The 57,671-nt window shown below is 56.3% G+C and carries 48 protein-coding genes (1 of these 48 running past the window's edge); 36 read left to right on the top strand and 12 right to left on the bottom strand.

Translation table 11 applies throughout. The features are described 5' to 3' along the window. Window positions 1–1,102 carry the 5' portion of an amino acid ABC transporter ATP-binding/permease protein gene (locus ACEQ15_RS16450; protein ID WP_370280329.1) on the bottom strand. The gene continues 512 nt to the left of window position 1, outside the view, so 1,102 of the gene's 1,614 nt are visible here — the first part of the coding sequence; it begins with the start codon at window positions 1,100–1,102; its stop codon lies beyond the left edge, outside the window. Beyond that, window positions 1,096–2,835 carry a thiol reductant ABC exporter subunit CydD gene (gene cydD / locus ACEQ15_RS16445; protein WP_370280328.1) on the bottom strand — a complete coding sequence of 580 codons (1,740 nt, stop codon included), beginning with the start codon at window positions 2,833–2,835 and terminating at the stop codon, window positions 1,096–1,098. Before cydD ends, ACEQ15_RS16450 begins: the two co-directional genes overlap by 7 nt. A gap of 107 nt (window positions 2,836–2,942) precedes the next feature. Here cydD and ACEQ15_RS16440 point away from each other — a divergent pair, with 107 nt between their 5' ends. Further along, a complete protein-coding gene (locus ACEQ15_RS16440; RefSeq protein ID WP_370280327.1) occupies window positions 2,943–4,271 on the top strand; it encodes a sigma-54 interaction domain-containing protein in 1,329 nt (442 codons plus the stop codon). A 32-nt stretch (window positions 4,272–4,303) separates the two neighbouring features. On the opposite strand, the gene cydX is transcribed toward ACEQ15_RS16440, so the two are convergent. The 5 genes from cydX to rpsT form a co-directional block, all read right to left on the bottom strand. Beyond that, a complete protein-coding gene (cydX, locus tag ACEQ15_RS16435; protein WP_370280326.1) occupies window positions 4,304–4,450 on the bottom strand; it encodes a cytochrome bd-I oxidase subunit CydX in 147 nt (48 codons plus the stop codon). 15 nt (window positions 4,451–4,465) lie between these two features. Further along, entirely contained in the window at window positions 4,466–5,602 is a 1,137-nt protein-coding gene (gene cydB / locus ACEQ15_RS16430) for a cytochrome d ubiquinol oxidase subunit II (RefSeq protein WP_370280325.1), read from the bottom strand. Further along, window positions 5,595–7,190: a cytochrome ubiquinol oxidase subunit I gene (locus ACEQ15_RS16425; RefSeq protein ID WP_370280324.1), complete on the bottom strand. Its 1,596-nt coding sequence runs from the start codon at window positions 7,188–7,190 to the stop codon at window positions 5,595–5,597. Before ACEQ15_RS16425 ends, cydB begins: the two co-directional genes overlap by 8 nt. 226 nt (window positions 7,191–7,416) lie before the next feature. Beyond that, window positions 7,417–8,730: an NAD(P)/FAD-dependent oxidoreductase gene (locus tag ACEQ15_RS16420; protein ID WP_370280323.1), complete on the bottom strand. Its 1,314-nt coding sequence runs from the start codon at window positions 8,728–8,730 to the stop codon at window positions 7,417–7,419. A gap of 294 nt (window positions 8,731–9,024) precedes the next feature. Next, window positions 9,025–9,288 (bottom strand): 30S ribosomal protein S20, encoded by a 264-nt coding sequence (gene rpsT / locus ACEQ15_RS16415; protein ID WP_282353594.1) that lies wholly within the window; start codon window positions 9,286–9,288, stop codon window positions 9,025–9,027. A gap of 177 nt (window positions 9,289–9,465) precedes the next feature. On the opposite strand from rpsT, the gene murJ reads away from it, so the two are divergent. The 18 genes from murJ (at window position 9,466) to thiO (ending at window position 31,332) form a co-directional block, all read left to right on the top strand. After that, window positions 9,466–11,055: a murein biosynthesis integral membrane protein MurJ gene (gene murJ, locus ACEQ15_RS16410; RefSeq protein ID WP_370280322.1), complete on the top strand. Its 1,590-nt coding sequence runs from the start codon at window positions 9,466–9,468 to the stop codon at window positions 11,053–11,055. Between the two features lie 102 nt (window positions 11,056–11,157). Continuing rightward, entirely contained in the window at window positions 11,158–12,090 is a 933-nt protein-coding gene (gene ribF / locus ACEQ15_RS16405) for a bifunctional riboflavin kinase/FAD synthetase (RefSeq protein ID WP_370280321.1), read from the top strand. Window positions 12,091–12,113: 23 nt separating this feature from the next. Next, window positions 12,114–14,930 carry an isoleucine--tRNA ligase gene (gene ileS / locus ACEQ15_RS16400; protein ID WP_370280320.1) on the top strand — a complete coding sequence of 939 codons (2,817 nt, stop codon included), beginning with the start codon at window positions 12,114–12,116 and terminating at the stop codon, window positions 14,928–14,930. Window positions 14,931–14,942: 12 nt separating this feature from the next. Further along, the gene (gene lspA / locus ACEQ15_RS16395; RefSeq protein ID WP_370280319.1) at window positions 14,943–15,461 is read left to right on the top strand and encodes a signal peptidase II; all 519 of its coding nucleotides are present in this window, start codon (window positions 14,943–14,945) and stop codon (window positions 15,459–15,461) included. Then, window positions 15,458–15,898 (top strand): peptidylprolyl isomerase, encoded by a 441-nt coding sequence (locus ACEQ15_RS16390; RefSeq protein ID WP_370280318.1) that lies wholly within the window; start codon window positions 15,458–15,460, stop codon window positions 15,896–15,898. Before lspA ends, ACEQ15_RS16390 begins: the two co-directional genes overlap by 4 nt. A gap of 236 nt (window positions 15,899–16,134) precedes the next feature. Further along, complete coding sequence (locus ACEQ15_RS16385) at window positions 16,135–16,641, top strand: GspH/FimT family pseudopilin (protein ID WP_370280317.1); 507 nt, start codon at window positions 16,135–16,137, stop codon at window positions 16,639–16,641. After that, complete coding sequence (gene pilV, locus ACEQ15_RS16380) at window positions 16,613–17,137, top strand: type IV pilus modification protein PilV (protein WP_370280316.1); 525 nt, start codon at window positions 16,613–16,615, stop codon at window positions 17,135–17,137. Before ACEQ15_RS16385 ends, pilV (ACEQ15_RS16380) begins: the two co-directional genes overlap by 29 nt. Window positions 17,138–17,154: 17 nt before the next feature. Next, window positions 17,155–18,243: a PilW family protein gene (locus tag ACEQ15_RS16375; protein ID WP_370280315.1), complete on the top strand. Its 1,089-nt coding sequence runs from the start codon at window positions 17,155–17,157 to the stop codon at window positions 18,241–18,243. Between the two features lie 8 nt (window positions 18,244–18,251). Next, window positions 18,252–18,764: a PilX N-terminal domain-containing pilus assembly protein gene (locus ACEQ15_RS16370; protein ID WP_370280314.1), complete on the top strand. Its 513-nt coding sequence runs from the start codon at window positions 18,252–18,254 to the stop codon at window positions 18,762–18,764. Between the two features lie 18 nt (window positions 18,765–18,782). Next, window positions 18,783–22,235, top strand: coding sequence for a pilus assembly protein (locus ACEQ15_RS16365; RefSeq protein WP_370280313.1), 3,453 nt, complete (start codon window positions 18,783–18,785; stop codon window positions 22,233–22,235). Window positions 22,236–22,687: 452 nt separating this feature from the next. Further along, complete coding sequence (locus ACEQ15_RS16360) at window positions 22,688–23,155, top strand: GspH/FimT family pseudopilin (protein ID WP_370280312.1); 468 nt, start codon at window positions 22,688–22,690, stop codon at window positions 23,153–23,155. Then, window positions 23,133–23,699 (top strand): type IV pilus modification protein PilV, encoded by a 567-nt coding sequence (gene pilV, locus ACEQ15_RS16355; protein WP_370280311.1) that lies wholly within the window; start codon window positions 23,133–23,135, stop codon window positions 23,697–23,699. Before ACEQ15_RS16360 ends, pilV (ACEQ15_RS16355) begins: the two co-directional genes overlap by 23 nt. Before the next feature lie 2 nt (window positions 23,700–23,701). Then, window positions 23,702–24,730, top strand: a complete 1,029-nt coding sequence (locus ACEQ15_RS16350) for a PilW family protein (protein WP_370280310.1) — start codon at window positions 23,702–23,704, stop codon at window positions 24,728–24,730. Beyond that, on the top strand, window positions 24,723–25,343 hold the full coding sequence (locus ACEQ15_RS16345; protein WP_370280309.1) for a PilX N-terminal domain-containing pilus assembly protein: 621 nt from the start codon (window positions 24,723–24,725) through the stop codon (window positions 25,341–25,343). Before ACEQ15_RS16350 ends, ACEQ15_RS16345 begins: the two co-directional genes overlap by 8 nt. A gap of 96 nt (window positions 25,344–25,439) precedes the next feature. Beyond that, window positions 25,440–28,964, top strand: coding sequence for a pilus assembly protein (locus tag ACEQ15_RS16340; RefSeq protein ID WP_370280308.1), 3,525 nt, complete (start codon window positions 25,440–25,442; stop codon window positions 28,962–28,964). A gap of 27 nt (window positions 28,965–28,991) precedes the next feature. Further along, window positions 28,992–29,411: a type IV pilin protein gene (locus ACEQ15_RS16335; RefSeq protein WP_370280307.1), complete on the top strand. Its 420-nt coding sequence runs from the start codon at window positions 28,992–28,994 to the stop codon at window positions 29,409–29,411. A gap of 134 nt (window positions 29,412–29,545) precedes the next feature. Next, on the top strand, window positions 29,546–30,145 hold the full coding sequence (locus ACEQ15_RS16330) for a GspH/FimT family pseudopilin (protein WP_370280306.1): 600 nt from the start codon (window positions 29,546–29,548) through the stop codon (window positions 30,143–30,145). 86 nt (window positions 30,146–30,231) lie between these two features. Then, the gene (gene thiO / locus ACEQ15_RS16325; RefSeq protein WP_370280305.1) at window positions 30,232–31,332 is read left to right on the top strand and encodes a glycine oxidase ThiO; all 1,101 of its coding nucleotides are present in this window, start codon (window positions 30,232–30,234) and stop codon (window positions 31,330–31,332) included. Between the two features lie 61 nt (window positions 31,333–31,393). On the opposite strand, the gene ACEQ15_RS16320 is transcribed toward thiO, so the two are convergent. Further along, window positions 31,394–32,332 carry an outer membrane protein assembly factor BamD gene (locus ACEQ15_RS16320; RefSeq protein WP_370280304.1) on the bottom strand — a complete coding sequence of 313 codons (939 nt, stop codon included), beginning with the start codon at window positions 32,330–32,332 and terminating at the stop codon, window positions 31,394–31,396. Window positions 32,333–32,554: 222 nt separating this feature from the next. Here ACEQ15_RS16320 and rluD point away from each other — a divergent pair, with 222 nt between their 5' ends. From rluD to tdh, 7 genes are all read left to right on the top strand, one after another. Next, the gene (gene rluD / locus ACEQ15_RS16315) at window positions 32,555–33,523 is read left to right on the top strand and encodes a 23S rRNA pseudouridine(1911/1915/1917) synthase RluD (RefSeq protein WP_370280303.1); all 969 of its coding nucleotides are present in this window, start codon (window positions 32,555–32,557) and stop codon (window positions 33,521–33,523) included. An 18-nt stretch (window positions 33,524–33,541) separates the two neighbouring features. Continuing rightward, window positions 33,542–34,279 carry a peptidoglycan editing factor PgeF gene (gene pgeF / locus ACEQ15_RS16310; protein ID WP_370280302.1) on the top strand — a complete coding sequence of 246 codons (738 nt, stop codon included), beginning with the start codon at window positions 33,542–33,544 and terminating at the stop codon, window positions 34,277–34,279. A 342-nt stretch (window positions 34,280–34,621) separates the two neighbouring features. Further along, window positions 34,622–35,347 (top strand): translesion DNA synthesis-associated protein ImuA, encoded by a 726-nt coding sequence (gene imuA / locus ACEQ15_RS16305; RefSeq protein ID WP_370280301.1) that lies wholly within the window; start codon window positions 34,622–34,624, stop codon window positions 35,345–35,347. Continuing rightward, the gene (locus tag ACEQ15_RS16300; protein WP_370280300.1) at window positions 35,319–36,770 is read left to right on the top strand and encodes a DNA polymerase Y family protein; all 1,452 of its coding nucleotides are present in this window, start codon (window positions 35,319–35,321) and stop codon (window positions 36,768–36,770) included. The genes imuA and ACEQ15_RS16300 overlap by 29 nt, the downstream gene beginning before the upstream one ends. 10 nt (window positions 36,771–36,780) lie before the next feature. Continuing rightward, window positions 36,781–39,987, top strand: coding sequence for an error-prone DNA polymerase (locus ACEQ15_RS16295; protein ID WP_370280299.1), 3,207 nt, complete (start codon window positions 36,781–36,783; stop codon window positions 39,985–39,987). 169 nt (window positions 39,988–40,156) lie between these two features. Further along, on the top strand, window positions 40,157–41,347 hold the full coding sequence (locus tag ACEQ15_RS16290; protein ID WP_370280298.1) for a glycine C-acetyltransferase: 1,191 nt from the start codon (window positions 40,157–40,159) through the stop codon (window positions 41,345–41,347). Window position 41,348: 1 nt separating this feature from the next. Next, a complete protein-coding gene (tdh, locus tag ACEQ15_RS16285) occupies window positions 41,349–42,377 on the top strand; it encodes an L-threonine 3-dehydrogenase (protein WP_370280297.1) in 1,029 nt (342 codons plus the stop codon). Window position 42,378: 1 nt separating this feature from the next. On the opposite strand, the gene ACEQ15_RS16280 is transcribed toward tdh, so the two are convergent. Further along, window positions 42,379–42,951: a helix-turn-helix domain-containing protein gene (locus tag ACEQ15_RS16280; RefSeq protein WP_370280296.1), complete on the bottom strand. Its 573-nt coding sequence runs from the start codon at window positions 42,949–42,951 to the stop codon at window positions 42,379–42,381. Window positions 42,952–43,067: 116 nt separating this feature from the next. Here ACEQ15_RS16280 and ACEQ15_RS16275 point away from each other — a divergent pair, with 116 nt between their 5' ends. From ACEQ15_RS16275 to ACEQ15_RS16255, 5 genes are all read left to right on the top strand, one after another. Further along, a complete protein-coding gene (locus ACEQ15_RS16275; protein ID WP_370280295.1) occupies window positions 43,068–43,694 on the top strand; it encodes a M15 family metallopeptidase in 627 nt (208 codons plus the stop codon). 93 nt (window positions 43,695–43,787) lie between these two features. Then, window positions 43,788–44,018, top strand: coding sequence for a ferrous iron transport protein A (locus tag ACEQ15_RS16270; protein ID WP_370280294.1), 231 nt, complete (start codon window positions 43,788–43,790; stop codon window positions 44,016–44,018). Next, the gene (feoB, locus tag ACEQ15_RS16265; RefSeq protein WP_370280293.1) at window positions 44,011–45,969 is read left to right on the top strand and encodes a ferrous iron transport protein B; all 1,959 of its coding nucleotides are present in this window, start codon (window positions 44,011–44,013) and stop codon (window positions 45,967–45,969) included. The genes ACEQ15_RS16270 and feoB overlap by 8 nt, the downstream gene beginning before the upstream one ends. A gap of 9 nt (window positions 45,970–45,978) precedes the next feature. Then, window positions 45,979–46,158, top strand: a complete 180-nt coding sequence (locus tag ACEQ15_RS16260) for a hypothetical protein (protein ID WP_370280292.1) — start codon at window positions 45,979–45,981, stop codon at window positions 46,156–46,158. A 107-nt stretch (window positions 46,159–46,265) separates the two neighbouring features. Beyond that, window positions 46,266–46,856 carry a YiiX/YebB-like N1pC/P60 family cysteine hydrolase gene (locus tag ACEQ15_RS16255; protein WP_370280291.1) on the top strand — a complete coding sequence of 197 codons (591 nt, stop codon included), beginning with the start codon at window positions 46,266–46,268 and terminating at the stop codon, window positions 46,854–46,856. 13 nt (window positions 46,857–46,869) lie between these two features. On the opposite strand, the gene yjeH is transcribed toward ACEQ15_RS16255, so the two are convergent. Next, complete coding sequence (gene yjeH / locus ACEQ15_RS16250; protein ID WP_370280290.1) at window positions 46,870–48,123, bottom strand: L-methionine/branched-chain amino acid transporter; 1,254 nt, start codon at window positions 48,121–48,123, stop codon at window positions 46,870–46,872. Window positions 48,124–48,245: 122 nt separating this feature from the next. Here yjeH and ACEQ15_RS16245 point away from each other — a divergent pair, with 122 nt between their 5' ends. Then, window positions 48,246–48,674, top strand: coding sequence for an Lrp/AsnC family transcriptional regulator (locus ACEQ15_RS16245; RefSeq protein WP_370280289.1), 429 nt, complete (start codon window positions 48,246–48,248; stop codon window positions 48,672–48,674). A 63-nt stretch (window positions 48,675–48,737) separates the two neighbouring features. On the opposite strand, the gene ACEQ15_RS16240 is transcribed toward ACEQ15_RS16245, so the two are convergent. Further along, a complete protein-coding gene (locus tag ACEQ15_RS16240; RefSeq protein WP_370280288.1) occupies window positions 48,738–50,654 on the bottom strand; it encodes a PhoX family phosphatase in 1,917 nt (638 codons plus the stop codon). A 361-nt stretch (window positions 50,655–51,015) separates the two neighbouring features. Between ACEQ15_RS16240 and clpB the strand changes: the two genes are divergently transcribed. Beyond that, window positions 51,016–53,598, top strand: a complete 2,583-nt coding sequence (clpB, locus tag ACEQ15_RS16235; protein WP_370280287.1) for an ATP-dependent chaperone ClpB — start codon at window positions 51,016–51,018, stop codon at window positions 53,596–53,598. A gap of 112 nt (window positions 53,599–53,710) precedes the next feature. Continuing rightward, entirely contained in the window at window positions 53,711–54,529 is an 819-nt protein-coding gene (locus ACEQ15_RS16230; protein ID WP_370280286.1) for a sterol desaturase family protein, read from the top strand. A 40-nt stretch (window positions 54,530–54,569) separates the two neighbouring features. Here ACEQ15_RS16230 and ACEQ15_RS16225 read toward each other — a convergent pair whose 3' ends face one another. Further along, the gene (locus tag ACEQ15_RS16225) at window positions 54,570–54,836 is read right to left on the bottom strand and encodes a hypothetical protein (RefSeq protein WP_370280285.1); all 267 of its coding nucleotides are present in this window, start codon (window positions 54,834–54,836) and stop codon (window positions 54,570–54,572) included. A 436-nt stretch (window positions 54,837–55,272) separates the two neighbouring features. Between ACEQ15_RS16225 and ACEQ15_RS16220 the strand changes: the two genes are divergently transcribed. Continuing rightward, window positions 55,273–56,994, top strand: coding sequence for an acetolactate synthase 3 large subunit (locus ACEQ15_RS16220; RefSeq protein WP_370280284.1), 1,722 nt, complete (start codon window positions 55,273–55,275; stop codon window positions 56,992–56,994). A 2-nt stretch (window positions 56,995–56,996) separates the two neighbouring features. After that, window positions 56,997–57,491, top strand: a complete 495-nt coding sequence (gene ilvN, locus ACEQ15_RS16215) for an acetolactate synthase small subunit (RefSeq protein ID WP_370280283.1) — start codon at window positions 56,997–56,999, stop codon at window positions 57,489–57,491. Window positions 57,492–57,671: the final 180 nt, after the last annotated feature.

The following is a 57,671-nucleotide window of genomic DNA, read 5'->3' as shown; positions in this document are numbered from 1 at the left end:
AGTGCCAGTGCGCTGAATGCAGTGAAAGATCCAGGTGCTTGAACACAGGTGTTGTTGCTTGTGGATAACTGAATGTCAGATCACTGATCCCGATGAGGGCTTGATCGCTCTTCGAATGCTGGCGTTGGTCGTCGGGTTGTGACTGAGTGCATTGCTGTTCGATCCGTTTCAAAGCCCGGTAGCCCAGCCCAAACTGGCTCAGGGCACCGGCATTGGCGGCAATCACCTCCTGAGTGCCCAGGGTCAGTAGGAGCAGCATAAACAGCTCGGCGCCGGCGAGGGTGTCCAGCTGCAGGGCGACCAATCCCTGCCACAGGGTCAGCAGTGTAATCAGACCCAATAGCAGTTGATGGCAAGCGGTGAGCCGCTGCTGACCGCGACTGGTTTGCTGCTCGGTGTTATCTGCTGTGCTGGCGCTCTCTTGCAGTTGGGCGCCGGCTGTGGATAAGCGCTGAAACAATGTCAGGGTGCGTAGGTTGCTGAACAGGGAGCTGGTGTCGCTCCACTGCTGGTTGCGCTCCTGATGTAGCTGGTCTTGCATGGCGCTCACTGTGCGCCAGTGCAGGTAGGGGACCAGCAACAGTGATGCGGCAAAGGGCATGGCGATCCAGCGCAGCAGCTCGGGTAGAAATAGTCCGATACAAAGCAGGTATGCCAGGGCACTGATGAGGCTGACCAGAGCGGGTACCAGCGCGTTGAGGTATAACCCTTCGGCGTGTTCGATATCACCCAGCAACTGGCTGCTGGCTTTGTGGCTGTTGAGTTGCTGTTTCTGCCAGCTGTGGTTGGCGATCTGGCCAAACAGTTCGGCGCGCAGGCGTGCGATCACCCTGAGGGTGGCTTCGTGGGTGGTCAGGCGCTCGCCGTAACGGCCTGCGGTGCGGGTGATCGAGAGACCACGCACCACGGCGCCCGGGGCAAAGTAGTTAAAGCCATGGGCACCAGCGACGGTAAGTCCGGCCAGCGCGGTGGCACTGATAAACCAGCCGGAAACTGCGAGCAGGGCGATACCAGCCAACGCGGTGATGACCGCCAGCGCAATACCGCATAGCATCATGCTGCGCTGCTGCCGCAACAGCTGGAAATAACGACGTATCAGCATGTGGCGGTCTCCTGAAGGGGTGTTTTGGATTTGGCTGGAGGAGGCGCGAGTTCAATGATTTGGTCGAACAGCGCCCGGTCCTGCTGGCGATGGCTGACCATCAGGACCATGCCTCCCTGTTGGCAGTAGCGTTCCAGTCCCTGCATAAAGGCGTCCGCGGTCGCATCGTCGAGGCTGGCGGTGGCTTCATCCAGCAGGAGCAGGTCCGGTTGGTGCAGGAAGACGCGGGCCAGGGCGATGCGTTGTGCCTGGCCGCCGGACAGGTAACCGCCATTGTCGCTGATCGTGTAATCCAGTCCGCCCGGCAGGGCCTGCACAACCTCATCAACCTGCGCAGAGTGCAGGGCATCAAAAAGCTGTTCGTCGCTGAACGGGTGTCCCAGGCAGAGGTTGTCGCGGATGCTGGCGTAGAGCAGTTCCGGTTGTTGGGTCATATAGCCGATACGACGCTGCCACTCGGTGTTATGGAAGCTGCAAATGGGTTTGCCGTTGCAGATGATCTCGCCGTGTAGTGCGGGTAGCAGACCGACGACAGTGTCCAGCAGGGTGCTTTTGCCGATACCGGAGGGGCCGCAGAGCAGTGCGCGTTCGCCGGGGGTAAGCTGCAGGCTGACCGGTGTGCCGACCGCTGTATTGTGGTAGCCGCATTGCAGGTCGTTTAACTCCAGGCGGCTGATCGGTTCGCTGCCGTTCAGCGTATGGCGTGTGTTTGTATGGGGCTGTACCGGTGTGAGCTGGAACAGTTTAAGCAGGTGCTCGGCGACGCTCGTTGCATCCGCCTTGGTGTGATACAGCGCACCGAGGCGACGCAGGGGCAGGTAGAACTCCGGTGCCAACATCAGCAGGAAGATCCCGTGCGCCAGTGTGAGTGCCTGCCAGCTGCCCAGATCGTATTTACCGAGAAAGAACAGGCCCAGATACACCGCAACCAGCGCCACGCTGATAGCGCTGAAGAACTCCAGCAGGGTGCCTGAAAGAAACGCCAGGCGCAGGACTTTCATGGTGGCGCGGCGGTATTGGTCGGACTGTTGGAACAGCTGCTCCTGTTCGGTCTGGATGGTATCGGCCTGTTGCAGGGTTTCCAGTCCCTTCAGGCGGTCCGCAAGAAGTGAACCCAAACGGTTGAGTTGTTGCAGGTTCTGGCGGCTCGCATCGGCGGCTTTGTGGCCCACGATGATCATAAAAAGTGGAATAAGTGGGGCGGTGAGTGCAAGCATCAGCGGTACCAGCCAGTTAACGAAGCTGGTTGCGACGATGATAAGAATCGGGGAGAGCATCGCCAGACGTTGCTGTGGTTGAAACTCGGCGAAGTAGCCGCGCAGGCTGTCGATCTCCCGGCTGAGCAGCGTGCTGAGCTCGCTGGCGCTGAACTCCGGTTGAAGCTGGATACCCAGTTGGCGGCAGTGTTGCAGGATCTGTTCGCGCAGCGCGCGGCGGATCTTGATGCTGGCGCGATCGCCAATACGTCCGCGTACAAGCGGGAGAAGTGCTTGCAGGCTCAGAACCGCACCCAGGGCCAGCCAGAAAGGTGATTGCTGCCAGTTGTGGTGACCTAGATAAACCGTATCGTTGATCAGCCAGGCGATCAGTGCGGCAAATGCGATGGTGTTGAGGGTCTGCAGGGCACCCAGTAACGTCAGCCAGCGGTACTCCGGTGCGGCAAGTTGGTTGCAGAGGCGCAGCAGGGTTTTGCTGTCCGGAGCGGTGAAAAGTGTGGTTGTCGTTTGTTTCATGCCACGGATCCCCTGTGGCGTAAGGCTGATTTATTGGTCATCATTGGCAGTATTGTGACAAGTTTGACAAAACCCCTGGCGGGGGCGGGTGTTGGAGTGCAGAAGACATGACCGAAGCGGGTTGGTTGAACACCATGACCAATGTGCTGGATAGCTATCAGGATCCAGCCGTACTGATCGATGCGGATTACAACGTGGTGGCGACCAACAGCCGCTACGACTACCGCTTTGGTGGTTTGAGCAGTGCAGCATCCGAGAAGTGCTACTACCTGTCGCACGGGTATCAGCGCCCCTGTGATCTGGAGGGGGAGACCTGCCCGATGCAGGAGGCCCGTGATAGCGACAAGCGCGCCAGTGTGTTGCATATCCACAACACCCCGCAGGGCAAAGAGCATATGGTGATCGAAACCATTCCGATCACCGATGAAGAAGAGCGGCCCTACTTTATCGAGGTGATGAAACAGGTCCGCGAAGTCAGCGCCGAACCCATTGCCAACAAGATGATTGGGCGCAGTCCGCGCTTTAACGAGCTGGTGGAACTGATCCAGCGGGTCGGTGAAACTAGCACCAATGTGTTGCTGGTGGGCCCTTCCGGTGCCGGTAAAGAGTTGGCGGCCCAAGCGATCCACGCGGCCAGCCCTCGAGTGCGTAAACCCTTTGTCACCGTGGAATGCTCCGGTCTGAGCGACTCCCTGTTTGAGAGCGAACTGTTTGGTCACATTAAAGGTGCTTTCACCGGTGCGACCCATAACCGGACCGGTCTGGTGCAGTCCGCCGAAGGCGGCACGCTGTTTCTGGATGAAGTGGGCGACGTGCCATTGGCGCAGCAGGTGAAGCTGTTGCGCCTGATCGAAACCAAGACCTTTCGTCCGGTGGGTGAGAGCAAACCGATGGCAGCGGATTTCCGCCTCGTATGCGCCACCCACAAGAACCTGTTGGCGATGGTGGAAAAAGGTGAGTTTCGTGAGGATCTGTTCCACCGAATCAGCACCTTCCCGATCCAGCTGCCGGGGTTGGAGGAGCGCAAGGAGGATCTGCCGCTGCTGGTGGAAAGCATCCTGCTGCGGATCGACGACCAGGCGCCGTTGCGCCTGACCGATGAGGCGTTGCAGCTGCTGGCGACCTATCCCTTTAAGGGCAATATCCGCGAGCTGAAAAATATCCTCGAGCGGGCTGTGGTGCTGCGCGCCGATGACGAGATCGGTGCCGATGTGATCCAGCGCAGTCTCAACCTGCTGCCGCTGCAGCCACTGCCGAGCAGGGACGGGAAGAACCTGACAAGCCTGGCCCGGGAGAAAGCCTCCCTGGAACAGGTGGAGCAGGCGTACCTGCAGCAACTGTTGGCCACCTACAGCGACAAAACCCAGGTGGCAGAGATTGCCGGCTGCAGTTTGCGTACCTTGTACCGCAAGCTGGAGCAGGGTGAGGACGCCTGATTCACAGGCGTCCGGTTGAACGTGGGGCAGGTTCAAACCTGCTTCCGGTTACCGGCTTTGGGGCCGGAGTCGTAGTCATGGCTGTGCTTGTCTTCAAGCTGGTTCTCCAGCCACATGGCGTTGATGATGCCGAAGCTGCAGGCCAGCAGCACACCCAGAATCCAGGCAAAGTACCACATCGATTTCTCTCCTGATCAGTAATTGGAAACGCTGTTCTGTTCGATAAACTCCGGTTCGATCCGGCGCCACATCTTGTAGTAGCTCCAGGTGGTGTAGCCGAGAATGATCGGGACGAAGAACACTGCAACCCAGAGCATGATTTCCAGGGTCAGCTGGCTGGAGGTGGCATCCCACAGCGTGAGGCTGCTTGCCAGATCGCTGGATGACGGCATTACAAATGGGAATAGCGTGGTGCCTGCCAGCAGGATGATCGCGCTGATGCTCAGTGAGCTGAACAGGAAGGCGAATCCACCTTTGTTGGCTGCTGCCAAGCGGCTGGCCAGGAAGGGCAGCAGTACAGCACTGACCGGCAGTAACCAGAGCAGTGGGTAGCGGGCAAAGTTGCCAAACCAGCTGTCGCTGCGAACCACGGATTTGCTCAGCGGGTTGGAGGCCGCATCACCGCTCACCGCGCTGCTGATCTCGTAGCCTTCGATACCCAGTATCAGCCAGATACCCGCGATCACCAGTAGGCCGCTCACAGCAGGACCGAGCAGGGTGGCATAGGTCTGTGCGCGCGCCGTTACGGCGCCGCCCGCACGCATCTGCAACCAGATCGCGCCCTGCAGGGCCAGCATTGCCACAGAGGTCAGGCCGCAGATCAGGGCAAACGGATTGAGCAGCGCCCAGAACGAACCGGTGTAGGTTGGGCGGGTGAGCTCGTCGAACTGGAAGGGTACGCCGAGGAACAGGTTGCCGAAGGCGACACCAAACACCAGCGCGGGTACGAAGGAACCAAAGCAGAGGCCCAGGTCCCAGTTGTTGCGCCAGCGGGTGCTGGGCATTTTGCTGCGGTACTCAAAACCCACCGGACGGAAGAACAGGGCAAACAGTACCAGTAGCATCGCCCAGTAAAAGCCGGAGAAGGCGGTGGCGTACACCAGCGGCCATGCCGCAAAGATGGCGCCACCGGCGGTAATAAACCAGACTTGGTTCCCGTCCCAGTGCGGACCGAGGGTGTTGATCACTACGCGGCGTTCGGTGTCGGTTTTGCCGACCAGGGGCAGCAGGATCGCAGCCCCCATATCAAAACCATCGGTGATGGCGAAACCGATCAGCAGCACGCCAACCAGCAGCCACCAGATCAGGCGAAGTGTTTCGTAATCAAACATGCTGCAGTTCTCCCTGTGGCAGTGGGGTGTTTTTATCCTGCGGGGTTTCGTTGTCGTAGCGGCCGGTTTCCAGGGCTGCCGGGCCTTTGCGGACGTACTTGATCATCAGGAACATCTCGATCACCAGGAAGACACTGTAGAGGCCGATAAAGCCAAAGATGCTCAGCCACAGGTCGGTTTCGGTGAGGCTGGAGGTCGCCACGTAGGTGGGCAGGATCTCACCGATTGCCCAGGGTTGGCGGCCGAACTCGGCAACAAACCAGCCCAGCTCACAGGCCAGCCACGGCAGTGGCAGGCAGAACAACGCCAGCTTCAGCAGCCAGCGGGTTTCGTGTTCGCGGCGGCGTGCGGTGTAATAGAATGCGGCGCCAAAGGTGAACAGCATGATGACACCGGAGGCAACCATAAAGCGGAAGGTCCAGAACATCGGCGCCACTTGCGGAATGGTGTCGTGTGCGGCGGCGCTGATCTGCTCGTCGGTCGCGTCCACTACATCATTGGTGTAGCGCTTGAGCAACAGGCCGTAACCCAGGTCGTCGCTGACTTCGCTGAAGGCTGCGCGGTTGGCTGGGGTGTCTTCGCCGTTACGCAGTTTCTGCAGCAGGTCGTACGCCACCATGCCTTTGCGGATGCGTTCCACCGCCTGCGGAATCAGATCCTTGATGCCGATAACCTCTTCGTTTACGGAGCGGGTGGCGATCAGGCCCAGCAGGTAAGGTATACGCACTGCGTAGTCGGTGGTTTGTTCCTCTTGGTTGGGCAGGCCAACCAGGGTGAACGGTGCGGGCGCCGGATGGGTTTCCCATTCCGCTTCGATTGCGGCCAGTTTCACTTTCTGCACGTCACCGACCTCATAGCCACTTTCGTCGCCGAGGATGATCACGGACATCACGGATGCCAAGCCAAAGGCGGAGGCGATCGCAAAGGAGCGGCGGGCGAAACCGATGTTGCGGCCGCGTAGCATGTAGTAGGCGCTGATGGACAGAACAAACATCGCACCGGTGACGTAACCGGCGGACACGGTGTGGACAAATTTCACCTGCGCTACCGGATTAAAGATCACCTCGGCGAAGCTGTCCATCTCCATACGCATGGTTTCAAAGTTGAAGTAGGCGCCAACCGGGTTCTGCATCCAGCCGTTGGCGATCAGGATCCATAGCGCGGAGAAGTTGGAGCCGATCGCAACCAGCCAGGTCACACTCAGGTGTTGGACTTTGCTCAGACGGTCCCAGCCGAAGAAGAAGAGGCCGATAAAGGTGGATTCCAGGAAAAACGCCATCAGGCCTTCGATGGCCAGCGGTGCGCCAAAAATGTCACCGACGTAATGGGAGTAGTAGGCCCAGTTGGTGCCGAACTGGAACTCCATGGTGAGGCCGGTGGTTACGCCCAGCGCGAAGTTGATGCCAAAGAGCTTGCCCCAGAAGCGGGTCATGTCTTTGTACACCTGTTTGTTGGTCATCACGTATACCGATTCCATGATGGCCAACATAAAGGAGAGCCCCAGGGTGAGCGGGACAAACAGGAAGTGGTAGAGCGCCGTCAGGGCAAACTGCCAGCGCGACAACTCTACAACGGTTTCAGAGACCATAGTGCTGATCCTTGTAGTCGTTCATTGAATGAGTAAGCGACTATTTGCACAGGGTGTGCCAACCTACCTGTCGTTGCTGCAGGTCAAGGAATATGCGGGCTGGCGGTGAGGTTCGGGTTAAAGGCTGGTGTTTAGGAGGTGGGGTTGTGTCATTTTTAACACAAGAAATGACAATCGGCTGCATGGCCACGGGTCGCAGCCGATTGTTATGCGGTTGGAGCTGGGGTTATACCGGGGTGAAACCTTCCAGCATCACGTCATAAACCGGGCGGATCAGGGACTTTTCCATCACCCAGGCGACCTTGCTTTTCTCCAGTGGGTCTACCACCTGCAGCGGCAACGCGGTCATCGGCTTCATGCCGTAGTCGAACTCCCACAGCATGGCGTGGCTGGTATCCAGGATCATCGGGCAGGAGGTGTAGCCGTTCCACTTGGCCTGTGGTGTTTTACCGGCAATCAGCGCGGTGATGTTTTCAGCAACCACCGGTAGCTGGGATTTGACGGAGGCGGCGGTTTTGCCAATCGGTGTGCCAACGGTGTCGCCGAGGCCAAACACGTTCGGGTAGCGGGTGTGTTGCATGGTGTGTTTATCCACTTCGACGTAGCCCTTGTACGTACCCTGGTCGGCCAGTTCGGAGTTGTGTACAACCGGTACGGCGGACATTGGCGGCACCACGTGGATAAAGTCGTAGTCCTCCTTGTGAGTGCTGCCATCGGCTTTGGCAAAGAATACTTCCCGCTTGTCGGTATCGATCGCCTTGATGGTATGGCTGTAGTGTGGGGTGATCTCCCGCTCCTGCCAGATGCCGTCCAGGCGGTTATTAAAGGCCTTTACGGAGAACAGGAAAGTCTCGGCGGTGAAGTAGTCGAACTGGAAGTTGTCGCGTTGGCCGCTCTGTTGGGTGAAGTATTCAACCAGATTGGTGGCTTTCATCGGTGCGCCGGCACATTTCATGGCGCCATGAGGACGGGTGAAAACCGCTTTTCCACCACCGGATTGGGCAAACGCCAGTGCCTGCTTGTGGCTGGCTATACCGGCTTGTGGGCTGTAGTAGATGCTGGTGACACCGTTGTCGCCGATCGCGCCGGTGTCCATACCTTCGATCAGGTCGTAGCGCAGCTCCAGGCCGGTGGCAACGATCAGGTAATCGTACTCCAGTGTTTCACTGGATTTGGTCAGGGCGCGGTTGTTGTCGGGCTGGAACTCGGCAATCTCATCCTGAATCCAGCGGGTGTCGCCGCTCAGGTAGCTGCTATTGTCGGAGACGACGTCGTCCAGGGTTTTATAGGCGCCAGCCAGCAGCAGGGTCTGCCCTGGTTGGTACCAGTGGTAGGGGCGGGCATCGACCACTGTGATGCGGGCGCCGTTCAGATGGTGCTGCAGTCTGTTGGCGATGCTGATACCGGCTGCGCCGCCACCGGCGATGAGGATGCGTGCATTGGTGTCCTGTTTGCTCATCTCCCACTGAGCAAACCCGGCCAGAGACGCGGCGCCCAGGGCGGCTCCGCCCATCAGAAAGGTGCGTCGGTTTAGGGTCATAAGGTTTCCTCCTGTGTGGTTTATGGATAAAAGGAGGATTAATGCAGGATTTATGCCTTAATCGAATATTGATATATCACCAGGTTTTGCGGGGCCTGCGGCAAGTTGTAGTGTTTTAATAAACGCAGGTGTAGGTCAGATCTGACAGTTGGCTGTCAGAATTGGCGAAGGAGCTGCAAAAGAACTGGATGGATTGATGTGCCGGGTGGTGAAGGTCGGCAGAGAGGTGTGCAGGCAAAAAACAGGCACAAAAAAACCGGCAAAGGCCGGTTTTTTTAAGAAAGCATTGGGCAATTAAGCCAGTGCTTTGATGCGCGCGTTCAGGCGGCTCTTAGTGCGGGCGATCTTAGCTTTGCTGAAGATGCCTTTGTTCACAGAGCTGTCCATGATTGGGCGAGCAGTTTTCAGTGCTTCGTTAGCAGCTGCCTGGTCGCCTGCATCGATAGCAGCAACAACTTTCTTGATGTAGGTACGCACCATGGAGCGCAGGCTAGCGTTGTGCTGGCGACGCTTTTCCGCCTGGCGAGCGCGTTTACGAGATCCTGCGGAATTTGCCACAGTCCGACTCCTTAAACGTTATCTGGTTAAAAATACAACTCGGCACCCGAGATGCAGGCGCCAAAAATTGAGAGGCGAGATTATTCACATTTGTAAGGACAGTGTCAATAAAAGGATGAGCATTTTTCAGGGGGTGGGGGTATTATTGCCGCAGTTAAGCCCGCTGAGGAAAGATACTTGGACGAACAGAAGGAAAAGCCGGCGTCTGCGGATACAAAAAAGGTGAAGTCATCCAGTTTGCTGCGCTCCAGTGGTGTGGTGGGTATCATGACGATGCTGTCCCGAATTCTGGGGTTGGTGCGCGATGTGGTGGTGGCCAATTATTTTGGCGCATCCGGCAGTGCTGATGCTTTTTTTGTGGCCTTCAAAATTCCTAACTTTCTACGTCGTCTGTTTGCCGAAGGGGCGTTTTCACAGGCCTTTGTGCCGGTATTGTCCGAATATCGTAGCCAGCGGGATTATGCCGCGGTGAAAGGGCTGGTTGACCGGGTGGCGGGTACACTGGGTGCGACCCTGATCACCGTAACGGTCATTGCTATGTTGGGGGCGCCACTGCTGACCGCACTGTTTGCGCCTGGATTTTATATGGCCGGGGGTGAAAAGTTTGATCTGGCCGCCGAGATGCTGCGCATCACTTTCCCATACCTGTTGTTGATCTCGCTGACCGCTTTTGCCGGGGCGATCCTCAACAGTTACGAGCGTTTTGCAGTGCCCGCGTTTACTCCAGTGCTGCTCAACGTTACCCTGATCAGTTCGGCGATCTTCCTTTCGCCACTGTTTGATCCACCGATCCTGGCGCTGGCCTGGGGGGTGATGATTGCCGGTGTGGTGCAGCTGGTATTCCAGTTGCCGTTCCTGATGCGCTTGCGTCTGTTGCCCTGTCCGGTTGTTGATCGTACCGATGAGGGGGTGCGCCGGATTCTGAAGCTGATGCTGCCGGCGCTGTTTGGTGTATCGGTTACCCAGATCAACCTGCTGCTGGATACGGTGCTGGCATCGTTCCTGCAGACCGGCAGTGTGTCCTGGCTCTACTACTCCGACCGTCTGGCTGAGCTGCCGCTGGGCGTGTTTGGTATCGCCATAGCTACGGTGATTCTGCCGAGCTTGTCCCGTAAGCATGCAGAAAAATCGGCGGAGCACTTCTCTCATACGCTCGACTGGGCGATCCGCATGGTATTGCTGATCGGTCTGCCGGCCGCGGTGGCGCTGTTTATTCTGGCCGGGCCGATGATCGTGACCCTGTTCCACTACGGCGCGCTGACCGACCGTGACGTGACGATGGCGTCGATGAGCTTACAGGCCTATGCCTGTGGTGTGCTGGCGTTCATGCTGATCAAAGTGCTGGCGACCGGTTACTTCTCACGCCAGGACACCAAAACACCGGTGAAAATCGGTATCCAGGCGGCGGTGGCCAATATGGTGTTCAACCTGATGTTGATCTACCCGCTGCAGCACGTGGGTCTGGCGGCTGCGACCTCGCTGTCAGCGTTCCTTAACGCGGGCCTGTTGCTGCGTGGGTTGTTGCAGGCAGGTGTGTTCCAGTGGCAACCGGGCTGGAATATCATGCTGTTCCGTTTGCTGATGGCCAATGCGGCGATGGCTGCGTTGCTGATCTGGCTGGCGGGCGATCTGCAGCAGTGGCTGCAATGGGGTGTTCTGGACCGTGCCTGGCACATGGCGATTCTGGTGTTTGGTGGTGCTGGCGTGTACCTGTTGACACTGGTCTTGATGGGGATGCGTCCCGCGCATCTGAAAAATGTCGGTTGATCTCTCTGTAGCGCTTGTAATTCCTTGGTCTGATAGGTACTCGCAGGCGCACAATTAGGCTATAATTTGCCGTTTGTTTTTTGGGGCTTGGCTGTTGTAGTGATGGAACTCATTCGAGGATTACACAATCTGCGTGATAAACACCGGGGCTGCGTGGCCACCATCGGTAATTTCGATGGTGTTCATCTGGGGCATCGCCGGGTGTTGGAGCAGGTTAAAGCCAAGGCTGCGGAACTGGGCCTGCCCTCGGTCGCGATCACCTTCGAGCCTCAGCCGCGTGAATTTTTCGCCGGTGATAAAGCACCACCACGCCTGACCCGCTTTGATGAGAAAGTACGTCTGCTGAAGGCGGAAAACATCGATCGGGTACTGTGCCTGACCTTCAATAAACGCCTGCAGTCGATGTCGGCGGAAGAGTTTATTGATGAGCTGCTGCTGAAAGGGCTGGCGGTACAGCACTTTGTGGTAGGTGACGATTTCCGTTTCGGCTGCGACCGGGCCGGTGATTACAACATGCTGTGTGAGAGCGGTGCCCGTCACGGATTCTCGGTGGTGAATACCGCCACCTTCCTGATGGACGGTGACCGGGTATCCAGTACCCGTATCCGCGCAGCGCTGGAGCAGAACGATTTTACCCTGGCTGAGCGCCTGCTGGGCCGTCGCTATACGGTGACGGGGCGGGTGCTGCATGGTCAGAAACTGGGGCGGCAGCTTGGTGTGCCAACGGCCAATATCCGTATGCACCGTTTCCCGTGCCCGATGCGTGGCGTCTACGCCGTGCGCGTGGCGATGCCCGATGGCAGTTATGAACATGCGGTTTGCAACGTGGGTATGCGACCGACCGTCAACGGCGTACAGCCGGTGCTGGAAGCCCATTTGCTGGACTTCAAAGGGCACCTGTACGGCCAGTTGCTGAGCGTAGAGTTTTTAGAATTTATCCGTCCCGAACAGAAGTTCGATGGACTGGAACAGCTTAAAGAGCAGATCTTTGCAGATATCGATCAGGTGCGCGCTTACTTCGCGCAGAGCACCTGAACATCAATCCGGAAGCGACAATCATGACCGATTATAAAGCGACACTGAACTTGCCGAATACGGCATTCCCGATGCGAGGCAACCTGGCCCAGCGTGAACCAAAGATGTTGGAGCGTTGGCAGAAAATGGGCCTGTATCAGAAAATTCGTGAAGTCAGCAAAGGTCGCAAGAGCTTCATTCTGCACGACGGCCCTCCATACGCGAACGGCAACATCCACATCGGTCACGCGGTGAACAAGATCATCAAAGACATGATCGTGAAATCCCGCACCCTGTCCGGCTTTGACGCGCCTTACATCCCAGGTTGGGACTGTCACGGCCTGCCGATCGAACACCAGGTTGAGAAGAAACACGGCAAAGCGGGCGTAAAAGTCCCGTACGCGGATTTCCGTAAAAAGTGCCGCGAGTACGCTGCCAAGCAGGTAGAAGGTCAGAAAGCTGACTTTATCCGTCTGGGTGTACAGGGTGACTGGGATAACCCATACCTGACCATGAGTTACCAGATGGAAGCGGACATCATTCGCTCTCTGGGTAAGATCGTGGACAACGGCCACCTGCGTAAAGGTTTCAAGCCGGTTCACTGGTGCCTGGACTGTGGCTCTGCACTGGCAGAAGCGGAAGTGGAATACCAGGACAAGACCTCTCCGGCGATCGATGTACGCTTCCCGGCGGCCAACGCGGCTGAGATGGCGGCGGAGTTTGGTCTGGTCGACAACAGCCTGCCGGTATCCGTTGTGATCTGGACCACCACGCCATGGACCCTGCCGGCGAACCTGGCGGTGTCCCTGCACCCGGAACTGGAATACGCACTGGTGAAGCTGGACAACGGTCAGGGCGACGAGCTGGTTGTACTGGCTGAAGCGCTGGTGAACGCTGCGATGCAGCGCTACGGCGTGGAAAACTTCGAGATTGTAGGTCGCACCGCGGGCAGCAACCTGGAACACCAGCAGCTGCAGCACTGTTTCTACAACCGTCAGGTGCCGGTGATCCTGGGTGATCACGTGACCACAGATGCAGGTACCGGTAACGTACACACCGCACCGGGCCACGGTCAGGAAGACTTCCAGGTTGGTCAGAAATACAACCTGGGTGTGCTGAACCCGGTTGCTGACAACGGTGTTTTCGTGGAAGGCACCGAACTGTTTGAAGGCCAGCACGTGATGAAGGCCAACGACAATGTAATCGAAGTACTGCAGGAACGCGGTACCCTGATGCACCACGACAAGCTGCATCACAGCTACCCGCACTGCTGGCGTCATAAGACTCCGCTGATCTTCCGTGCGACGCCACAGTGGTTCGTGGCGATGGACGACAACGGCCTGCGTCAGCAGACCCTGGATGCCGTTAAAGGCGTGCGCTGGGTGCCAGAGTGGGGTCAGAACCGAATCGAAGCGATGCTGGAGCAGAGCCCAGACTGGTGTATCTCCCGTCAGCGTACCTGGGGTGTACCGATCGCACTGTTTGTACATCGTGAAACCCAGGAACTGCACCCACGTACCGCCGAGCTGATTGAGCAGGTGGCGCTGAAAGTGGAAGAGCAGGGTATCGAAGCTTGGTTCGAGCTGGAAGCGGAAGAACTGCTGGGTGACGAAGCGGAGCAGTACAGCAAGGTTACCGACACCCTGGACGTATGGTTCGACTCCGGTGTAACCCACCAGGGTGTCCTGGGTCGCCGCGAAGGCCATAGCTACCCGGCGGACCTGTACCTGGAAGGTTCCGACCAGCACCGTGGCTGGTTCCAGTCCTCCCTGAAAACCGGTCTGGCGATCACCGGACAGGCACCTTACAAGCAGGTACTGACCCACGGCTTCACCGTGGACGGTCAGGGCCGTAAGATGTCCAAGTCGATCGGTAACGTAGTAGCGCCACAAGAAGTCATGAACAAGTACGGTGCAGATATCCTGCGTCTGTGGGTGGCATCTACCGACTACCGCAACGAAATGACCTGCTCCGACGATATCCTGAAGCGCGCAGCGGATGCCTACCGTCGTATCCGTAACACCGCACGTTTCCTGCTAGCTAACCTGAATGGATTCAACCCGGAAACCGACCTGGTGGCACCGGAAAACATGGTGGCGCTGGATCGCTGGGCGGTTGACCGTGCGGCGAAGCTGCAGAAAGAGCTGCTGAACCACTACGAGAACTACGAGTTCCTGAATGTATACCAGAAAGTATCTATCTTCTGTTCCCAGGAGATGGGTGGTTTCTACCTGGATATCATCAAGGACCGTCAGTACACCGCAGCAACTGACGGTGTAGCACGTCGCTCCTGTCAGACCGCGCTGTACCACATCGTAGAAGCGCTGACCCGCTGGATCGCACCGATCCTCAGCTTCACCGCTGACGAGATCCTGGAACAGATCCCGGGTGAGCACGACGAATCCGTACTGCTGGGTACCTGGTACGAAAACCTGGCGGAGTTACCGGAAGGCGAAGCGCTGGGTGTTGAGTTCTGGAATCAGGTGATGGCGGTTAAGGCCGCTGTGAACAAGGAGCTGGAGACCCGTCGTAACGAAGGTTTGATCGGTTCCAGTCTGGAGGCGGAAGTGACTCTGTACTGCGACGATGCGCTGAAAGCACAGCTGGACAAGCTGGGTGACGAACTGCGCTTTGTCCTGATTACCTCCAAGGCGGCAGTGGCTGCGGCAGCGGATGCGACCGATGCGCAGGCAACCGACCTTGAAGGTCTGCAGGTGAGTGTTGCGAAAACCGAACATGCCAAGTGTGGCCGTTGCTGGCACCACCGTGAAGACGTGGGCGCCAATGCGGAGCACGAAGAGCTGTGTGGCCGCTGCGTAGACAACGTGGCAGGCGAAGGTGAAAGCCGCAGCTTCGCGTAAGGATTGTCACTGATGTCATCCACATCCCGCACAGGTTCACTGATCTGGCTATGGCTGAGTGCCGTAGTGGTGGCAGTGGACCTGTGGTCCAAATTCGTTACCAACAGCTCGCTGAAATATGGTGTGCCGGTGGAGGTGCTGCCGGTCTTTGACCTGCGTCTCTCCTACAACACCGGTGCGGCGTTCAGCTTCCTGGCGGATGCGGGCGGTTTGCAGCGTTGGTTGTTTGTGCTGATCGCCGTGGTGGTCAGTGCCGTGCTGCTGGTGTGGATGAAGCGGACGCCGCGTTGGCAGTGGTGGGTGGGTATCGCCCAGGCCTTGGTGCTGGGTGGTGCATTAGGCAACCTCTACGACCGGGTCGTGCACGGTTACGTGATCGACTTTATCTCCCTGCACTACGGCGAATATTACTTTGCGGTCTTCAATCTTGCGGACGTGGCGATCTCCCTCGGCGCGACATTGTTGATCATTGATATGCTGTTTCTGGAAGGGAAGGTCCGGGAAAAAAACGAAACTGAAGGTGAAGCATGAGCGAACAGATCATTGGCCCGGGTAAAACCGTAACCCTGCACTTTGCGATCAAACTCAACGACGGTCAGGTGGTGGATTCCAACTTTGAAGGCAATCCGGCAACCTTTACCGTAGGTGATGGCAACCTGCCGGAAGGATTCGAGCAGGCGTTGATGGGGCTGGCTGAGGGCGCGAAAGAGTCCCTGCGCATCTTGCCGGAAAATGCCTTTGGCATGCCTAACCCGAGCAATGTGCAGCGTTTCCCGCGTACCCAGTTCCAGGACATGCAGCTGGAGAAAGGTCTGGTGATCTCCTTCCAGGATCTAAATCAGGGTGAGCTGCCGGGTGTGGTGGATCGCTTTGACGAGCAGTCCGTGCATATCGACTTTAACCACCCGCTGGCCGGTCATGAGCTGGATTTTGAGGTGGCGATTCTGGATGTTGCCGACGCGGAGTAATCCTTCGGCCACCACGATTGAGAAACCGGTGCATCTGCACCGGTTTTTTTATGTCTGTAAGTTGGGTGTATAGTCCAGAAAGTCGCTAAAACGGATGTTTTGATCATACTTTTGTTTGAACGTTTTTTGATCGGACGCAGATGGTGGTGCTTTTTTACCTGAGGCTATGGCAGTTGCGGTATCGAGCGTCTAGACTGGGACTACGAAAAAAGTATTAGTTTGAGCTTTGTGCACCCATGAAAACGAGCGCAGGTTTTACCCTGATAGAGTTGATGATTGTCCTGGCGGTCATCGTCATTCTGACCACAGTGGTAACACCGAACTTTGGACCCTTTGTGCAGCAGAGCCGGATGGATTCAATCCAGGGCCGGTTGCTCACCAGTGTATCCATGGCCCGCTCGGAAGCGATTCGCAGGGATGTGCAGGTAACGGTGTGCGCACGCAACACCACTGAAAATATGGCCAACTACAGCTGTGGCAGCAGCTGGGCAAATGGCTGGGTGGTTGTGGCGGGTACGGAGGCGCTGCGGGTGGAGGAGCCGCCAGCAGCCGCGATCACGTTAAGTGGCAGCAGTATTACCTTTGAAAGCTCGGGTTTATTAAGTGGTGGCAGCGATGTGTGTTTCTCTGCCGATGATGGGGACAGCGACACGGATGTACGCTATCTGCAGGTGAACCAGTTCGGACGGATCCGGGCCTGGGACGGAGGTAGCGATGATTCGGTGTGTGGCTCAGGGTCATGAGCGTGGATACACGCTGATCGAGGTGCTGGTCGCCCTGTTTATTATTTCGCTGGGGCTGTTGGGAATGGCCGGATTGCAGGTAACCTCGCTCAAGCAGAACCAGAGTGCGTACATGCGCAGTCAGGCAACGATTCTTGCGTATGACATTATCGACCGGATGCGCGCCAACGTGTCGGCAGTGGAAAGCGGCAACTACTTTGTCAGCAGCGGCTCGTTGACCACAGGCTGTGAAACCACCTCCGGTTGTACCGATGCGGAGATGGCGTCACACGATATCGCGCGTTGGCAGGCGCGCCTGGCGGAAGAACTGCCGTCAGGCAGCGGTTTGATTTGTCGTGATACGGATACCGACGACAGTACCGGCGGTAACATTACGACCCCGGCTTGTGGCACTAGCACTGATACCGATCTGCCGGTGGTGGTGTACGTATGGTGGAACGATGAACGCGCCAGTGATGCCGTTTCTACCCGACTGGCAGTGAGTTTCAGTTTATGACGAAATGGAGATGCAGGATGCATAAGCGGCAGCAGGGTCTGTCGATGATTGAACTGATGGTGGCACTGTTGATCGGCACCATCCTGACAGCGTCCGTGATCCAGATGTTTGTGGGCAGTCGCAGCGCCTATGCGATGCAAAGTGCATTGGCATCGATGCAGGAAAATGCCCGCTTTGCTATTGAGTTTCTTTCCCGTGACCTGCGCAAAGCGGGGTATATGGGCTGCTCGGCTAATACCACCATCGCTAACACCCTCAGAGATACCAGCAACAGTGATGCGCTATACGCTCAGTTTAATATGTCTGAGCCAGTTTCAATGGAGGATAACTATGTGGTTGCCAGTGGTACCAGTATTCCACTGCCAACGGGCGCAACGCCAACACCGGGCACCGACATCGTTAGCGTGAGATTTGCAGATGGCGAGGGCAGTTGTACCGTAGAAAGCCACGTAGCTGCATCTGCAACCATCCACTGTTACGCCAACCATGATTATCAGAGAGGCCAGGTACTGCTGATCTCCGATTGCTCCCACTCCGCAGTGTTTCAGCAGAGCAATACCGTAAACACCAACAGCCAGACCAAACAGATAAACCATAACACCGGTAATGCCGTACCGGGCAACTGTACAAAAGGTCTGGGGCTGCCGGTGGACTGCTCAACCACATTGGGCACCGCGTACACTTTCCCAACTGGCGCCACGGTGCAGCTGTTTAAGAACTACACCTACTACATCGACGACAATGCGTTCGGCTCGCCCGCGCTATATCGCTCCACCATTGTGGTGGAATCGGGTGAGGCAGGTTTTGAAGCGCAGGAGCTGGTGGAAGGCGTGGAGGATCTGCAGATCACCTACGGTGTGGACACCGATGACGATGGTGATGCGGATTATTATGTTGCGGCCGATACCAATGGTGATGGCGTTGAAGATCTCGATCTCACCGAGATCGTGGCGATAAGGATAAACTTGTTGATGCGCAGCATTGAAGACAATGTGGTCAGCAGTGCGCAAACCTACAGTTACAACGGCGCGTCGGTAACGGCAGGCGACCGGCGCTTACGCAAAGTATTTACGGCAACTATCACCCTGCGTAACCGGGTGATCTAGGCAGGGCTATGAAGAGACAAAAAGGGGCTGTGCTGATCGTTGCCATGATCTTTATGGTGATCATGACCCTGATCGGCATGGCAGGCATCGAAGTCACCGGGCTGGAAGAGAAGATGGCAGCGCAGTTGCGTGATCGTCAGATGGCATTTGAAGCGGCAGAGGCTGCTCTGCTGGATGGTGAAGCCTATCTCGAATCAGTGGTGACCATGCCAGCCTTCAGCGGCAATGATGGCTTGTACACCCCCAAAACCGATGGCACCCAGCACTGGGATGATTGGGCTGCGTTAGGCACCAGTGTGCGCACCATGCGTTCACAGATCGATGACAGCAGCAAGAAAGGCTTTGGACAGCTGTCGTCCTATGCCACCTACATCATCGAAGAGCTGGCGGCATCGGCGCCGGATGACAGTAAAGAGGTGGGAAAGGCGGTCGAGCAGCGACGCTACTACCGCATCACTGCACGCGCCGTAGGTTTAAGCTCCTCCTCAGAGGTAATACTTCAGTCCGTCTATAAACGTTAAACAGCAGGAAGTGGGATCATGTTCAGGATAAGCAGGACTCAATTGGCGCATTTTGCACTACCGTTTGCGCTCATTGTGCCGGCAACGGCGTCGGCGGAGCTGTCACAAACACCTCTGTATCTGACCACATCCGTCAAACCTAACATCTTCTTCCTGGTGGACGACTCCGGCAGTATGGATTGGGAGATACTTCGCTCCACCGGCGCCGACGCTATCTCTACCTACGATGGTTACCAATCCACAGGTTATCTGGATATTACACCTACCCGTGAGGACCGCGACGAGATGCTGGAGTCTTGCGCCGGGTACAACGTGCTCTATTACGACCCCAGCAAAACCTACACGCCGTGGGAAGGCGTTGATGAAAACGGCAATGCTTATGCAGATCAGTCGATTACGGCGGCTTTGATGGATCCCTACGATGCTGACGGATACACCAAGGATCTGACTGATGACGAAGGGTTCGGTGACCCGCCGGGGTATATGACCTGGACCGATGATGGTGATGGTGTTTTCGAGATCGACGAGTGCCCTGATCCAGGACGCAGTGGCTATGACTATGCCAACCAGTTTGTGGCTACTGTTGGGGGGTATGGGGTCAATACAGTAATGACCGATGCCCAGAAAACCAATTTTGCCAACTGGTACACCTACTACCGCAAGCGTGAGTACGTAATCAAAGCGGCGTTGCTCAGCATCGTCAACAGCTCCTCTCAGCGTCTGGGGTTAGCCACATTACACCGAAACAATAGTGTGGGTTATCCCGTGGACGATGTAACCACAGGGACCAATCGTGTGGACTTGATGACGCAGATTTCCAGTATCGTCTCCGACCACGGTACCCCGCTGCGCTCCAAGCTTGCCCAGGTGGGCGAGTATTTTAAGGGTACTACCTCCACTTCGCTGTTTGGTTCCACCCAAACGACGCCGATCCTGGATGCCAGTTCAGGTGGTGCCTGTCAGCAAAACTTTGCCGTAGTGATGTCTGATGGGTACTGGAACGGTAGTGATCCCAGCGTAGGCAACGCTGACAGTGGATCGACGTCCGACGGTGACCAGCTTGATTCAGAGTATGATGGTGGGGTTTATCGCGATCAGCATGATGGTGTATCCAACACCCTCGCGGACGTGGCGATGCATTACTACGAAACTGATCTGAGCTCGTTGGATAACAAGGTGCCGGGGACACCGGATGACAGTAACACCCAGCAGCACCTGGTGACCTATACCGTTGCTTTTGGTGTGAACGGTACATTAAGTGCCAACCCGGATGCAGATGCAACCAGCTTTGACTGGCCAACGGCGGACAGTAACACGAGCACCACCATCGATGATATGCGCCACGCGGCGTGGAACGGCCGTGGTGAGTTCCTGAGCGCAAATGACCCGCAAACGTTGATCAATGCGTTCAGTGCCGCGATCGCCAGTATTGAATCCCGCACCTCCAGTGCGGCGACGGTTGCGACCAACTCCACCCGTCTGGATGCAAACTCGAAGATCTATCAAGCTCGTTTTAACAGCGGTGAGTGGAGCGGCCAGTTCCGTGCTTATGCCTTGAACTCGGTAACCGGTGACGTTAGTACCCTGCAGTGGGATGCGGCGGACCTGATCCCATCGACCAGCTCGCGAAATATCTATACCAGCCACAGCAACTCTGGCTTCGCATTCAATACAACCTCCTGGGATGATGGCCTGTTCAGCACCGCACAGATGAGTGCCCTGAACGCGCTGAATGGTACGACGGATAACCGGGGGCGGGATCGAGTGGATTACCTGCGCGGTGATACCACCTATGAGGGCACCGATTTTCGTACCCGGGCAGGGCGGCTGGGTGATATCGTTCACTCCGACCCGGTCTTTGCGTCCGATGAGTCCTTCGAATACTACGGTGTAGCGCCTACCGTCAGCGTGGGTGGTGTGGCCACCGACAGTTATTACGTGTATCTCACCGATAGTACTGTAGCGACCAACAAGGCAGCTCGCGAGCCGATGCTATATGTAGGCGCGAATGATGGCATGCTGCATGCTATGCGGGCGGAAGGTACCATCGGCACCACCGATGCCCCTTGTGATCCGGACATCACCGCTTGTGAAGGGGAGGAGGTGTTCGCCTATATCCCCAAAGCGTTGTACTCCAAACTGAGTAACCTCACCGATACCGCATATGACCACACCTACTATGTCGATGGCTCCATCCGTGTGGCCGATGCCTACATGGATTACAACGATGACGGCGTATCAGATACCACCCGCTGGGGCACGGTGCTGGTAGGCATGCTGGCAGCCGGTGGCAAGGGGGTGTATGCGCTGGATATCTCGGATCCGTTTAACTTCGATACGAAAGATGTGTTGTGGGATCTGGATGACAGCGACCTCCCAGAGCTGGGCTACACCTTCGGTAACTCCTCTGTGGTGCAACTGCCGGACGGTACCTGGGCGGCAATCTTTGGCAACGGTTACGAAAGTGCCAACTACAAGGCCGGTCTTTACATTGTGAACATGGAAGACCCAACCGATGTGGAATTCATCGATACCGGGGCGGACGGTTCTGTGTCCTCCCCTAACGGGCTCTCCTCGCCGATCCCGGTGGATACCGATAATGACAAGATTGCCGATACGGTGTATGCCGGTGATCTTTACGGCAACCTGTGGAAGTTTGATCTGAGCAGCAGCAATCGGAATAGCTGGGGCGTGGCGTTTAAACAAGGCAGTACGCCTAAGCCGTTGTATCAAGCCTGTACCACGGATGATTGCAGCAGTCCTCAGGCGATCACGTCCAGACCGGAGGTGGTGGACAGTTCGGAGGGTGGTGTCATAGTGCTCTTTGGTACCGGTAGTTACATCACTACCGACGATCCGACCTCCACCCAGATGCAGACCTTCTACGGTATCCGGGACAACGGCAGCACGGTGACAAACCGCAGTGATCTGCAGGCACAGGATATCCTGGCCGAGTTTTATGTATCGGCCAGTGATACTGATTACCGTGTCACCACCGATTACGCGGTGGATTACACGGCAAAAGATGGTTGGTACCTGGATTTTGATTCCAGTGATTATCCCGGAGAGCGGGTCGTCTCCAATCCGATTGTGCGGGGTGGGCGTGTTATTTTCCCAACCCTGGCGCCTAAAACAGAGCCGTGTGACTTTGGTGGTACCGGCTGGTTGATGGAGCTGGATGCGGAAAACGGTTCCCGCTTGACGGTCTCTCCATTCGACGTAAACAACGATACGGCAATCAACGCCTCAGACTTTGTCTCTGTTGTGATCAGTGATGGTGCCGAATCCGTGGAGATCACCGTGCCGGTGTCTGGGCGTAAATCCACAGTGGGTATCGTGAAAACACCGGCGGTTATCTCCACCGGTACTCAGGAACTGAAGTATTTCTCCGGTTCTAGCGGTGCGGTGGAAACTGTACGTGAATCCAGTGGTGATAAGCTGGGTAGGCAGTCCTGGTTACAACTGCATTAAGTGTAAATGCCAGACGATGTCTGGCATTTATTTATGCTAACCAGAGCCTGCTATGATTTTTAGCAGTATCCAAACCTTGTTCGAATCACGTTTAATTCTGCGCAGGATGCGATCGGGATTTACGTGACTGCTTTTTGTCTTTGTATAAACAGACACGGATGTGCAGTTTTTTGTCAGTAGTTTTCTCTCCATAGACCTGTGTCATCTTGTCGCGTCGGGAAGGTGCTTCAGCGCTGTTAACTGCGCGTAAAATCGTATTAAAATTGATCAGTTTTTTATTAGATGCCCGGGTTTTCTGGAGCGATTATTTGGGTAAATTTCCGGTTTAGGATTAGCGTCAGATATTTATAACGAAGCACCGGTAAAATACGCACGGTTGTTTTAGGTATCCGCCTGTTATTCAGGCTGAGTGAAGTTGTCTCCTGATTATGGAAGTGAAAGCGGATTTTAAGATGCTAAAGCATGGCGGCTTTACGCTGGTTGAATTAATGATCACGGTGGCAATCCTGGCTATTTTGGCGATGGTTGCTGTACCCAACTTCGGGCCGTTTGTGCAGGGTGGCCGGATGGATACTGTGCAGAACCGCTTGGTGGGAAGTTTGTCACAAGCACGCTCGGAAGCGATTCGTCGGGGTGAGTCGGTCACGGTGACGTTTACCCTGTCTGACGATGAGGTGACCCAGTGGGTGTCTAGCGACGAATCGGGTAACGAGGTTCGACAGGAATCTGGCCCGGATGCCAGCGTATCGCTGACGGTAACGCAGAGTGCGGTGGTGTTTACCCAGGATGGTGAACTCGCGACCGCAAGCAATGTTTGCTTTGTGGCCACTGATGATGACGATGATACGGATGTTCGATATGTGCAAATTAACGCCGCGGGACGGATCCGTTCTTGGGATGGCGCGCCGGCCTGTGGCTAAGTCAGCGGGTTATACCCTGATCGAAGTGCTGGTGGCCCTGCTGGTGATCTCGCTGGGCTTGCTTGGCATGGCTGCCTTGCAGGTCTCCGCCTTGAAGCAGAACCAGAATGCTTATGCCCGTAGCCAGGTGCTTACTGCCGCCCACGGCATTGCCGATCGGATGCGGGCCAATGAAGCGGGCCTCAGTGCAGGCAACTATTTTGGTACATCCGACGCATACAACGGTGATGATCCCGATACGAGCTGCGAAGACTCAGTGTGCACTGCTGCGCAGATGGCTACTTATGATCTGAACAATTGGAAATTCTACCTGCAGGAGAACGTGGTTGGTGGTGGGGGCTGTGTCACCCGTGAGGCGGAAAACCGTGCCGGTTTTCAGGTGGATACAACCAATGACTTGAGTGCTCTATGTACCCAAAGTACAACAGCCGCCGATCCGGTAACGATCTACGTCTGGTGGAACGACGAGCGTTACGATAACGCCACTGAGTCAGCAGCAGAAGGGAAGGACCTTCAGGTTATTACCCTGACGATGGATCTATGAAGATGCCGAGACGCTTTCACAAACAACAGGGTCTCTCCCTGATTGAGCTGATGGTTGCGCTGGTGATCGGCTTGTTGCTGATGGCTGCTGTGGTGCAGATGTTTGTTGGCAGCCGGGTGACCTACAGCATGCAGACCGAACTGGCCAAGCTGCAGGAAAATGCCCGTTTTGCGATGCAGTTCTTGCGCCGGGACCTAAGCCAGGCGGGATATTTTGGCTGTAAGATTCATGACTTCTACAGTGATGATGAGGTCACCTCAATCCTGAGCAGCACGACGGATAGCAGTGGGGATGATTGGTTTACGCCTCTGATTGTTGATGACAACGATTTTCCCACGTCTGATGAGCTTAAAATTCGCTATACCCAGGCGAGTGCTGGATGTGTTGTTAACGAAGATGATATCGGAGATGACTATCTGCGTTGTACGACTGCGCATGGTTTTCAGCAGGGCAATATCCTGGTGGTTGCGGACTGTAAGTACAAAGCGATCTTCCAGATGACCAACAATGATAATGATGATGGCACACTGATCGAGCATAAGCAGAGTGATGATCTGTGGCCGGGTAACTGCGTTGGCACCTTGGGAGCTCAGTCTGAGTGTACCGGCAGTGCAACATCAGATCCCTACACCAGCTGGACCAACGCAACCGTTCAGAGTTTTGGTAACTATACCTACGAGATCAAACAAAACAGCTTTGGCCAACCTGCCTTATACCGTGACTCCGATGAGATGGTCGAAGGAGTCGAAAATATGCAACTCCTGCTGGGTGTGGATACTGATGGCGATGGCAGCGCTAACTGTTTTACCACCAATGTGGCTAACTGTAGTGCGGGTGCATCGGATAGTCAGGTAGTGGCTGTGCGGGTTAGTTTGTTGCTGGTGAGTATCGAAGACAATTTGGTAGATGCTCGACCTGCTAACGAATTTGCCGGTACCCCTTTTGAGGATTACACGCCCACCGACAATAAGTTGCGCAAAGTATTTACCTCCACAGTCACTCTCAGAAACCGGTTGATTGAAAATGAGTAGAGCAGCGCAGAAAGGTTCGGTGTTGATCATCGCCATGGTGCTGTTGCTGGTGATGACATTGATTGGGATGGCGGGTATCGAGGTGACCGGTCTGGAAGAGCGCATGGTTCTGAATATGCGTGATCGACAGGCGGCGTTTGAGGCAGCAGAGGCCGCCCTGGCGCAGGCGGAAGAGTTTTTGGATGCGGATAGCAACAGTGTAAGTCTCGTGAACTTTGCCGACCAGGATGGTACCGGTGGGTTCTACGATGCGGGTGGAAATGATAGCTGCAATGATAAGAGCGATGACTCGGAAGGTGACGAAGAAGAGTCTGAGAGCAAGGATGCAAGTGGCTCTGAGGACAGTAACGATAACAAACCGCTTTGGCAGAAAGAGTGGGGTGATGACTGTGTCATCACGTTCTCTAAGAGTGATGATGCTTTTGCTCAGTTGGCTAACACTCCGGAATACATCATTGAGCGGCTGTATGAATCTGATTTGACGGACTCGCTGTCGAAGGGATCAGGGGATAACCTGGAAAGTCATGTTTACTATCGAATTACCGTTATGGCCAAAGGCCTGACGGAAACCACCGAAGTACGTCTGCAAACCGTCTATAAGGTTAAGCGTTAAGCCGCGCAGGGAAAGGTAAAGGATATGCAAGCTGCGAACACTGACATAACCAAGCCAAAGCGATGTAATCTGAATTTCAGGCAAACGGCTGGCTGCATGGCCGGTGTCCTGCTGGGGGTGACGGCAACGTTGCCCGTCGCTGCGGAGCCAAACCTGGTCCTCGGTGAAATACCCCAGTCAAATATCCTGTTTCTGGTCGATGACGCACTTAACCTCGACTATGAAAAGTTGATGGACCGTGAGGAGGAAGAGCGCCTCAACATCGACGACTATAAGTTCTATTTCAAGTACGAGCGTGTAGAAACAGAAGCGAAGATCCGTCCGCATTGTACGAAGTACAACAAGCTTGCTTACGATCCGTCCAAGACCTATGAACCCTGGTGGGGCAAAGACTCTGAAGGCAACGATTTTGCAGACCAGACCGATATTACCTCGGTCCCTTTTGATCCTTACCTGCCAAAAAGCGTAAACATCGCCGATGCCGATGAGATCGCGCGTAACCAGACCAACGAAACCGACCTGTCTCAGGCGTTTTACCTAGTGTGGAACGACGATAACGGTAACGGCGAATACGACGATGGCGAGTGTCCTGCCTTTGATCGTGTTGAGTCCCGTCCTTATATCTCCCTTGATTGTGTCGACCACCGGAACGGAGAAAGTTATTCCAGCAGCGAGTGTGTCAAAGTTTCCGATATGTCTGCGGATGAGCAGACCAACTTCGCCAACTGGTATGCCTACCACCGTAAGCGTGAGTATGTACTGAAGTATGCATTGGCCGAAGTGATCCAGCAGTCCCGCGCACGTGTGGGTATTGGGTTCACCAGCGCCAAGCCCTTTCACAATATTGCCACACGGGGGATGGAGGTTAAGGATGTGGATGACATTTCCTTCCCTATTGACGCCGATGCAGTGGCCAACAAGGAGGAGCTGCTGACCCGGGTGTTTGCGCTGGATGCCAATGCTGTAGGCAAGGATACTTCGCAGGTGCGTCGTATGTATGAAGCGGCGGGCAACTACTTCGAGCGTGAGGAGGAATACGATTCCGGCGACAGCTCCGGTGTCCGAGAGTTGTTTGGCTACGACGCCAGCGAGGCTGAGCCGGAGTCCCCGATTATCATCCGAGACACCAGCGGGGTCTGTCAGGCCAACGCGACCATTGTGATTAGCTCGCGTTTCGAAAACGGCTCTGATAGCAGCCGCTATTCCCGCCGGGTCTATCATGACAACGTCGATGGCGACAACTCTTCTGATTTCGACGGTGAATGGGTGGATGGCACGTCACCGAAAGACTCATACGCGGATGATTACTTCGACACCCTGGCCGATGTCGCGATGTTCTTTTACGAACGCGACCTCTATCCTGATATTGATCATCCGGATGTCGTGCAGCGTATGTCGACTCACATGGTGGCACTGGGGGTAAAAGGTACTTTGGACGCTGGGCCTTCGTCAGAAGCCGAGCCTTTTTCATGGCCGCAGCGCGTAAACAACCATGCAGAAACGATCGACGATATGCGCCATGCGGCCTGGAACGGCCGTGGTGAGTTCCATGACCCGGACGATGGCGATGACCTGTTGGCAGCTCTGAAAAGTATCCTCTTCAACGTGGACGAGTCCGCAGAGGAGAACGCCAGCGCACTGGGTGTGAATATGCTGGCAGTAAACTCCGTGCGAGCATCCACCGACAGTACGTTGTATGTCTCTACCTATGAGCCGGTGAGTTGGGAGGGACATCTGATGGCGTTTCCAATTGATGAGACCACCCTGGACGTTAGTGAATCAGCATGGGATGCGGCCGACCTGATTCCATCTCATGAGTTGCGCAATATCTTCAGCTACAACGGTTCCTCAGGCTTTGAATTTAATACGTCGGCCTGGACAGGCAGTGGTGGCTTTTCCGGTAAGCAGAAATCAGCGTTGAATACCCTGGATGGTGCTGAAGATGACCGCGGCAAGGAACGTGTAGCGTATCTGCGTGGCGATCAGAGTAATGAGCAGACGTTGTTCCGTTCCCGCGACAGCTTGCTGGGCGATATCGTCAACTCCGATGTGTTCTATACAGCAGATGAAAACCACCGTTATTACAATCTGGAGGGCTCTGAAGCCGACGAGAGCACGAGCTACTACCTGTATTTGAAAAACAGTAAAACCAGACGCCAGCCAATGATCTATGTGGGGGCGAACGACGGTATGCTGCACGGCTTCTATGCGACCGATGCCGATGCTGAACAGTGCGAAAACGATCAGACCCAGTGCGCCGGCGAAGAAGCGTTCGCATATGTGCCGAAAGGGGTTTACGACAAGCTGAGTAAACTGACCAGCCCGAACTATTCCCACTCCTACTACGTTGATGGGCAGGCGGTGGTTGCCGATGCCTATCTGAATTATGACGATGACGGCTCCCGATGGGGCTCCGTGCTGGTCGCCACACTGGGCTATGGTGGTGCCGGTGTATTTGCTCTGGATGTCTCTGATCCGGGTAACTTTTCTGCAGAAGATGTGTTGTGGGACCTGGATGAGACCGATCTGTCAGAGATGGGCGAGCAGACCGGTCGTGCGTCGATCGTCAAGCTGCAGGATGATCGTTGGGCGGTGATTGTTGCCAACGGTTATGACAGTGCCAACTACAAGGCAGGCCTCTACATCATCCCGCTGGAAGATCCAGAAGACGCGATCTTTATCGATACCGAGTACGACGGCACTGAAGATGATCCGAACGGTTTGTCGGCTGCGCTACCGATCGATAGCGACGGTGACAACAAAATAGACCGTGTCTATGCCGGTGACCTATACGGCAATATGTGGGCGTTTGACCTGAGTTCCGAAGTCGCTAATGACTGGAAGGTTGCGTACAAAGATAGCAGTAACATATTGAAACCATTGTTCCGTGCCTGTCAGACGGCAGATTGCGCTGATCTGCAGCCGATTACATCCCGACCGGAAGTGGTGAAATATGACGGGGGTAATGGTTATATTGTGCTCTTTGGTACCGGCAGCTATATGGATTCCGAGGATGTGACCAGCACCGATCAGCAGTCCTTCTACGGTATTCGGGATAACGGTGACAACTATGTCCATTTGCTGGATCGCTCATCACTGCAGGAGCAGACAATCGAACTGGAGTTTTCGCTGAGTGAAACCGGGGACCACCGTATCACTTCGCAGAACAATGTGAATTACTCCGACAAAGAAGGCTGGTATATCGACTTCAACTCAAGCAGCTACGAAGGGGAGCGTGTCATCTCCGATCCAATTGTGCGAGAAGGTTCCGTACGTTTCTTCACCTTCACGGTAGACAGTGCGACCTGTAGCCGTACAGGGGGGAGTAGTTGGTACATGCAGCTCGATTCACAAACCGGCGCTCGAACTGAAGATGCCTCCTTTGATGTGAACGGAGACGGAAAAGTAGACTATCTTGATTTGCAGATGATCACATCGGCGGGTGAAGAGGTGCAGGCCAGCGTATCCGGTTTCAGAGCTGATGGTCTGGTGAAAACTGGAAATACCGCCAGCAATGGCACCAGTTCAAGGCTGCAGGCGATGTCGTCTGATGGGCAGTTGATCACCCGTGAGCAAACAGAATATAACCTGGGACGCCAGTCCTGGATTCAAGTGAAGTAATCCGGTTTGGAGTTAAAGAAGGTGACTATGTTGAAGGCAAGTGTCGTGAAAGCAAAAGGCTTTACGCTGATCGAACTGATGATTACGGTAGCGATTCTCGGCATTATCGCGGCAATCGCTTATCCATCCTATACGGACTATGTGCGTGATGCCCGTCGTGCCGATGGGCAGGGAGCGATGCTGGAAGCGGCTCAGTGGATGGAGCGGCAATATACGGTGGATGGTACTTATCTGGCGAGTGATGATGGTAATCGCGATGTAACTGCATATAGCACTGAGTTTTATACCGTCGCTGTATCTGCTTCCACGGCTTCTACTTATACCATTCAGGGGAGCCCTATTGGAGCTCAGGATGGTGATGATTGTGGCACGTTGTCGATAACTAATATCGGGGTTAAGTCTGCCGCAGACGATGATGGAAATGCTGTTGCAGATTGCTGGGATTAGGCTGAAATTTTAATGTAAGCCATGAGATATCAGGAAGATACCATGCGCTTACATTGCTTAGCTTTTTCGTATTGAACTGGCTATCTACGGACTGCCGATAGCCTGAAACCTACAACGGACTGTAGGAACATTATATGTACAAGGATGTATGCCGCCGCCCGGCAGGGCGCTTTGTGGCCAGTATCCGGGGTTTCACCCTGATCGAATTGCTGGTCACCCTCTCGATTGTTGCCATTCTGGCACTGGTCGCGGTTCCCGGCATGGGAAATCTGATCGCCGATTCCCGGATTGCTGAAACCCGTAGTCGTCTGTTCTCCACTTTATCGTTAGCCCGCTCAGAAGCAGTCAGGCGGGGCACTCATGTTGCTATTTGTACTACGGCGGATGGTGAAAGCTGTAAGGAAGGTTACAGTGCGATCAAAGCGGTCTGGACTCAGGCTTTGCTGTTTGCCGATGTTGATGAAGACCGGATCTACGATGCCAAAAATGGTGATCAGCTGATCCGGGTGATCGATCTGCAGGCGGGTGCTGATGTGTTCTGGGGTAACCGCTATGCCATCGTCTATGACAGTGACGGCAGTATCTGGGGACTGACCAATGGTTCTTTCTACATCTACGATCAGGCGGAGATTGAAGCGGGGGTGAAACTGGTGTTGCAGAAAACCGGTCGTCTGCGGCAAACCGACTTCAGCAACAGCGATATTAAGAAGTTGGACCAGAACCTGGGTCAGTAAAGCGTGAATTGGCCCTTGAGGGCTACGTGCATGTGTCATACCCTCGATGGTCTGCTTTAGATATTGTTCAAAAAACAGGAGGATGCATGTCTGACTACCTGATCGTCGGTGGTGGCGTAATCGGAATGATGATGGCGCGCGAGCTGGCAATCGCCGGTGCAGATGTAACGCTGGTGGACCGTCTTGGCTGTGCCGAGGAATCCTCCTGGGCGGGAGGTGGTATCGTATCGCCGCTGTACCCTTGGCGCTATAAAGATCCCGTAACAGCGTTGGCAACCTGGTCGCAGAGCAGTTACGTGCTGCTGGCGCAGGAGCTGATTGAAGAGACCGGGTTTGATCCCGAGCTGCGTCAGAAGGGGATGTTTATGGTGTCGGTTGAAGACGCCGATGATGCCCGGGCCTGGGCGGCAAAACATCACCGTCCGCTGACCACGGTCGACGCGGATTTCCTCTATCAGAAAGAGCCACACCTGAAAGAAGGCTTTGGCGAAGCGCTGTGGATGCCGGAGGTGGGCAGTATCCGTAATCCACGTTTGGGGCGTTCTCTGCGCGAGAGTTTGATGGTGCGTGACAATGTCACCGTGCTGGAGCATCAGCCGCTTGAAAGCCTGATCATTGAAGGCGAGCAGGTCAAAGGCATTGTTACCAATAAAGGTGAACTGCGTGCTGACAAAACCATCCTGGCGGCTGGTTCCTGGAGTGGAGAACTGCTGAAGCCGCTGGGTCTGAATGTGCCGGTGGCGCCGGTGCGTGGTCAGATGATGCTCTTCAAGGCTAAACCGGGCCTGGTGAACCGTGTGGTGCTGATGGACGGTCGTTATGTGATTCCGCGTAACGACGGTCGGGTCTTGGTTGGCAGTACCCTGGAACATACCGGGTTTGTGAAAGAGACCTCCCAGGAGGCGCGTGACTCGCTCTTTGCAACCGCAATCAACATCGTACCAGAGTTGGCAGATTACCCGATTGAGCACCATTGGGCCGGTTTGCGTCCGGGCTCACCGGAGGGTATCCCATACATCGGCGAAGTGCCGGGTTACGAGAACCTCTACCTGAACGCCGGCCACTTCCGTAACGGACTGGTACTGGCGCCGGCGTCCACCCGCCTGCTGGCAGACCAGTTGCTGGGACGCAAGCCGATCATCGATCCGGCGCCGTATGAGCTGGATGGCCGTGTTGAACCGCTGTAACGGATTTAAGGCATAAAAAAGCCCGGTAGATACCGGGCTTTTTTGTGTGTGTTTGGCAGCATTACTTCTCTGCTTCTGCTTCCTCTTCGCCGTCGTCATCCAGCAGGCCAAAGCTCAGGCGGTTCAGCCAGGAACGCTCTCTCTCCACTTGATCGTCGGACAGGGTGTTTACCTGTGGTGGCTCAACTTCCGGTGTGCCGCGGAACAGGTCAAAAGTGGCGGCATCCAGCAGGGTCTTCTCAGGCTGTTTTACCGGACGGTACTGGTAGGTCGGGTAGTTGGCTTTCAGGACGGCCATCGCATCGTTAGCCAGTTCCGGCTCATTCAGCAGGGTGTAGGCTTCAACCATCGTTGCCAGAGCAGCCGGAACCGCCGGGGTTTCCTGCAGGTTTTCAATCACGTAACGGCCACGGTTGGCGGCTGCCAGGTAGGCACCACGCTGAATGTAGTAGTGGGCAACGTGTACTTCGTAGGTTGCCAGACGGTTTTTCAGGTGGATCATACGCTTACGGGCATCCGGTGCGTATTCGCTGCTCGGGTACAAACGCAGCAGGGTGCGGAAGCTTTCAAAGCCGTCCAGTGCAGCCCCCGGATCACGTTTGCTCTCGTCCAGCGGCAGATACTTCATGAAGAAGGCACGGTCCTGCTCAAACGCGGTCAGGCCGTTCAGGTAGTAGGCGTAGTCGATGTTGTCGTGGTTAGGGTGCAGACGGATAAAACGGTCGGCAGAAGCACGTGCTGCTTCCGGCTCGTGGTTCTTGAAGTATGCGTAGGTCAGTTCCAGCTGAGCCTGCTCGGAATAACGGCCAAACGGGTAGCGGGCTTCCAGCAACTGCAGCTTTTCAATCGCAATCGCGTAGTTATCCAGCTCAAGCGCTTCCAGAGCCTCTTCATAAATCTCCTGCTCGGGTTTGTCGGTCAGTTCCTTCTCATCGTTAGAGGAGCAAGCGGTAACCAGAACACAGAGGGCTGCGACTGCAAAAAACTTGGTGATACGCATCCTGTTGAATCTCGATGTAGTCCTAAGCCGTAACCAGTTATACTGGGCGGATATGATTGAAATACGCGGCGATTTTGCATTTTCAGGCTTTTTGAAGCCGACAGTTTCGCCTGCGATTGAATAACAGCCTATTTAAACACAACCCCTATCTAAGCCAAAGCCTGACAGGCATTTAAAGGTGATTTCCCTAATAGATAGGCGGCACAACAGATTAAGGTTCCGATGTCAGAACAGATTAACTTGCACGCACAGGTCTCCGATGAGCTGGTTGGAAAGCGTTTGGATCAGGCCGTCGCGCAATTGTTCCCGGATTATTCCCGTTCCCGTCTGCAAAACTGGATCAAAGACGGCTCCATCACCGTCGACGGCGAAGTAAAACGCCCGCGCGACAAGCTGCTGGGGGGCGAAAACGTCGAGCTGTCCGCACAGCTGGAGGTGATTGAGGAGCACGCAGCGCAGGATATCCCGCTGAATATCGTGTACGAAGACGACGATATTCTGGTGATCAACAAGCCCGCGGGGCTGGTGGTTCACCCTGCGGCAGGTCACGCTGATGGCACCCTTTTGAATGCACTGCTGCACCACTGCCCGGAGATCAACCAGGTACCGCGTGCGGGTATCGTGCACCGTCTGGATATGGATACCACCGGCCTGATGGTGGTGGCAAAGACTATCCAGGCGCAGACCGATCTGGTGGACCAGCTGCAGGAACGCACCATGGGGCGTGAATATGAAGCGGTGGTCAACCGGGTAATGACCGGTGGTGGCACCGTGGATGAACCGATGGGGCGTCACTCCAAAAACCGCCAGAAGATGGCGGTGGTAGGCCTGGGTAAGGAAGCGCTGACCCACTACCGGGTGCTGGAGAAATTTCGTGCCCATACCCATATCCGCCTGAAGCTGGAAACCGGACGTACTCACCAGATCCGTGTGCATATGTCCTACATTAACTACCCGCTGATTGGCGACCAGCTGTACGGTGGTCGTTTCCGTTTGCCAAAAGGGATCAGTGAAGAGGTGCAGGAGCTGCTGCGTGGCTTTAAGCGCCAGGCGCTGCACGCCAAGAAGCTGGAACTGTGGCACCCACGTACCGGTGAGCTGATGTCCTGGGAAGTGGATCTGCCGGAAGATATGCAGACGCTGATCGAAGCCCTGAAAGAAGACGCCGTGAACAGCGACGTCGACCTGTAGTCGAGGAGACCCTCCACCATGCAGCCGATCATTGCCGACTGGGATGCCCCAAAGAATGTTCATGCCCTGACCACAACCCGATTGGGTGGTGTGAGTGAGGCCCCGTATGCGGGATTGAACCTGGGGGATCACGTAAACGATGATCCGGCGGCAGTGGCGCAGAACCGGCAACAACTGGTTGGTGCATTGGGGCTGAAACAGTCTCCCCAATGGCTGCAGCAGGTGCACGGCATCAGGGTGGTGAAAGCTTCGGCGGATGGTGGTGTGCCGGAAGCGGATGCCTGTTGGAGTGACCAACCCGGTCAGGCTTGTATTGTGATGACCGCCGATTGCCTGCCGGTCTTTTTTACTGACACGCAGGGCAGTTGCGTGGCGGTAGCTCACGCCGGTTGGCGGGGACTGGCTGACGGTGTCTTGGAAGCTACGCTGGCCTGTTTTGATGATTCCACCCAGGTGATCTGCTGGCTGGGCCCGGCGATCGGTCCGGATGCTTTTGAGGTGGGAGGCGAAGTGCGTGAGCAATTCTGTGCTCACCTGGCAGAATCCGAGCAGGCCTTTAAACCGGTTTTGGGTAAAGAGGCGGAAGACAAGTGGCTGGCGGATATCTACCAGTTGGCGCGTCTGCGCCTGAACGCCGCGGGTGTAACTCAGATCAGCGGTGGTGAACACTGCACCTACAGCGATGCTGACCAGTTTTATTCTTACCGCCGCGATGGTGTCACCGGCCGTATGGCCAGCGTGATTTGGTTGGATTAATTTTCCTCTGCGTCTCTATTTTCTACGATCCCTGTAGGGCAGCTTCGTCGTCATCGAAGGTGATTAAGCTGCCGGCAGGCTGAAGCCTGCCCTACAATTTTCTCGTTTTCATGCTCCTGTGTGGGAACGCATACCCCCGGTTTATTCGATTCTGCCTATTCCCGCGGAAGGACGTGGGAACCAGTAACTTTCCTCTCTTCATTACGATTCTTCGTATACCTGTAGGGCAGCCTTTAGGCTGCCGGCAGGCTAAAGCCTGCCCTACAAGAATCCTCCATATTGCCACGCGGGATTTTTACGTCATAATATGCTGTATATCCATACAGTATTTCTGCGTGTCTTATGGCTACAAAATCCGGTTCTCTGCATTCATTGCTACATAAAGGTGCGGTCTGGCGAGGACGACAGACTGCAGATCAACCCCGTCATCAAAGCCTGAGCAGCGGTTATCCGCAGCTTGATGCGCTGCTGCCCGGGCAGGGTTGGCAGGCGTCACAGCTGGTGGAGCTGCTCTATCAGGAGGAGGGCAGCGGCGAGCTGGGCCTGGTGCTCCCGTTGCTGGCCGAGCTGTCGCAACAGGAGCGCTGGGTGCTCTGGGTGGATCCGCCCCATATTCCCTATGCCCCGGCGTTGCTGGATGCCGGGGTGAATCTGGACAGGGTACAGGTGGTGCGCAGCAACAGCCGCCGTGACCGCCTCTGGTGTCTGGAGCAGAGTATGAAAAGTGGCTGCTGCAGTGCCGTATTAGGCTGGTTGCCTGCCGGGCAGGAGAAAGCGATCCGTCGTTTGCAGGTGGCCGCGGCCGAGGGTGAGTGCCGAGGGTTCCTGTTTCGCCACAGCCGCTGTCGTGAGCAGCACTCCGCCGCGCCTTGCCGTCTGTTGCTGGAGCCCCACCCGGAAGGCGTCACCGTGAGCACGCTGAAGCGGCGTGGTGGCTGGCCCCTACCGCCGCGGTTGGTGCCGGTGATGCCATCAGCTGTCGGCAAACCGCAGTCTGATAAGAACCGTCGACCACAGTTAACACTGGTGGGTGGATCGGATGAGCATGCCAAGCAACCCCGTCACTAACCCCGCCACTGAGCGCGATCCGCTCTGGCTCTACCTGCATTTTCCCCTGCTGGCGCTGGAAGCCCAGCAACTGGAAGCGGGCATTGCCGGGTTGCTGGATGATCGTGGTCAGAAGCTGGTGTTGTGCAGTTACGAAGCGGGGCAGGCGGGGCTGGAACCGGGTATGGCGATCGCTACGGCATTCAGTATCTGTCCGGAGATCGAACTGTTTCATCCCAATCCGGAACGAGTGCAGCAACAGCTGGAATCGCTGGCGCTTTGGGCAGGCAGTTTCAGTGCGCAGGTGGTGCTTTGTCCGCCGGAAGGATTGCTGCTGGAGATCGCCTCCATGCTGCATTACTTCGACGGCCTCAAAAGCCTGTGGCAGCAGATGCAGACCCGCTTGCGCACGCTGGGTTTTCATATCCGCTACGCTACCGGTCATACTCCACTCGCAGCTCGACTGCTGGCGCGGGGCGGGCGCTCGCTCTGTATTGAGGGGCGCGAGGCTCATCTGCAGGTGCTGCAGCTGTTGCCGATCAACCAGTTGGAACTGCCCTCTAAACAACAGGACCAGCTGCGGGGGATGGGCTTGCTGCGGCTGGAGCAGTTACAGGCATTACCGCGGGAAGCGATCAGCAGTCGTTTCGGCCCCAAGCTGCTCGACTACCTGGACCGGATCAGCGGCCAGCGTCCCGATCCGCAGACCTTCTTTGAACCGCCACCCCTGTTTCAGCAGTTCCACGAATTTTCCCGTGAAGTGGAGAACAGCATGGCGCTGCTGTTTCCGCTGCGCCGTATGCTGGAGTCCCTGGCCGGTTACCTGCGCCGGACGGAGTTGCTGGCACAGCAATTGGAACTGGCATTGGTGGAACGCGATGGCGCACACGAACTGTACTCCATCGGCCACGCCGCCGGTGCCGCTGATGCCGAGACCTGGCTGGAGCTGTGCAAACTACGCCTGGAGCAGATCCAGCTGCAGAAACCGGTGCTGGCTTTACAGTTGGAGGTGGAGCGGTTTAAAGGACAGCAGCAACAGAGCTACGACCTGTTTGAGAGCAGGAAGCAGGCGGAAGACCCGATGGACCTGCTCAGCCGTTTGCGGGTGCGCTTGGGTGAGCATGCCGTGCAGCCGGTGGCCCTCTGTGCCGACCACCGCCCCGAGCTCAGCTGGCAGTTCAAAACGGGCAAAAAAGAGAAAAGCAGCTCAGTCCTGCCGCGAGGCAGACCGGGCTGGTTGCTGCAAAAACCGCAGCAGATCGCCCGGCAGCAGCTGCCACCCTATATCGAGCTGCTGGCCGGTCCTGAGCGGATCAGCAGTGGCTGGTGGGATGCCCAACAGGTGCGGCGGGACTACTATATCGGGCGCTGGGCCGATGGCCGTTATGGCTGGTTGTTCCGTGATGCAAGCGGTGACTGGTTCCTGCACGGCTGGTTTGGCTGAGAGGTGAACAATGCAATACGCCGAACTGCACTGCCTCAGTAACTTCAGCTTTCTGCGGGGTGCCTCCCGTCCGGACGAGCTGGTGCAGCGTGCCCATGAACTGGGCTACCAAGCGCTGGCGATCACCGATGAGTGTTCGGTGGCGGGCGTGGTGCGGGCCTGGGAAGCGTGCCGCGAGCTGTCGCTGAAGCTGATTGTGGGGGCGGAATTTCATCTGGATGGTCACTGCCTGGTGCTGCTGGCGCCGGATCGTCAGGCCTATGCTGCGCTTTGTGCACTGATCACCACCACCCGCCGCCGCTGCGAAAAGGGCAAATACCAGCTCTACTGGGATGACCTGGCCGACGGTGTGGGTGGTTGCCTGTTGCTGTTCCGGCCTTCCTACGATGAACACGATGTGATGTACCGCGCCAAACGTGTGAAGGCTTGGTTTCCGGAGCGCTGCTGGTGGTTGTTGGAGCGGTTGCTGGAGAATGGTGACGATAGCCGTTATCAGCAACAGTTACGTCAGGCGCGGATGCTGGGATTACCGCTGGTGTGCGGCAATGACGTACATATGCACCATCCGGAGCGTCAGCGCCTGCAGGATGTGCTGACCGCGATCCGCCTGCGTACCAGTGTGCAGCGAGCAGGATTTGCCCTGGCCGCCAACGCCGAACGTCACTTGCGTTCATTCCGCAAACTGCAACATCTCTATGCCGACGAGTTATTGCAGGAGACTGTTGTGATTGCCGAGCGCTGCCACTTTGATCTGAGTGAGTTGCGCTACGAGTATCCGGCGGAGCTGGTACCCGTGGATAAAACCGCCGGACAACAGTTGCTCGAGCTGGTCGATGAGGGCAAACAGCTGCGTTATCCGCAGGGTGTGCCGGGCAAGGTGCAGCAGCAGATCGACTACGAGCTGCAAGTGATTGCCGAGATGCAGTACGAACACTACTTCCTCACCATCCACGACATCGTACGTTTCGCCCGTGAGCGCCAGATCCTCTGTCAGGGGCGGGGGTCGGCGGCCAACTCGGTGGTCTGTTACTGCCTGCATATCACCGAAGTGGACCCGATGCAGGTCAACCTGCTGTTCGAGCGTTTTATCTCCAAGGAACGTAATGAACCGCCCGATATCGACGTGGATTTCGAGCACGAACGGCGCGAGGAGGTGATCCAGTACATCTACCAACGTTACGGCCGTGAGCGGGCCGGACTGGCTGCCACCGTGATCAGCTACCGCACCAAGAGTGCGATCCGCGATGTGGGCAAAGCGTTGGGCATGGATGAGAGTTACCTGAGCTGGCTGATCAACCGCCTCGACCGGCGTGACCACAGTAATCCCTGGCTGCAGCAGCTGGCGGCGATGGGCGGGGATAACCCGGCGCCAATCTACCAACAGTTTGTGGAGCTGGTGGCGCAGATCCTCGATTTCCCCCGTCACCTCTCCCAACACGTGGGTGGTTTTGTGATCTCGGCCGGTCCTCTGTCCGAGCTGGTGCCGGTGGAAAATGCCGCGATGCAGGATCGCACCGTGATCCAGTGGAACAAGGATGACCTGGAAGCGCTGGGGCTGTTGAAAGTGGATGTGCTGTCGCTGGGTATGTTGACCGCGATCCGCAAAACCCTGGATCTGCTCAGCGAACAACAGGGCCAGCCGATGCGGGTGCAGGACATTCCGCGCGAAGATCCGGCGGTGTACACCATGCTCAGCAAAGGTGACAGCATCGGTGTGTTCCAGGTGGAGTCCCGTGCCCAGATGAGCATGCTGCCACGCCTCAGACCACAAGAGTTCTACGATCTGGTGATCGAAGTGGCCATTGTGCGCCCCGGCCCGATCCAGGGCGATATGGTGCACCCTTTCCTGCGCCGCCGTGATGGACTGGAGCCGGTGGAGTATCCCAGCGAGGCGGTAAAGGAGGTGTTGGGGCGCACCTTGGGGGTGCCGATCTTTCAGGAGCAGGTGATCAAGCTAGCGATGGTGGCGGCCGGTTTTACCGGCGGTGAGGCGGATCAGTTACGCCGGGCGATGGCCGCCTGGCGCCGCACCGGTTATATCCGCAAGTACCAGCAGAAGCTGGTGGAGGGGATGTTGGAGCGGGGCTACGACCTTGAGTTTGCCCAGCGTATCTGCCGCCAGATCGAAGGTTTTGGCGAGTACGGTTTTCCCGAATCCCACGCCGCCAGTTTTGCACTGCTGGTGTATGTGTCCGCCTGGCTCAAACGCCACCATCCGGCAGCGTTCTGTTGTTCCCTGCTCAACAGCCAGCCGATGGGGTTCTATTCCCCCGCACAGCTGGTGCAGGATGCCCGCAGGCATGGGGTGACTGTGCTGCCGATCGACCTCAATGCCAGTGGTTGGGATCATACCCTCGAACCAAATGTAGCAGCCCGCTCCGAGGGCGACATATTCATTAGCTCCCGAGATCTGTCGCCGTCAGAGCCGGCTGCTACAGGCAATTTCGGTTCAGCGTCGCCGTCAGCGCCTGCGGCCGATAAAAAGCGGGCTGCTGCAACAGATATTTATGCATTAAGGCTAGGCTTACGCCTAATCAAAGGCCTATCAAAACAGGGTGCTGAAGCCCTGATCGCCGCCCGTCCGGCAGAAGGCTACCAATCCGTCACGCAAGCGCGCCAACGTTGTCGTCTGTCCCGTGGCGACTGGGATGCCCTCGCCGCTGCCGGGGCGATGAACTCCATCTCCGAACACCGTTATCAGGCCCGCTGGGAGTTACTGGCCGATACCCCCTGGCTGGAGATGGATCCGGAGCCGCTGCATGAGGTGCGGGACGAGCCGATCCGGCTGGCGGCACCGGATGAGCAGTCCGATCTGGAGGAGGACTACCGCAATACCGGCCTCAGCCTGGGGCGTCATCCGCTGGCGATGATGCGGGAGCAGGGCCTCCTGCCACGTTGCTTGAGCGCAGCCCAACTGGAGGATTGTCGCCACGGCCAACTGGTACATGTGGCCGGGTTGGTGACCAACCGACAGCGCCCGGGCACCGCCAGCGGTGTGACCTTTGTCACCCTGGAGGATGAAACCGGCCAGATCAACCTAGTGGTGTGGCAGGCGACCGCCAAGGCACAGCGGCGGGCACTGCTGGCGGCCAATATTCTGCAGGTGTCCGGTGTGCTGGAACGGGAAGGGGAGGTGATCCATGTGGTGGCGGGGCGGCTGCAGGATATCAGCTTCCAGTGGGATGCGCTGAAGGTGAAGTCACGGGATTTCCGTTAACGCCGTGGCCTGGGAACAGCGGTCTATGCTTTAGGTAATTAGGTAAGTGATATTCAAACAATCCAATATAAGGGAAATAAATCCATTACTCTGTTGAGTATTCTGTCTTGTCCTGTATATTGGATTTTTATCCTATTTGATAACGTATTGTCCCAGCATGGTGGTAAAGATGACACGCGATGAATATCTACAGGGGTTGGCAGCACAGTGTGAACAGCTGAAGGATGACGGCTTGTACAAGACGGAACGGCAGATCGTGTCACCCCAGGCGACCGATATCCGCCTGCAGAACGGCCACCGGGTGGTGAACTTCTGTGCCAACAATTATCTGGGGCTGGCCAACCATCCGGACCTGATCAAGGCGGCGAAGCAGGGCTTGGACGAGCACGGTTTCGGCATGGCCTCGGTACGATTTATCTGCGGCACCCAGGATATCCACAAGCAGCTGGAAGCACGGCTGAGTGAATTCCTCGGCACCGAAGACAGCATCCTTTATTCCTCCTGTTTTGACGCCAACGGCGGGTTGTTCGAGACGTTGCTGGGGCCGGAAGATGCGGTGATCAGTGACGCCCTCAACCATGCCAGCATTATCGACGGCGTACGCCTGAGTAAGGCCAAGCGGTTCCGCTACGCCAACAACGACATGGCGGAGCTGGAAAACTGCCTGCAGCAGGCGCAGGATTGCCGAGTGCGGCTGATCGCCACCGACGGTGTGTTTTCCATGGACGGGGTGATCGCCAACCTGCCGGGGATCTGCGACCTGGCAGAAAAATACAATGCCCTGGTGATGGTGGATGATTCCCATGCGGTGGGCGCTGTTGGCGCGCACGGCCGCGGCAGCCATGAGTACTGCGATGTGATGGCACGGGTGGATATTCTCACTGGCACCTTCGGCAAAGCATTGGGTGGCGCCTCCGGCGGTTACACCTCCGGTCGCAAGGAGATCGTCGACTGGCTACGCCAGCGCTCACGCCCCTACCTGTTCTCCAACTCCGTGGCGCCGGCAATCGTCCAGGCGACCCTGCAGGCGCTGGATCTGGTGGAGCAGGGCAGCGACCTGCGCGACAAACTGCAGGACAACAGCCGCTACTTCCGTGAGGCGATGAGCCAGGCCGGATTCACCCTTGGCGGCAAAGACCACGCCATTATCCCGGTGATGATTGGCGATGCGGCGCTGGCGGCCGAGATGGCGGAGCGCCTGCTGGCCGAAGACATCTACGTGATCGGTTTCTCCTATCCGGTGGTACCGATGGGGCAGGCGCGGATCCGAACCCAGATGTCAGCAGGCCACACCCGGGAGCAGCTGGAACGGGCGGTGGAAGCCTTTAGCCGGATCGGGCGTGAGCTGGGGGTGATCTGAGATGCGCGCACTGGCAAAACTGCATCCCGAAGAGGGGATCTGGTTGCATGTCACCCAGCGGCCGAAGCTTGGCCATAACGACCTGCTGATCAAGATCCACAAGACCGCCATCTGCGGCACCGATATCCATATCTACAACTGGGACCATTGGGCGCAGCAGACCATCCCCGTAGGGATGACGGTTGGCCATGAGTATGTCGGTGAGGTGGCGGACATCGGTTGTGAGGTCGAGGGCTTCAAGATTGGCGACCGGGTCTCCGGTGAAGGTCATATCACCTGCGGACACTGTCGTAACTGCCGGGCCGGGCGCCGCCATCTGTGCCGTAATTCGGTCGGTGTGGGGGTGAACCGTTCCGGTGCCTTTGCAGAATACCTGGTCATTCCGGCAATCAACGCCTTCAAGATCCCGGACAATATATCTGATGATCTGGCGGCGATCTTCGACCCCTTCGGCAACGCCCTGCATACCGCACTCTCATTCGATCTGGTGGGGGAGGATGTGCTGATCACCGGTGCAGGCCCCATCGGGATCATGGCCGCAGCAATTGCCCGCCATGTCGGTGCGCGCCACGTGGTGCTGACCGATGTGAATGACTATCGGCTGGCACTGGCCCGGAAGATGGGTGTTGAGCATACCGTGAATGTGGCTAAACAGTCGCTCGACGAGGTGATGACCGCGCTGGAGATGACAGAGGGGTTTGATATAGGTCTGGAGATGTCCGGTGTGCCCCAGGCGTTCCGCGATATGCTCAGTGCCATGAACCATGGTGGCAAGATCGCCATGCTGGGGATCCCCGGTGATGAGATGGCGATCGACTGGAATCAGGTGATTTTCAAGGGACTGCTGATCAAGGGGATCTACGGTCGCGAGATGTTTGAGACCTGGTACAAGATGGCATCAGTAATCCAGTCTGGCCTGGACCTGACGCCGATCATTACCCACCATTTCCCGGTTGGCGAGTTCCAGCAGGGCTTCGACGTGATGCGCTCGGGTAACTCCGGCAAGGTGATCCTGGACTGGCGTAGCTGAACTACGCCGTTTTATGCACCACCAGAAAGGCCCGGGCCACCTGCTCACCGGCATTACGGATGCTGTGTTGTACATCCGCCCGGTAGCGCAGGGTATCGCCTTCGCTGCCCAAAGCGCTGACCTGTCCCTGCAATATCACCTCCAGCTGTCCCTCGCTCACTGACAGGTGCTCGCGGGTGCCACGGCTGTGTGCCTCCGAAACCAGGGCGCTGCCCGGCTGAATGATCAGTTCGTACCACTCGAACTCCGAGGCGGTAGCGATCGGGTTCAGTGCCCGCAGTTCACAACCTTCATCATCGCTCAGCATCCGTGGGGTGTTCTGTGCTGTCTGCTGCTCAATTTTCAGGTCGTCACTTTCCACGCACAGAGCGGTGAGCTCATCAATGCTGAGTCCCAGGGCGCGGGTGATGTTCCACAGGCTGGTGAAGGTCGGATTGGTGTTGTCCCGTTCGATCTCCGACAGCATGGAGCGGGAGACACTGGACAGCTCCGCCAGCTGCGTCAGGTTGAGGCCAAGCTCTTTACGCCGTTGTTTGATGGCAGCACCCAGGTGCGGCGTGGTGGACTGTGACATGAAAACTCTCTATCGGCAGCATATAAATCGGGACCATAATAACAGACAGTGTCGCCCTATGGCCTTTGCTGTCATCTGCGGCTAGAGTAACAGCACACTCTTCAGGAAATCATGCTGTGGATAACTTGCAACGCCCGGCTTTATTTGTCGACCTGCTCACGGTCGTACCTACCCTCCGGCTCGACCTCAAATACCTCACCGGCGATAACTTTGTTGGTGACCGCATCGACGGTTACGACGCCGAGTTGTGTCTGATCACCCGCCCGGCTGCCAGCGCACTGTTGCGTGTGCAACAGGCACTGGCGGAGTTTGGTCTGGGCTTGAAGGTGTTTGATGCCTACCGGCCACAGCGTGCGGTGGATCACTTCCTGCGCTGGTCTGAAGACCACGACGATATCCGTTACAAGGCGGACTACTACCCTTCACTGCAGAAACCCGAGCTGTTCTCCAAGGGCTATCTGGTGCAGCACTCCAGCCACTCCCGTGGCAGTACCGTTGACCTGACCATTATTGATCTGGAAACCGGTGCAGAACTGGAGATGGGGACCTGTTTTGACTTCTTTGGTCCGGAAAGCTGGATCGATTGCCAGACCATCTCGGCCCAGGCCCGCGCCAACCGTATGTTGCTGCAGCATGTGATGGTACAGCACGGGTTTGTGCCGTTTCATCATGAATGGTGGCATTTCACCCTGCAGGACGAGCCTTACCCGGATACCTGTTTCGACTTTCCGTTGGCCAACTGAGTACGTAATATTAGTAAATCTTGATATTAATCATGGGGCACGGTGTAAGAGTGTTGGATAATCATTCGCATTCTCATATGCAGTGGTTGCCCCATGACTCTGACCGACGTTCAAAAGAAACAAACCTGCCGCATTCTGGCGATTAAAGGCCCCGATAACCTGCGCCAGCGCCTGACCGCGCTGGGTGTCTTACGCGGCCAGATGGTTCGGCTCAGTGCCAGCACCCTGTGGGGTGATCCGCGCACCTATGCGATTGGTCGCCAGCAGATCTGTCTGCGCAACGACGATGCCTGTATGGTGGAAGTGGAGTTGTGTGATGACTAGTCAGATCTTCACCGTGGCCCTGCTGGGCAACCCCAACTGCGGTAAAACCTCCCTCTTTAACCTGCTCACCGGTTCACGTCAGCGTACCGGCAACATGGCGGGTGTGACCGTCACCGGCCGCGAAGGAGAACGCGAGCACCTGGGGGTGACGCTGCGTTTCGTTGATCTGCCGGGGATCTACTCTCTCAGTCACAACCGTGTTGAGGAGCGTGTCGCACGGGATTACCTGTTTGAGACACCACCCGATCTGGTGCTCAACGTGGTGGATGCGGGCAACCTGGCGCGTAACTTGGCGCTCACCACCCAGCTGTTGGAGCAGCAACTGCCCACTGTTATCGCAATGAACATGCTGGATGAGGCGGAAGCCCAAGGTATCGCCCCGGACTGTGACAACCTGGCTCGACTGCTGGATATGCGGGTGCTGCCCAGTGACGGGCGTAAACCCCGTTACCTGGATCTATTGCTGGATACCCTGGTTGAACAGCTGCGTAAGAAGAACGAAGCACCTGCATTGGAGATCGCTTACGAGCAACATGTGGAACAATCCATTGGTCGTCTGACCGATAGCGGATTGAACCGCTGGCAGGCGGTACAGGCGTTGGAGTCCGCCGGAGATGTACCGTTTGTGCTGCACGCTAATCAACGTGAGTTATTGCATAACGAGGTCGAGCAACTGGAGAGCTACCACGACGACAGCACCGCACAGCTGATCGCCGAGGGGCGCTATGGTTATATCCATGGTCTGATGCATAACAGTGGCAGCGACCATGACGAGATCTCCTTTGCCGAGCACTGGATTGATTCTGTGGTACTGAACCGTTGGCTCGGTCTGCCAATCTTTGTGGGATTGCTCTGGTTTATGTTCGAGACCACCTTCACCCTCGGTGCTTTTCCAGCGGACTGGATCGATGCCGCCGTCGCGCAGTTGGGGCAGTGGTTGGCAGCAGGTTTGCCGGAAGGTTTGCTGCGGGATGTGCTGGTGGACGGTCTCATTGCCGGGGTTGGCGGTGTATTAGTGTTCCTGCCCAATGTGGTGTTGTTGTTCACTTTTATAGCAATCATGGAACAATCCGGTTATATGGCACGTGCCGCGTTCCTGACCGACCGGCTGATGAGCCGTGTGGGACTGCACGGCAAAGCCTTTGTGCCGTTGGTGATGGGCTTTGGCTGCAACGTGCCGGCGATTATGGCAACCCGTACCATTGAAGAGCCGCGCGCGCGTCTGATCACTATCCTGATCAATCCGTTTATGAGCTGCTCGGCCCGTTTGCCGGTTTATGTCTTGCTGGCGGGTATCTTCTTTGCTGATCGGGCCGGTACGGTGTTGTTCGGTCTCTATATGCTGGGCATCCTGATGGCATTTACCGTGGCGGCGATCCTGTCCCGCACCATCCCGGCACAACACGATGAATCCTTCATTATGGAACTGCCACCCTGGCGCTGGCCGTCGCTACGTTCGCTGGCATTGCACGTGCGGGACAAGGCGGGGGATTTCCTCTCCAAGATCGGCGGCGTGATTCTGGTGGGCTCCCTTCTGATCTGGCTGTTGCAAACCTTCCCGCAGAATGCCGACCAGTCGTTCCTGGAGCAGTTGGGGCACTTACTGGCACCGTTGTTCGCGCCACTGGGGCTGGGTTGGCAGGAAACCGTTGCTTTGCTCTCCGGCTTTATCGCCAAGGAAGTGATCGCGGCGACCCTGGCGGTGGTGTACCAGGCGGGTGAGCAGGATATGGAGGGTTTGCAGGCTGCGTTGTTGGCGGGTCTGGCACCGGCGGCGGGGCTGGCACTGATGGTGTTTACCCTGCTTTATATGCCGTGTCTGGCTACCATTGCGGTGATCCGTCGTGAGACCGGTAGCTGGCGTTGGGCGATGGTGTCCATCCTGCTGGGGTTGGTACTCGCCTGGGGTGGTGCGTTCCTGACCTACCATATCGCCAGCCTGTTTTATTAAGGGGGCAACATGGCGGACCTGAGTTGGCTTGATCTAATGGTACTGACCGTGGTGGTGTTGGTGATCCTGATCTCCTTCAGCCGTTTTATCCGTCGCAGCCTGAAAGTCGGGTGTGGCAAGTCCCGTGGCTGTGCAGGGTGTTCGGGCTGTGATGCGCCCAGAATATCTACCCATACCTCCAAATCCTGATCCTTTGGCGACGCTGGGTAGCAAAATTTGCTACTCCGGCGGAGAAAATTCCCTCCCTTCACGCTCTAATCAATACTGCCAGCCATCAACGAAATGGAGGCCGCGGTATGACTCGCAACACACAACTGGATCAACTGGAAGCGCAAGTACGCGAAAACCTAAAAGAGGGCGATATCCTGTTTATCTCCATCAACGCTTTTCTCTATAAGCAGGTGGCACGGGGTACCGGTAGCTGGTGTTCGCATGTGGGTTTTGTGGTGCGTGAACAGGGTGAATGGTACGTACTGGAAAGTGCCGTACCGGTGGTGAAACGCAGCCCGCTACGTAAGTATCTGGCAAGGACCTGCAACAACGAGGTGGCGATCCGACGATTGAAATCCGGTGTCAGTGCTGCGCAGGTTGAGCTGCTGAAAGTAGAAGCGCAGAAACGGATGGGCACCTTCTACCACCTGGGTTTCCACTTCGATTCCAAACGTCAGTTCTGTTCCAAGTTTGTGCACGAATGTTTCCGTGATGCCCTGGGCGTCAAACTGGGCAAGGTGGAAACTCTGGAGGGGCTGCTGGAGCAGAACCCCCAGGCATCCGTCGGATTCTGGCGCGCCTGGTACTTCGGTTTTATCCCCTGGCAGCGCCGCACCCTGACACCGGCCAGCCAGTTGGCAGACGATGCGTTGGAAACGGTGTTTGCAACCATATGATTCCAAAAGCTTCCTAAAGCGGGCGTGAGACGACTGTCGCGTCCCGCTTACGCCAGTGCTGCTGAATGAGCAGGGCTGAGCTGATCACAATCGAAAGTAATACCGCATACAACATAGAGCTGCCCAGGCTGTAAACAAACAAAGCGCAGGCGGCCAACCCAACCGCAATTGCTGGACGATGCCGGTGTGACAGCAGCTTCCAGGCGGCGAACATCGCTGCGCCATAGATCAATACGAAGACGCCGTTTACCCAGTGTGCCAGTACGGCAAAGTCCAGTTCAGTAAAGAAACTTGTTACTAGTATCAATGCCGAGATCAGCATAAATGCCAGCAGGGCGGCTGCCGGAACCTGGTGTTTGTTGAGAGGTTTCAGCTGCGCCGGCAGTACCCCCTCGTTACTGAAGCTCCAAGCCAGACGCGACAAGCTGGCAAAGTACACATTGATCGTCGCCAGACCGCTGATCAGACCCAGTGCGCCGATAATCCAGCGTCCACTCTCGCCCAGCAACAGCTCAAATGCACCGACCATTGCCAGCTCGTGATCCGGTGCCAGCAGGGAGAGATAGGTACAACCGATAAAGATCAGGCCAACCAGCGCGACCCCACCCAGTGTGGCCGGGATAAAGTCGCGCTTCACATCCTTAAACTCGGTTGCCAGATGGGTGATCGCCTCGATTCCCAGGAAACTCCAGATCGCCAACCCGATCGCGGCCAGCACATCGTCGGACGTGCCTGCCTTGACCTCTGCAGGGGCAGCGGTTGTCAGCAGCGCTGCACCCAGCATCAAGACCACTACGGCGAGGATAATCAACGTCAGGCCCAGTTGGAGACGGCCGGACAACTTCAGGCCACGCCGATTGAGGAAAAACAGCGTCATAAACACCAGCAGCTCGATGCCGATCAGCTGCTGCGCGGTGAGTGAAATTATCGGATCAAGAAACTTAAAGGTCATGATCAGCGCTGCGGCCGCACCCGGTGGTACGGCAAACAGGAACAGCAGTCCGACCACCCGGCCAGCGGTTTGGCCAAAGGCTTCACCGACGAAATACGCAGGGCCGGCCGCGTGACTGTACTTGCGGCCCAGCTCGGCAAAGACGTAAGCCAGTGGCAGGATGGCACCCAGCAGGATTACCCAGGCCCAGAACGCCCGGTCGCCCGCCTGCTGGATGGTCAGTTGCGGAATGATAAACACACCGGTGCCCAGTAGGGTGGTGGCGATCAAGCCCATCCCTTGCCAGCGTGTAATTGTTTGATTTAGCCTTGTCATCCCCAACGCTCCAGATCGAAAACACCAGTGTACGGATGATCCCCGATTCAAGGTGCCGTAATGCGGTTGCGATTTGCAGCATTTCCCGGTGAATTCCGACGTTTTGCAGGTCAGGTGATCAGATGGATAGTTTTGATCAGAAAATAATCGCAGCGTTGCAGGAAAATGCGCGCCAGAGTGTGTCCAGCATCGCAGAGCAGGTGAATCTGTCACGCACAGCCGTGTCCGAGCGGATCAAACGTTTGGAGGCTTCAGGCGAGATTCTGGGCTACCAGGTGCTGACCGCCGCACAGACCGAAAACGGCGACCGCTTGAAGGCGTATTTCGAGATCAGCCATGGCGGCATGGAGTGTGCGCCTTTTGTGCAGGAGCTGATGAAGTTTCCCGAAGTGCAGCGTTGTCACGGCACCAGCGGTGATGTGGATCTGTTGGTCTATGTGGATGTGCCTAACATGCAGCGGTTGCACGATCTGCTGTCGGCAGTGACCAAACTAAAGCCACCGGGCGCCAGAATCCGCACCCATATGATCATGCGCGAGTGGTATCGCTAGGTCGTATTCGTCATCATGAAAAAAGGCGCCCGCAGGCGCCTTTTTTAGTGGGGCAAAGTCGGCTTATGCGCCGATGATGCCACCGTCGTTGCGACGCACCACCATGATGGTAGAACGCGGCTTGCTGTTACCGCCTGCCGGGAAGTGGGATGGCTTGTCTTTTTCGCCCGGGTGCTGGATGCCCACGAACATGGTGCGCTGGTCAGGGGAGAAGGTCAGGCCGGTGATTTCACAGGCAACCGGACCAGTCGCGAAGCGACGGATCTCGCCGGTCTGAGGGTCTGCACACAGCATCTGGTTGTTACCCATGCCCGCGAAGTCTTTCGCGTTGGAGTAGTTACCGTCGGTCTGAATCCACAGACGACCTGCCTGGTCGAAGCCGATACCGTCCGGGCTGTTGAACATGTTCTCGTCGCTGACGTTGGTGGAACCTGCGTACAGGTTACCGGAGTGAACGGTTGGGTTACCGGCGATGACCAGCAGATCCCAGTCGAATTCAGCGGCGGTGTGATCGCCATTCGCTGGCCACCAGCGCACGATCTGACCGTACTTGTTATTGATGCGTGGGTTAGGACCACCCACCGGCTGGCCGTCTTTCTTTCCGCGGTGTTTGTTGTTGGTCAGGGTGCAGCAAACCACTTTGTTGTTCGGGTGTACCGCAACCCACTCAGGACGGTCCATGGTAGTTGCGCCCACCTGGGTTGCTGCTTCACGGGCAAAGATCATTACAGACGCCTGATCTGCAAAACCGTTCGCTTTGGTCAGGCCGTTTTTGCCGTGCGTCAGCTCAACCCACTCACCTTTACCTTTCAGCTCACCGTCTGCTGCGTTGAAGCGCGCCACGAACAGGGTGCCCTCTTCCAGCAGGTCGCGGTTCGCTCTCATATCGTTGGCGTTGTATTTGCCTTTGGATACGAACTTGTACAGGTGCTCGCCACGCTCATCGTCACCCAGGTAAACCACAACGTGACCGTTGTCGTCGATGGTTAGGGCAGCGTTCTCGTGCTTGAAGCGGCCCAGCGCAGTGCGCTTCTTCGGCGTGGAGTTCGGATCAAACGGATCGATCTCTACCACCCAACCGTGGCGGTTCGCTTCCTGAGATTCTTTGGACAGGTCAAAGCGCTCGTCGAAAGAGGACCACTGGTAACCTTTATCCTTCGCCTTGATGCCGTAACGCTTCTGGTGTGCGTCCAGCTTTACGTTTTCGTCGGTGGAGGAGAAGTAACCGTTGAAGTTTTCTTCACAGGTCAGGTAGGTGCCCCAAGGGGTCTGGCCGTTTGCACAGTTGTTGAAGGTGCCCAGGACTTTTTTACCGGTTGGGTCCGCCTTGGTTTTCATCAGGTCGTGACCCGCCGCAGGACCGGTCAGCTCCATGTGGGTGTTCGCCGTGATACGACGGTTGTATGCGGAATCTTTCAGGTAGCTCCAGCTGCCGTCAGCGTTCTGCTTGATCTCGAATACGGACACACCGTGTGCTGCCTGTGCTTTTTTCACATCGTCAGCGGTCATCGCCTTGCCTTTGTGATCGAACAGCAGCTTGTAGTTGGTGTATTCGTTGTTTACGGCCAGCAGGGCACGGTCTTCAGACAGTGGGAACAGGCTCATGCCGTCGGTGTTGTCACCGAACTGGCCCGCCTGTGCCGCAGAGTTTTGGCTGCCGGACTCATCGAATGCCGGCGCACCACGCAGGATTGGGTCACCCCAGGAGATCAGTGGCTGAGCGTTGTAGCCGTCCGGTACAACGAAGGTGTCAGCAGTGCTGGCTGGAATCGCAGAGAAGCCCAGCAGTTTGCTCGCAGCTGGTTTGGTTGCCGCAGCAACAGCCTGCGCCAGCGGGTTAGCGGCCAGGAACAGGCCCATTGCTGCAGCACCGCCACGTAGGAATCCACGACGGCTTACTGCTTTGTCTACGATAGTTTCCAGATCGGAAGCGTTGTCCTGCAGGCGATCTGCATCACCCTGATATTGATCTTTCAGCATCTCACGTGTCTCGTTGAGGTTTAGTTATATGGGGTCAGAGTTTTAGACGATTCGCATAACAGGCTGGTGACGGTTTTGTTGATGTTTTGTGTAAGCCTACAGGTTTTTTAAGACGACCATTAGATTTGCTCATGATCAAACTTTATGTGGCTAAATACTGACCTATCTTGAAACCACAACCGTCTGGCCCCATACATTAGGAAAGCGTTATTTAAGTAAGATCCTCCGGCAGCGTATGCCGGGATTGTTTCACCGCACTCGCCTGAGTAAAGGGAGTGCAGAGCGGCTGTTGCGGCTGACCCGGTGTCGGCGCAGGAGCACTCAAACCCACACAGGCCTGATGGCTGTGTAAGGAGACAAAATGAGACCTGATAAATTTACCGCCAAACTCCAGGAAGCACTGGCTGACGCGCAATCCCTTGCCGTAGGTCGTGACCACAACTACATCGAACCGATGCACCTGCTCAGCGCCTTGCTCGATCAGCAGCAGGGTTCCACACCACAACTGCTGGCGCAGGCTGGTGCCGATATCAATACACTGCGACAAAAGGTGTCACAGGCATTGAATGATTTGCCCCGTGTCGCCAATGCCGACGGTGAGATCCGTATCTCGCCGGATACCGGCCGTATCTTCAACCTGGTCGATAAACTCGCGCAGCAGCGCGGCGATCAGTACATCGCCAACGAACTGGTACTGCTGGCAATGGTGGATGACAAGTCCCCGGCTGGAAAGCTGTTGCGTGAAAGTGGAGTCAACAAACAACGTCTGGAAGGAGTAATCAGTCAGATGCGTGGTGGTGAAAACGTCAACGATCCTAATGCGGAAGAGAGCCGTCAGGCGCTGGAAAAATACTGTATCGACCTGACCGCCCGCGCCGAGAGCGGCAAGCTGGACCCGGTGATTGGCCGTGACGATGAGATCCGCCGAGCTATCCAGGTACTGCAGCGTCGTACCAAGAACAACCCGGTGCTGATCGGTGAGCCGGGCGTGGGTAAAACCGCCATCGTCGAAGGTCTGGCGCAGCGTATCGTAAACGGTGAGGTGCCGGAAGGCCTGAAACACAAACGGGTGCTGTCGCTGGATATGGGCGCCCTGATTGCTGGTGCCAAGTTCCGCGGTGAGTTCGAGGAGCGACTGAAAGCGGTGCTGAACGAACTGTCCAAGCAGGAAGGCCAGATCATCCTGTTTATCGATGAGTTGCACACCATGGTGGGTGCCGGTAAAGCCGAAGGGGCCATGGATGCGGGCAACATGCTCAAGCCAGCCCTGGCTCGTGGTGAGCTGCACTGCGTCGGTGCTACCACTCTGGATGAATACCGCCAGTATGTGGAAAAAGATGCCGCCCTGGAACGCCGCTTCCAGAAAGTGCTGGTGGATGAACCCAATGAAGAAGACACCGTGGCGATCCTGCGTGGCCTGAAAGAGCGCTACGAAGTGCACCACGGGGTGGATATCACCGACTCCGCGATTATTGCAGCGGCCAAGTTGTCCCAGCGTTACATCACCGACCGTCAGCTGCCGGATAAAGCGATCGACCTGATCGACGAAGCGGCCAGTCGTATCCGCATGGAGATGGACTCCAAGCCGGAGGATATGGACCGTCTGGAACGCCGTCTGATCCAGCTGAAGATGGAACGCGAGGCGCTGAAGAAAGAGAAAGACGCTGCTGCGAAGAAACGTCTGGAAGAGTTGGAAGACACCATCAGTGGTTTGGAACGTGAATTTGCCGATCTGGATGAGATCTGGAAAGCAGAGAAAGTTGCCCTGCAGGGTTCCCAGAAGGTGAAGGAAGAGCTCGACCAGGTCCGTGTGGAGATGGAAAAAGCACGCCGTGAAGGTGACCTGTCCCGCATGTCCGAGCTGCAGTATGGCCGTATTCCAGAGCTGGAAAAGCAGCTCGCCCAGGCCAGCGAAGCGGAACAGCAGGAGAGCGAAAGCAAGAACAAACTACTGCGTAACAAAGTCACCGAGGAAGAGGTGGCTGAGGTAGTCTCCCGCTGGACCGGCATCCCGATCAGCAAGATGCTGGAAGGTGAGCGTGAGAAACTGCTCCGTATGGAAGCCGAGTTGCACAAACGTGTGATGGGCCAAGAAGAAGCGGTGGTGGCTGTATCCAACGCCGTACGCCGTTCCCGTGCAGGCCTGGCTGATCCGAACCGTCCACACGGTTCCTTCCTGTTCCTCGGTCCGACCGGGGTGGGTAAAACCGAGCTGTGTAAGGCGCTGGCCGGATTCCTCTTTGATACCGAAGAGGCGATGGTGCGTATCGATATGTCCGAGTTTATGGAGAAACACTCCGTGGCACGTCTGATCGGTGCGCCTCCGGGGTATGTGGGTTACGAAGAGGGTGGTTACCTGACCGAAGCGGTGCGCCGCAAGCCATACTCCGTACTGTTGCTGGATGAAGTGGAGAAAGCCCATCCGGATGTATTCAATATCCTGCTGCAGGTGCTGGAAGACGGTCGCCTGACCGACGGCCAGGGCCGTACCGTAGACTTCCGCAACACCATCGTGGTGATGACCTCCAACCTGGGCTCCGACCTGATTCAGAACTACAGCGACGATGACGACTACGAGCTGATGCGAGCGGCGGTGATGGAGGCTGTGGGTGGTCACTTCCGTCCGGAGGTGATCAATCGTATCGACGAGGTAGTGGTCTTCCACAGCCTGAAGAAAGAGCAGGTGGCCGGTATCGCCGAGATCCAGCTTAACCGTCTGCGTGCCCGTCTGGCGGAACGTGAGTTGGGCCTGACGCTGACATCTACCGCAATGGACAAGCTGGTGGAGCTGGGCTTTGAACCGATCTACGGCGCCCGTCCGCTGAAACGTGCGATCCAGCAGTATATTGAGAACCCGTTGGCGCAGGCTCTGCTGGCCGGTCAGTTTGTCCCGGGGGATGAGATCGCTGTGGATGTGGAGGCAGGGGAGTTCACCTTCCGTTAAACTCCTCCCACAAAAGGTCGCGACCATCGATCGCGACCTTGCTTTATTCTCATCCATCGGTTTCCGCGTTACAGTCGTAGAAGACAGATATCAGTAACACCGGACAGCCGCAATGGACCTTGCCACCTTTATCACTACCCACGAAACCACCATCCGCCTGAGCTGTTTCTTCGGCATCCTCGCCCTTGTGGCGATGTGGGAAGTGCTGGCTCCGCGTCGCGAATTGCGGGTCTCCAAACTGCTGCGCTGGAGCAACAACCTGGGGCTGGTGTTTCTCAACAGCTTTATCCTGCGCCTGCTGTTTCCGGCGGCCGCAGTGGGTGTGGCTGTGTGGGCGCAAAACAACAGCTGGGGCCTATTCAACCTGATCGAATCGCCGCTGGCAGTCAGTCTGGTACTGAGCCTGCTGCTGATGGATCTGGCGATCTATGCCCAACACGTGGTGTTTCACCATGTACCGATCCTCTGGCGTCTGCACCGGGTGCACCATGTGGACCTGGACTACGATGTCACCACCGGTGCCCGTTTCCACCCGATTGAAATTATCCTCTCAATGTTGATCAAGTTCGTCCTTATCTGCGTACTAGGTATAGCTCCGCTGGCGGTGATCCTGTTTGAGGTGATCCTGAACGGTGCGGCGATGTTTAACCACGGCAATATCCGTCTGCCAGCCACGCTGGATCGTTATCTGCGATTGGTGCTGGTCACACCGGATATGCACCGGGTCCATCATTCGCGTCAGCTGGATGAAACCAACAGTAACTTTGGCTTTAACCTGCCCTGGTGGGATCGCATCTTTGGTACCTACAAGGCACAGCCGGACGCCGGTCAGCGGGGCATGAAAATTGGTGTAGAAGGGTTTGATGATCCGAAGGTAACCCAGTGGTTGCCGGGCCTGTTATGGGTGCCGTTCAGACGGCAGGGGAAGTAGCAGAGACACGATGGCCTCTGCTGAGTGCGGGGTCGTACTTTTAGTACAGCGCGGTTTCGTCGCGTACTACGTCCTTTAGGACCTGCAGGAACAGCTTGTCAGCGTCGCTGTGTTCTACCGGGATCTTGACGTTGGTAGTGGAGGACAGTTCGTCTGCAATCAGGACATCGGCATTTGGATCGTTGATATGCTTACGGGCGATCTCGATCGCTTTTTCACAGATCTCCGGTTCGGACAGTACTTTGCGGATAAAGAGCATTAACTCGTTGATTACGCGGTCTTTATTCTTGATTTCTGCGACGCTCATTGACGTGCTCCTAGGCTAAACTGATATACATCCCCGCAATAAATTGCTGTGTTGGTATCGCCTGCGGGTTTTTCCTCACTATAACCCGATCCCGAACTCTCTGCATCTCCCCATTTTCGCTGGTTGCCGGTTGATCAACGTCCGTCTAAATGCGAGAATTGGGGCCAATTTTCTTCCGACCTTGGGTTATTAGGCCACCCCGAACGCCCCGGCGGAGTTAAGTATGCCGCTTAACTTCCTGAAGGTCTGCCGGCTGAGAGATCCTCAGACTTGGCGAGCACCCGAACGTGAGCCGCTTGTGTCTCGTTTATCAGGAACGGTTATTTATAAGTTTACCTATCAAAGACGTCACCATCGTCTGATGGGCAGGCTGCGTTCATTCGTTGCAGAAATTTAGTTTGTCGGATTGTTTCCGACGCAGTGAGAGGGTGAAACAGTGGAATTACTTTCAGGCGCAGAAATGGTGGTACGCGCCCTTAAAGATGAGGGTGTTGAGTACATCTATGGCTATCCGGGCGGCTCCGTGCTGCACCTATACGATGCCTTGTTCCAGCAGGAAGATGTACAGCATGTACTGGTGCGTCATGAGCAAGCTGCAACTCATATGGCGGATGCTTATGCGCGTGCTACCGGCAAGGCTGGCGTCGCGCTGGTGACGTCCGGCCCGGGTGCAACCAATGCCATTACCGGCATTGCAACCGCGTACACCGATTCTATTCCAATGGTGGTGATTACCGGTCAGGTAATGAGTCACCTGATTGGTGAGGACGCATTCCAGGAAACGGATATGCTGGGTATCTCCCGTCCGGTCGTGAAACACAACTTCAGTGTTCAGCGCGCGGAGGATATTCCTGCGATTATCCGTAAGGCGTTCCACATTGCGCAAACGGGTCGTCCGGGTCCGGTTGTGGTGGATATCCCTAAGGATATGACCACGCCAACCGATCGTTTCCCATACGAGTACCCGAAGAACGTCAAAATGCGTTCTTACAACCCGATCAACCGTGGGCACGCGGGTCAGATCAAAAAAGCGATGGACCTGTTCCTGGGCGCTAAGCGTCCGGTGATCCTGGCAGGCGGTGGTATCGTTATTGGTCAGGCATCCGAAGAGTTACGTGAGCTGGTTAATCTGACCAACGTACCAACCACTAACACGCTGATGGCGCTGGGTGCGCTGGCCGGTCGTGATAAGCACAACGTTGGTATGTTGGGTATGCACGGTTCCTACGAAGCGAACATGGTAATGCACCATGCGGATGTGATCCTGAACATCGGCGCGCGCTTCGATGACCGTGTAACCAACGGTACAGACAAGTTCTGCCCAACCGCGAAGATCATCCACGTGGATATCGATCCGGCGTCCATCTCCAAAACGATCCGTGCGGACATTCCGATTGTAGGTCCGGCGAAACACGTTCTGGAAGAGATGCTGTCGGTTCTGAAAACGTCCAACAAGCAGCTGGATGCGGAAGCGATGAAGTCTTGGTGGGAGCAGATCGAAGAGTGGCGTGGTCGTCACGGCGGTCGCTACCGTACCGACGACTCCGAGCTGATGAAGCCGCAGCAGGTTATCGAGATGCTGGACACCATCACCAACGGTGATGCGTACGTATGTTCCGATGTAGGTCAGCACCAGATGTACGCGGCGCAGTACTACAAGTTCAACCACCCGAACCGTTGGATCAACTCCGGTGGTCTGGGCACCATGGGCTTTGGTCTGCCTGCAGCAATGGGCGTGAAGATGAACTTCCCTGACGCCGACGTTGCCTGTGTAACCGGTGAGGGCAGTATTCAGATGAACATCCAGGAGCTGTCTACCTGTAACCAGTACGACATTCCAGTGAAGATCATCTGTCTGAACAACCAGTCTCTGGGTATGGTTCGTCAGTGGCAGGACATGAACTACGAGTCCCGTCACTCTCAGTCCTACATGAAGTCCCTGCCGGACTTTGTGAAGCTGGCTGAGTCCTACGGTCACGTAGGTATGAAGGTGGACAAGTATGCTGATCTGGAAGGTGCGATGCGCGAAGCGTTTGCGATGAAAGATCGTCTGGTATTCATGGACATCGCGGTAGATCCGTTCGAGCACGTATACCCAATGCAGGTACCACGTGGCTCTATGCGTGATATGTGGTTGAGCAAAACGGAGAGAACTTAATCATGCGCCATATCATTTCTGTACTTCTGGAAAACGAACCGGGCGCATTGTCCCGTGTTGTTGGCCTGTTCTCTCAGCGCAACTTCAACATCGAGTCCCTGACTGTAGCGCCGACCGATGACGAGACCCTGTCCCGTCTGACCGTCACTACAATCGGTGACGACCGTGTGATCGAGCAGATCACCAAGCAGCTGAACAAACTGATCGACGTAGTGAAGGTTGTTGACTTAACCGAAGGCGAACACATCGAGCGCGAGCTGATGATGATCAAGCTGAAGGCCAACAACGGTACTGTACGCGCCGAGATCAAACGTACTGCGGATATCTTCCGTGGTCAGGTGATCGACGCAACTCAGAACACTTTCACCGTGCAGCTGGTGGGTTCCAGCAGCAAACTGGACGCGTTTATCGAAGCGCTGTCCGGTGCCAGCATTCTTGAAGTGGTGCGTTCCGGTGTATCCGGTATCGCCCGTGGTGAGAAAGTGCTGAGCCTGTAATCGGTTGCATACCTGTTCAGAAAGCCGCTCTATGAGCGGCTCAGGTTGCTGACGAACCCCGCTTTTTAGCGGGGTTCTCTCTTTTAAAGGCTTATCGCACGGTTTCCAGCGATCAGTGAAGCCTTAACGATGAATGTGCGTTTCCGGCCCTCATAGGCAGCCCTGCTCTCCCAGTTGCCT

Source organism: Pontibacterium sp. (assembly GCF_964228735.1).
Taxonomy (GTDB): domain Bacteria; phylum Pseudomonadota; class Gammaproteobacteria; order Pseudomonadales; family Balneatricaceae; genus Pontibacterium.
Note: the sequence above shows the minus strand (reverse complement) of the source record. Positions and strands in the feature narration are given on the sequence as shown.

What these genes read in the sequence shown, in the direction of transcription:
- ACEQ15_RS16345 (WP_370280309.1), top strand. Translation starts at nt 24,723, where the DNA reads ATGAGTAGAGCAGCGCAGAAAGGTTCGGTGTTGATCATCGCCATGGTG.
- ACEQ15_RS16340 (WP_370280308.1), top strand. Translation starts at nt 25,440, where the DNA reads ATGGCCGGTGTCCTGCTGGGGGTGACGGCAACGTTGCCCGTCGCTGCG.
- clpB (WP_370280287.1), top strand. Translation starts at nt 51,016, where the DNA reads ATGAGACCTGATAAATTTACCGCCAAACTCCAGGAAGCACTGGCTGAC.
- ACEQ15_RS16360 (WP_370280312.1), top strand. Translation starts at nt 22,688, where the DNA reads ATGCTAAAGCATGGCGGCTTTACGCTGGTTGAATTAATGATCACGGTG.
- ACEQ15_RS16320 (WP_370280304.1), bottom strand. Translation starts at nt 32,332, where the DNA reads ATGCGTATCACCAAGTTTTTTGCAGTCGCAGCCCTCTGTGTTCTGGTT.
- ACEQ15_RS16245 (WP_370280289.1), top strand. Translation starts at nt 48,246, where the DNA reads ATGGATAGTTTTGATCAGAAAATAATCGCAGCGTTGCAGGAAAATGCG.
- ACEQ15_RS16420 (WP_370280323.1), bottom strand. Translation starts at nt 8,730, where the DNA reads ATGACCCTAAACCGACGCACCTTTCTGATGGGCGGAGCCGCCCTGGGC.
- feoB (WP_370280293.1), top strand. Translation starts at nt 44,011, where the DNA reads ATGACTAGTCAGATCTTCACCGTGGCCCTGCTGGGCAACCCCAACTGC.
- ACEQ15_RS16440 (WP_370280327.1), top strand. Translation starts at nt 2,943, where the DNA reads ATGACCGAAGCGGGTTGGTTGAACACCATGACCAATGTGCTGGATAGC.
- pgeF (WP_370280302.1), top strand. Translation starts at nt 33,542, where the DNA reads ATGCAGCCGATCATTGCCGACTGGGATGCCCCAAAGAATGTTCATGCC.
- ACEQ15_RS16425 (WP_370280324.1), bottom strand. Translation starts at nt 7,190, where the DNA reads ATGGTCTCTGAAACCGTTGTAGAGTTGTCGCGCTGGCAGTTTGCCCTG.
- cydB (WP_370280325.1), bottom strand. Translation starts at nt 5,602, where the DNA reads ATGTTTGATTACGAAACACTTCGCCTGATCTGGTGGCTGCTGGTTGGC.
- ACEQ15_RS16230 (WP_370280286.1), top strand. Translation starts at nt 53,711, where the DNA reads ATGGACCTTGCCACCTTTATCACTACCCACGAAACCACCATCCGCCTG.
- ACEQ15_RS16350 (WP_370280310.1), top strand. Translation starts at nt 23,702, where the DNA reads ATGCCGAGACGCTTTCACAAACAACAGGGTCTCTCCCTGATTGAGCTG.
- ACEQ15_RS16240 (WP_370280288.1), bottom strand. Translation starts at nt 50,654, where the DNA reads ATGCTGAAAGATCAATATCAGGGTGATGCAGATCGCCTGCAGGACAAC.
- lspA (WP_370280319.1), top strand. Translation starts at nt 14,943, where the DNA reads ATGTCATCCACATCCCGCACAGGTTCACTGATCTGGCTATGGCTGAGT.
- tdh (WP_370280297.1), top strand. Translation starts at nt 41,349, where the DNA reads ATGCGCGCACTGGCAAAACTGCATCCCGAAGAGGGGATCTGGTTGCAT.
- ACEQ15_RS16225 (WP_370280285.1), bottom strand. Translation starts at nt 54,836, where the DNA reads ATGAGCGTCGCAGAAATCAAGAATAAAGACCGCGTAATCAACGAGTTA.
- ACEQ15_RS16290 (WP_370280298.1), top strand. Translation starts at nt 40,157, where the DNA reads ATGACACGCGATGAATATCTACAGGGGTTGGCAGCACAGTGTGAACAG.
- ACEQ15_RS16295 (WP_370280299.1), top strand. Translation starts at nt 36,781, where the DNA reads ATGCAATACGCCGAACTGCACTGCCTCAGTAACTTCAGCTTTCTGCGG.
- ileS (WP_370280320.1), top strand. Translation starts at nt 12,114, where the DNA reads ATGACCGATTATAAAGCGACACTGAACTTGCCGAATACGGCATTCCCG.
- ACEQ15_RS16255 (WP_370280291.1), top strand. Translation starts at nt 46,266, where the DNA reads ATGACTCGCAACACACAACTGGATCAACTGGAAGCGCAAGTACGCGAA.
- ACEQ15_RS16330 (WP_370280306.1), top strand. Translation starts at nt 29,546, where the DNA reads ATGTACAAGGATGTATGCCGCCGCCCGGCAGGGCGCTTTGTGGCCAGT.
- ACEQ15_RS16335 (WP_370280307.1), top strand. Translation starts at nt 28,992, where the DNA reads ATGTTGAAGGCAAGTGTCGTGAAAGCAAAAGGCTTTACGCTGATCGAA.
- ACEQ15_RS16270 (WP_370280294.1), top strand. Translation starts at nt 43,788, where the DNA reads ATGACTCTGACCGACGTTCAAAAGAAACAAACCTGCCGCATTCTGGCG.
- ACEQ15_RS16365 (WP_370280313.1), top strand. Translation starts at nt 18,783, where the DNA reads ATGTTCAGGATAAGCAGGACTCAATTGGCGCATTTTGCACTACCGTTT.
- ACEQ15_RS16300 (WP_370280300.1), top strand. Translation starts at nt 35,319, where the DNA reads ATGAGCATGCCAAGCAACCCCGTCACTAACCCCGCCACTGAGCGCGAT.
- imuA (WP_370280301.1), top strand. Translation starts at nt 34,622, where the DNA reads ATGGCTACAAAATCCGGTTCTCTGCATTCATTGCTACATAAAGGTGCG.
- pilV (WP_370280316.1), top strand. Translation starts at nt 16,613, where the DNA reads ATGATTCGGTGTGTGGCTCAGGGTCATGAGCGTGGATACACGCTGATC.
- ribF (WP_370280321.1), top strand. Translation starts at nt 11,158, where the DNA reads ATGGAACTCATTCGAGGATTACACAATCTGCGTGATAAACACCGGGGC.
- ACEQ15_RS16280 (WP_370280296.1), bottom strand. Translation starts at nt 42,951, where the DNA reads ATGTCACAGTCCACCACGCCGCACCTGGGTGCTGCCATCAAACAACGG.
- cydD (WP_370280328.1), bottom strand. Translation starts at nt 2,835, where the DNA reads ATGAAACAAACGACAACCACACTTTTCACCGCTCCGGACAGCAAAACC.
- yjeH (WP_370280290.1), bottom strand. Translation starts at nt 48,123, where the DNA reads ATGACAAGGCTAAATCAAACAATTACACGCTGGCAAGGGATGGGCTTG.
- rluD (WP_370280303.1), top strand. Translation starts at nt 32,555, where the DNA reads ATGTCAGAACAGATTAACTTGCACGCACAGGTCTCCGATGAGCTGGTT.
- ACEQ15_RS16390 (WP_370280318.1), top strand. Translation starts at nt 15,458, where the DNA reads ATGAGCGAACAGATCATTGGCCCGGGTAAAACCGTAACCCTGCACTTT.
- thiO (WP_370280305.1), top strand. Translation starts at nt 30,232, where the DNA reads ATGTCTGACTACCTGATCGTCGGTGGTGGCGTAATCGGAATGATGATG.
- pilV (WP_370280311.1), top strand. Translation starts at nt 23,133, where the DNA reads ATGGCGCGCCGGCCTGTGGCTAAGTCAGCGGGTTATACCCTGATCGAA.
- cydX (WP_370280326.1), bottom strand. Translation starts at nt 4,450, where the DNA reads ATGTGGTACTTTGCCTGGATTCTGGGTGTGCTGCTGGCCTGCAGCTTC.
- ACEQ15_RS16370 (WP_370280314.1), top strand. Translation starts at nt 18,252, where the DNA reads ATGAAGAGACAAAAAGGGGCTGTGCTGATCGTTGCCATGATCTTTATG.
- ACEQ15_RS16385 (WP_370280317.1), top strand. Translation starts at nt 16,135, where the DNA reads ATGAAAACGAGCGCAGGTTTTACCCTGATAGAGTTGATGATTGTCCTG.
- ACEQ15_RS16260 (WP_370280292.1), top strand. Translation starts at nt 45,979, where the DNA reads ATGGCGGACCTGAGTTGGCTTGATCTAATGGTACTGACCGTGGTGGTG.
- ACEQ15_RS16375 (WP_370280315.1), top strand. Translation starts at nt 17,155, where the DNA reads ATGCATAAGCGGCAGCAGGGTCTGTCGATGATTGAACTGATGGTGGCA.
- ilvN (WP_370280283.1), top strand. Translation starts at nt 56,997, where the DNA reads ATGCGCCATATCATTTCTGTACTTCTGGAAAACGAACCGGGCGCATTG.